Below are 55,342 nucleotides of genomic sequence, written 5' to 3' on the forward strand. Positions count from 1 at the left end.
ACTACGGGCTGTTCTGCCTGCTGTTCCTGCTGCTCGGCGCGCCCCTCGCCTTCACGGCCGTGTACACGCTCCTCTTCGTCTGCAACGCCGTGATCCTCGCGCTCGTGCTCGTGAAGTGGTACCGCTTCACGGGCACCCTCACGTCCTGAGCCCGTCCGGTCGCGGCCGCGCGGGAGCTGATGCGCGGCAGCGGACGCGGCGGCGCGACGGCCGCCGTTCGCCGGCTGTTCAGCTCCGGTACCCCCGTCGTTCGCGCGGGCTTGGTTGGCTGGTCGGGTCCGTATCCCGACTCTGAGGGAGTCTCCGTGCTCGTTTCCCGTGCAATCACACTCGGCCTGGCGACGATCGTCGCGGCCGGAGCCGTGCTCGTCGCACCGCAGACGGCGGTCGGCCTCGCCGCCGATACCGACCGGCTCGCGGTGTCCGTCGTCGGAGACGGCGCCTCCAGCGGCAACGCCGCCGTGCCGGTCGCGATCCAGCTGATCGACGGGCAGGGGGAGCTCGGCGACTCCGTGCCCCTGCCCACCTCGGCGAGCGGAGCCCAGCAGCCGTTCGCGCTGGGTGCCGACCGCGATCAGCAGGGCGCGCTGCAGCAGTCGGCCGACCATCGCCTGGTGACGCTCGGCGGCTACGCCGCGGCTCCGGGAACGGGCGCGCTGAACGACTCCGCCGCGCCCGCCACCCTCCGCGTCGTAGCGGCCGTCGACGCCGAGGGCGGGGTCGACACCAGCACGACGCTCGCGGGCGGATACTCGCTCCGCCATATCCGGGGCGCCGCGACGATCGACGGCTCGCGGTACTGGGCGGGCGGGCACGGCGGCGACTCCACCGCGCCGGCGGGCAGCCTGCTCACCGTCGCCGCGGGCGGCACCGCCCCGACCGCCGTGGTCTCCGGCAGCGCCAACCTCAACAACGGGCGCGTCGTCGACCTCCACGACGGGCAGCTGTACATGACGAGCGACCGGAGCGGCCTCTCCGGCCTGAACCGGGTCGGGACCGGCGCACCGACCGAGCCGGGCGCCTCGCTCGCGCTGGTCGCGGCGGCGCCCTCCGGCGCCTCGGTGGCGCACGACTTCGCGTTCGCGGGCGACGCGCTCTACGTGGGCTTCACGGAGGGCGGCTCGCGGGGGATCGCGAAGTACCGCCAGTCTGGCTCGGCCTGGGAGTGGTCGGCCACCTACGCCGGCGACTTCTGGGGCCTCGAGGGCCGGCAGGCCGGCGACGACAACGTGCTGTACGCCGTTCGCGGCGCGAGCCAGGGGAACGAACTCGTGCGCATCGTCGACTCGGGCGACGAGACCGCCTTCACCGGGTCGCTCGACGTGCTGGCCACGGCGTCCCCCGGCACCGCGTTCCGCGGCGTCGCCTTCGCTCCCGGCTTCGAGCCGGGTGCCGACCCCGTCGGCCCGATCCTCGCGAAGCCGACGGTGAGCTGGGACACCCGCGTGGCGGGCGGCGGCGGCAACGCGCTCGCCGCCGTGCTGGGCCAGGCGACGAACCCGGTCGCCACCGGCACGATCGCGGACCCCGCCGGCCAGGCCTTCGACGTCTCGGTCACGAGCAGCGACGGCGCCGTGGTCGATCCCGCCGGCGTCTCGCTCGACATCGAGGATGACGGCTCGTTCCGGCTCAGCGCGGAGCCCGCGGGCCCCGGAGCGGCCGTGATCGGCCTGCGCGTCGTCGCCGAGGACGGGCGCAGCGCGCTCTCGCAGCTGTCGTACCGCGTCGCGCCCGCCCTGGCCGACGCGGCCGCGACCGCGCACTTCGGCATGTCCGACGCGTCGGCCGCGATCGACGCGGGCGACGGCTACTTCTTCGCGGCGGACGACGACTCGAACGCGATCCGGCTGTTCTCCGAGGCCGGGGGCGAGGCCGTCGCGTCGTTCGACTTCAGCGACCGGATCGAATTCGAGCGCCCGGGCGAGGCCCACGACTTCGAGGCGGTCGCACGGTCCGGATCCCGGGTCTTCTGGATCGGCTCGACGGGCAACACCCGCAGCGGCAACGTGCGGCTGGACCGCGACATCGTGCTGCAGACCGAGGTGCGCGGGAGCGGGGCCGACGCCACGCTGTCGTTCGTCGGCGCGCGCAACGTGCTGCGCGACGCGCTGGTGACGTGGGATCACGAGGATCTCCACGGCCTCGGCGCCGACCGCTTCGGCTTCCTCGCGGCGACGCAGCCCGGCGTCTCGGCCGAGGGCCCGCACTCGCTGAACATCGAGGGCGCCGCGATGGCGCCCGACGGCACGACGCTCTGGCTCGGCTTCCGCTCCCCGGAGGTCGGCGACGACGCCGAGGCGCTCATCGTGCCCGTGGCCGACATCGCCGGGGTGATCGCGGGCGCCGAGCCGGTCGTCGGCGCGCCCATCCTGCTCGACCTCGGCGGCCGCGCCATCCGAGACCTGGCGCGCGCCGAGTCGGGCGAGTACCTGATCATCGGCGGCAGCGCCGACGACACGGGTCGCTTCGCGCTCTTCGGCTGGTCCGGGGATCCCGAGGACCGTGCGGTGCCGGCGCGCGACGAGCTGGGGCTGGAGGGCTGGCCCGGATCGTACGAGGGCATCGCCGGCGTCGAGAGCCTCGCGGAGGGCACCCCGGTGCGGCTGCTCCTGGACTCGGGCACGGTCGACGTCTACGGCGACGGCACCGAGGCGCAGGACCTCTCGCCGGTGGAGTTCAAGATGTTCCCCTCGCAGACCGCGACCCTGTCGTTCGGGGCGGTGTTCACGCCGAAGCGCATCACGGTCCCCGCCGAGGGGCTCCGCGTCGGCGCGCCGGCGAGCATCGAGCTGAGCGGCTTCGCCGAGGGCGAGACGATCGAGCTCGTGCTGCACTCCGACCCCGTCGAGCTGGGGGAGACGGTCGCCGGCGCCGACGGGACCGCGACGGCGACGGTCGCCGTTCCGAGCGCGGTGGAGCCCGGTGCGCACATGCTCACGGCCACCGCTCCGTCGGGGGCCGTGTCCGTCGCGGTCGAGGTGCTGCCCGCCGCGGTCGACGGCGGGGCGGACGGCGGGTCCGCCGGGGGCGCGGACGGGTCCGCCGACGGCGCTGCGCAGGGTGCGGCCGACGGTGCTGCGGGTGCGGGCGGCTCCGGCGCCGCCGCCTCCGCCTCCGCCTCGGGAGCCGGGACCGGGGCGCTGGAGCGCACCGGATCGGATCTCCCCCTCGCGGGCGCTGCGCTCGCCGCCGCGGCGCTGGTCGGCTTGGGGTTCCTCCTGATGCGCCGGAGGGCGCTCGCGGCCGCGGATCCCGCCGCCGAGGCGGAGTAGCCGCTCCGAGCCGGGCGGAGCGCCGTCGTAGCGGGGCCCGGTCGATTCGCGTCGACCGGACCCCGCTGCGACGGGTGGGAGCGGATCAGCGATCCAGCGGGCAGACGCGCTCCCAGTCGGGCCAGGTGTCGCGCACCGTCTCCGCCGTGACGCCGAACGCCGCGAGTCCGCGCGCCACGCCGACGAAGCCGACGTTGAGCGGAGATTCCGGGTTCGTGCTGCGCTCGTAGTGGTACATGCGCTTGTGCGCCAGACCGCTGCGCAGCGGGCCGGCGAGCGCCGCCGCCCAATCGAGCAGCTGCTCGCGCGTGAGCGGCGGGATCGCGACCTCGCCGCGCTCGACGGCGGTCCAGCACGCGCAGCCGGGTGCGCAGGCGAGGCGCACGGGCGGCAGGCGGGGCTGCGGATCCCGTCCGTCCGGCAGGCGGGGCGCGCCGAATCGCGTCCCGTCGTCGCCGATCAGCGTGATCGTGGCCGCGTGCGCGCTGAAGCCGGTGCCGCGAGCGCCGGGGTGGTGGATATCGTTCCGGGTACCGTGCATGGACACGGGTCACCTCCGTGCAGAGACTGACTTGCCGATCCGGGCGGATCGGCCGGCTCTTCCCCTGGGGCACCCCGCTCAGCGGAGGAGGGTTGCCGTGCAGCCAGCCAGGTACTTGACGCTGCAGCTCGAGAGCACGACCAAGCTATCACGATGGCGGGCGGCACGGGGGCGCGCCCGTCGCCGACGGCCGATGCGGGGACCCCCGTTTCGGACGGCCGGTCCGGGGAACCGCTACCCCGCCTCCGGCACCGAGATGTCGGCGACGGTCGCGCCGTACGCGCGGATCAGCGCGTCGGCGTCCACGAACAGGCTGTACCCCTGCACGCCGGCGCCCATCGCCACGCGCCGCCCGACGATCGTCTCGTCGGCGAAGACGGGCCAATCGGTCGAGCTGCCGATCGGGGTGATCGTGCCGCGCTCGTAGCCGGTGGCCGCGAGCGCGAGCTCGGACTCGGGCAGGCGGAGCTTGTTGACGCCCACCACCGCCCGCAGCTTCGGCCACGAGATCGACCGTCCGCCGGGAACGAGCGCGAAGAGGTAGGTGTCGTCGGAGCGCTTCACGACGAGCGTCTTCACGATGCTCGACGGCGGGATCCCGAGGAGCTCCGCCGCATCGGCCAGCGACCGCGCCTCCGGGCGCTCGCGGATCTCGATGTCGAGGCCGCGCGCAGCGGCCGCCTCCCGGACCCGGGTGTGCGATGCGGACATGCGTTCCTCCCGTCGATCGGCGCCGGCTCGCCTTCATCCTGCCAGACGGCGCCTCCGCCGGCGCCTCCCCGATGCTCGGAGCGAACGCGGTCGCTGCGAGTCGGCACCGCGGAGTATCCTCCGAATCATGAGCATGGGCGGCGGAATGAGCGGGCGCGGATCGCGCGTGTCGTCCGGCGACGCCGAGCGGCAGCGCGAGATCAACAGCGAGGCGCCGATCGTCGCCGATCTGGGTCGCCGCATCGCCGCCCTCTTCCGCCCGTACCGGGGGCCGCTGACGGTCATCATCGCGCTGGTGCTGATCTCGGCGGCACTCGGGATCCTCCCGCCGCTGCTCACCCAGCGCGTCTTCGACGACGGACTCTTCCCGCTCGCGGGCGGGCCGAACCTCGCGGTGCTCGCCTGGCTCGTCGGCGGCATGATCGCGGTGTTCGTCGTGTCCTCGGCGCTCGGCATCGTGCAGACCCTGTTCACGGCGCGCGTGGGCAACCGCGTGATGGGCGACCTGCGGGTGCGGCTCTTCGCGCACCTGCAGTCGATGGAGCTCGGCTTCTTCACCCGCACCAAGACGGGGGTGATCCAGTCCCGGCTGCAGAACGACGTGGGCGGGGTCGCCAACGTGCTCACCAACACCGTCTCCAACATCATCGGCAACACGGTCACCGTGATCGCGGCGGGCGTGGCGATGGTGCTGCTCAGCTGGCAGCTCACGCTCATCGCGCTCGTGCTCATGCCCGTGCTGGTGCTCGCCCAGCGCCGGGTGGGGCAGATCCGCGCCCGCATCGCGGGCCGCACCCAGGAGTCGCTCTCCGAGATGACGGCGATCACGCAGGAGGCGCTCTCGGTCTCGGGCGTGCTGCTGGCCAAGACCTATTCCCGGCAGCGCGACGAGACCGAGCGCTACGCGGCGGAGAACCGCACCCAGATCGACCTGCAGGTGCGGCAGACCATGAGCGGCCAGGTGTTCTTCGCGCTCGTGCAGGTGTTCCTGTCGGCGGTGCCCGCGATCGTGTACCTCGTGTCGGGGTGGATCATGGCGAGCGCCCAGGGGGAGGGCTTCGACCCCGGCATCACGGCCGGCACCATCGTGGCGTTCACCACGGTGCAGTCGCGGCTCCTCTTCCCGCTCATGGCGCTCATGCGCATCGCCCTCGACCTGCAGACCTCGCGCGCGCTCTTCGCCCGCATCTTCGAGTACCTCGATCTGAAACCGGCGATCGTCGACGCCCCGGACGCGCGGGAGCCCTCCGACGGGCCGGGCCGGGCCGGGCACGTGGAGTTCGTCGACGTGAGCTTCCGCTACCCCGACGCCGGCCCCGACGACCGGGCCACGGTCGACGGGGTCTCGTTCCACGTGAAACCGGGGGAGTTCGTCGCCTTCGTCGGCGCCTCGGGATCGGGCAAGACCACCATCGGCTCGCTGATCCCGCGCCTCTACGACGCGACGTCGGGATCGGTGCGCTACGCGGGCGACGACGTGCGCGAACTGCGCCAGGAGTCGCTCATGGACCGCATCGGCGTGGTGACCCAGGAGCCGTACCTGTTCCACGCCTCGATCGCGGCGAACCTGCGGTACGCGAAACCCGACGCAACGCAGGAGGAGCTCGAGACCGCGGCGCGGCTCGCGAACATCCACGACACGATCCGGAGCTTCGCCGACGGCTACGACACCGTCGTGGGGGAGCGCGGCTACCGGCTCTCCGGCGGCGAGAAGCAGCGCATCGCGATCGCGCGCGTGCTGCTCAAGAACCCCCGGGTGCTCGTGCTCGACGAGGCCACGAGCGCCCTCGACACCGTGAACGAGCGCGCCGTGCAGCGCGCCCTCGACGACGCGCGCAGCGGGCGCACCACGGTCGCGATCGCCCACCGGCTGTCGACGGTCGTGGACGCCGACCGCATCTACGTCGTGGGGGCGGGCCGCATCCTCGAGCAGGGCACGCACGCCGAGCTGCTCGCGCTCGGCGGCTCCTACGCCGAGCTCTACGCGCAGCAGAGCTGAGCACCCGCCCGCCGCGATCCGTCAGGCGCGGCGGCTCGGGCCCTTCGTGAGCAGGCCGAGCAGCGCCTCCATCGGCCCCTTCCCGATCAGCGCCGCCCACAGCGAGCAACCGACGAGCACGCCGATGGTCATGGGCCAGAACGGGTCGAGCGCTCGGAAGTCGGTCCAGGGATCGAGGGCCGGATCGCGCGCCGTCTCAACGGCGATCCACGCCGCCCAGACGAGGATGTGCGAGACGTATGCCGTGAGCGGCATGGATCCGGCGGCGCGCAGGGGCCAGAGGAGCCGGCGCAGCGGCGTGGCGCCGATCAGCACGCACCCGCCGATCACGGCGATCGCGAAGCCGCCCGTGCCGATCGCCTCGCCCACCCCCGAGGAGTGCGGGACGTCCTGCAGCACCGCGAGGAGCCAGGGGGCGGACCCGGCCGGCGCGTCGAGGTACCCGCTCCGCACCGCTCCGTCGCCGATCGGGCCGATGATCCCGTAGCCGAGGCCGGCGAGCGCCGCTCCGACGGCGAGCAGCGCCCAGGCGCGCCCGGGCGAGGCCAGCAGCAGGCGGCCGGCGCCGATCCCGGCGGCGATGAAGGCCGCCCAGAGGAGGAACGGGTAGTTCCATCCGAAGAGCCGCAGCGTCTCCCCGATCGCCTCCCCGTCGGGACTGCCCGCGACCGCCTGGTCGATCGCGGCGACCGCGAAGGGCATCGTCGCCGCGAGCAGCGCGGCGAGTGCGAACAGACCCGCGGTCGGCAGGCGCAGCAGGGGGATGCCGATCAGGAAGAGGATGCCGTAGGCGGGCAGGATCACGTACACCGGCACGTCGAGGTCGTCGAGGGTGATGCCGAGCAGCCAGATGAGCACGGCACGGAGCACGAGCTGCGTGCGCAGCCCCCACCAGCGCGCGGGCCCGGCGCGGCCGCCGCGCTCCCGTGCGTCCGCCGCGGCCGAGACGACCGCCAGGGATACGCCGGCGAGGGTGGCGAACAGGATCGAGGAGCGGCCCGAGACGATGCCGGACCAGGTCTCCGGCCGACCCCACTCCAGCGGGACGATCACCGCGAGGTGCGCCGCGAACATCCCGACGATCGCGAGCCCGCGGGCCAGGTCGATGCCCGGCAGCCGGCGCGGCGGCTCGAGCGAGGCGAGGTTCGCAGCCACGCGGTCGCGCAGCGCGGTGCGGGGGAGAGGCCCGGCGGATGCGTCGTCGGTCACGGTGCCGCCCCTCTCTCGCAGTCATCACGACCATCGCGCACCCGACTGTGAGACAGCCGGGATCCGCCGCAGGATCGTCCGCGAGCCCGCACGCGCCGCGATCGAAGATCATTCGACGAGCGGCGACGGCGCATCCTCGGGGCCGCGGTTTCTGCGGGGTCCAGGGTGTGGGATCGCACAGGCTTCGGGTGGGATAATGGGCGGGTGCGCCTCATCACCCAGTCCAGCAAGCTCGCTGGCGTCCGCTACGACGTGCGCGGTCCGATCCTGCAGGAGGCCGAGCGCCTCGAGCGGGCCGGGCACGAGATCCTGCGCCTCAACATCGGCAACCCGGCGGTCTTCGGCTTCGAGGCGCCGCCCGAGATCCTCGACGCGATGCACGCCGCGCTGCCGCGCGCGCAGGGGTACAGCGACTCGCGCGGCGTCGCTGCGGCCCGCGAGGCGGTGGCCGAGCACTACACGCGACTCGGCATCCCGTCCGTCGGGCCCGACGACGTGCTGATCGGCAACGGCGTGAGCGAGCTCATCTCGCTCGTGCTGCAGGCGCTCATCAGCCCGGGCGACGAGATCCTGATCCCGTCGCCCGACTATCCGCTGTGGACCGCCCAGGTGACCCTCGCCGGGGGGCATGCCGTGCACTACCCCTGCGACGAGCAGAACGGCTGGATGCCGGATCTCGAGGCCATCGAGCAGCTCGTGACCGAGCGCTCCAAGGGCATCGTGCTGATCAACCCGAACAACCCGACCGGCGCCGTGTACTCGGCCGAGCTGGTGCGCGGCTTCGCCGCGCTCGCCGAGCGGCACGGCCTCGTGCTGATGGCCGACGAGATCTACGACCACATCCTCTACGACGGTGCGACGCACGAGCACGCCGCCCTGCACGCGCGCGAGACCCTGTGCCTCACCTTCAGCGGGCTGTCGAAGATCCAGCGGGTGGCCGGCTACCGCGCCGGCTGGGTCGTCGCATCGGGGGATCGCGAGGTCGCGGGCGATTTCCTCGAGGGGCTGACGCTGCTGGCCAACATGCGCATGTGCGCGAACGTGCCGGCGCAGTACGCGATCCCGGTGGCGCTCTCGAGCGAGTCGGACTGGTCGGGCATCGCCGAGCTGTGCGCGCCGGGCGGCCGCTTCCGCGATCAGCGCGACGTCGCGCACCGCCTGCTCGCCGAGATCCCGGGCGTCACCTGCGAGCTGCCGGGCGGAGCGATGTACCTGTTCCCGCGGCTCGATCCCGATCGCTACGACATCCACGACGACCAGCACTTCGTGATCGAGCTCATGCGCTCGACGCACGTGATGATCACGAACGGGCGCGGCTTCAACCTCCCGACCCCCGATCACGTGCGCTTCGTCACCCTGCCGAGCGCCGAGGTGCTGACCGAGGCGATCGGCCGTGTCGCCGAGTACCTGGACCGGGTCAGGATCGACTGATGGCGGTCAGGATCCTCGCGGTGGGGAAGAAGCACGAGAGCTGGGTCGCCGACGGCATCGGGCGCTACGAGAAGCGGCTGCGCAAGCCGTTCGACGCGAGCTGGCTGCTGCTGCCGCACTCGTCGCGCGAGGGCGATGCGGCCCGGGCCGAGGAGTCGGAGCGCATCCTGGCGAAGCTGGATCGCGGGGCCTTCGTCGTGCTGCTCGACGAGCGCGGTCGCAACGTCGACTCCCCCGCGCTGGCGCGCACGCTGCAGGGGGCCTTCGACTCCGGTCGTGCGGTGACGGCGGTGATCGGGGGCGCGTACGGGGTCGAGGACCGCGTGCGCGAGCGCGCCGACTTCGTGTGGAGCCTGTCGCAGCTCGTCTTCCCCCACCAGCTCGTGCGGCTGATTCTCGCGGAGCAGCTGTACCGGGCGCAGGAGATCGCCGCGGGGCGCTCGTACCACCACGTCTAGGGAGCGACCGCGGACCCCGTCCGCCGAGCTCCCGATCCCGGGTCCGGGGATTCCGGGGGGGGGCTTCGGCCCGCGCCGTCGACCGGCCTCGGCGGAACCGTCAGTGTCGGTGGTCCCTCTTAGGGTGTCGGCATGAACCCGTTCCGGCTCACCACCCGCCTGCACCCGGCGCCCCGCCCGGTGCGCCGGGAGTCGGCCTCCGCCCCCGCGGAGGCCGTCGCGGTGCCGTGGCGCGTCGTGCGGCGCTCCGAGTCGGGGGTCATCGAGGTGGAGCACTGCGGCGCCTCGCCGCTGTACTCCGTGCGATTCGCGCTCGCCGGGAGCGGCATGCTGGGGCTGTCCCTCCCGCGCACCGTGCTGCCCGGCGAGCGCATTCGCGTCGTGGTGCGCGGCACCGCGGCGGAGCACACCGCGGGATCGTTCGCGGGATCGGCCGGCACGATGCTGGTGATGCGCTGGTTCCAGCCCGACGGAACGGAGCTGCTGTGGCCGATCGCCCTCTAGCAGCGGGAACATCCCGGCCCCCGGGAGCGTTGATATCAGTGCGGGTCGGGGTTCGGATCCGGCCCGCATCGGATCCGCGAGGGCCCCCGGAAGGGCGGTTCCGCGACGACACTCCGCGACACGCCGGGAAGGGGCTGTGAGGCAAAAAACTTTCGGGCCGAACACCTTGTGGATAACCCCCTGAGAGGGGCGGAACTCCGCCGAAAGTTCTCCCCAATCCATCCTCCCGGGCGGTGGAAACCGGGTGGAAAACTACATGGATGTAACTACATCATGTTGTGGTTGGCGATGGTGTGGTTCACTATATGTAGTGCCTCGAGCGGGGCACATGAGTTTTTCGAGGAGGGGCGTGTAATGGCCATCACGGTATACACCAAGCCGTCGTGCGTGCAGTGCAACATGACTTATCGCGAGCTCGACAAGCAGGGGATCGAGTACGACGTGCTCGACGTCTCCGCGGATGAGACCGCACTCGAGACGGTCAAGGAGCTGGGCTACCTGCAGGCCCCTGTGGTGGTGACCGACGACGAGCACTGGTCGGGCTTCCGTCCCGACAAGATCTCGGAGCTCGCAAGCCGCCTCGCGTAAGCGCGGCAGCACGCACGCTCGTGAATCGCCCACGGCGGCCGGAGGTACGGATCCGGCACGCCGAGGGCTTTTCAGCAGTTCGGGATCGCAGTGGGGGTGACACGTGTGACGGACCTGGTGTACTTCTCCAGCGTCTCGGGCAACACGCACCGCTTCGTGGAGAAGCTCGGCCGCCCGGCGCTGCGGATCCCGCTCCGCTCACGCGACGAGCCGCTCGTGGTCACCGAACCCTACGTGCTGCTCGTCCCCACCTACGGCGGCGGCCCCGAGACGCGGGCCGTGCCCAAGCAGGTCATCCGGTTCCTCAACGACGAGCGCAACCGCCGGCACCTGCGCGGGGTGATGGCCGCGGGCAACACGAACTTCGGTGAGGCCTACGGCATCGCAGGGGACATCATCGCACGCAAGTGCCAGGTGCCCTTCCTCTATCGATTCGAACTCTTTGGTACCCCGGACGACGTCACCGCCGTCCAAGAAGGATTGGAACAGTTTTGGAAACAGCAGTGATGGAGCCGGGACTCGAGTCGTCGAAGATCAGCGACATGGATTACCACGCGCTGAACGCGATGCTCAACCTGTACGACGCCGACGGGCGCATCCAGTTCGAGAAGGACCGCGAGGCGGCTCGGCAGTACTTCCTGCAGCACGTGAACCAGAACATGGTGTTCTTCCACAACTTCGAAGAGCGCATGCGGTACCTGATCGACAACGACTACTACGAGAAGGACCTCCTCGAGCAGTACCCGTTCGAGTTCATCGAGAGCCTCACCAACGAGGCCTACGCGATGAAGTTCCGCTTCCCCACCTTCCTCGGGGCGTTCAAGTTCTTCACCTCGTACGCGCTCAAGACCTTCGACGGCAAGCGCTACCTCGAGCGGTTCGAGGACCGCGTCGTCATGGTGGCGCTCGGCCTCGCCGAGGGCGACCAGGAGCTGGCCCGCGGCCTCGTGCGCGAGATCGTCTCGGGCCGCTTCCAGCCGGCCACCCCCACCTTCCTCAACCTCGGCAAGGCGCAGCGCGGCGAGCTCGTCTCCTGCTTCCTGCTGCGCATCGAGGACAACATGGAGTCGATCTCGCGCGGCATCAACTCCTCGCTGCAGCTCTCCAAGCGCGGCGGCGGTGTGGCGCTGCTCCTCTCGAACATCCGCGAGTCGGGCGCGCCGATCAAGAAGATCGAGAACCAGTCGTCGGGCATCATCCCCGTCATGAAGCTCCTCGAGGACAGCTTCAGCTACGCCAACCAGCTCGGCGCGCGGCAGGGCGCCGGTGCCGTGTACCTGAGCGCGCACCACCCCGACATCATGAAGTTCCTCGACACCAAGCGCGAGAACGCGGACGAGAAGATCCGCATCAAGACGCTCTCGCTGGGCGTCGTCATCCCCGACATCACCTTCGAGCTCGCGAAGAAGAACGAGGACATGTACCTGTTCTCGCCGTACGACGTCGAGCGCATCTACGGCGTGCCGTTCGGGGATCTCTCGATCACCGAGAAGTACCAGGAGATGGTCGATGACGCGCGCATCAAGAAGACCAAGATCAGCGCGCGCCACTTCTTCCAGACCATCGCCGAGCTGCAGTTCGAGTCGGGCTACCCCTACATCGTGTTCGAGGACACGGTGAACCGGGCGAACCCCATCAAGGGCCGCATCAACATGTCGAACCTCTGCTCCGAGATCCTCCAGGTCAACACGCCGACCACCTACAACGAGGACCTGAGCTACGACCAGATCGGCAAGGACATCTCCTGCAATCTCGGTTCGATGAACATCGCGGCCGCGATGGACGGCGGCGATCTCGGCGGCACCGTCGAGCTCGCGATCCGCGCCCTCACCTCGGTGAGCGACCAGAGCCACATCAGCTCGGTGCGCTCGATCGAGGACGGCAACGACCAGTCGCATGCCATCGGCCTGGGGCAGATGAACCTCCACGGCTACCTCGCCCGCGAGCACGTGCACTACGGCTCCGAAGAGGGCATCGACTTCACGAACATCTACTTCTACACGGTGCTCTTCCACGCCATCCGCGCCTCCAACCGACTCGCGATCGAGCGCGGCAGCGTCTTCGGCGGATTCGAGGACTCGAAGTACGCGTCGGGCGAGTTCTTCGACAAGTACACCGAGCAGGCGTGGCAGCCGGAGACCGAGCGCGTGCGCGAGCTGTTCGAGCGGGCGGGCGTCGCGGTCCCCACCCAGGACGACTGGCGCGAGCTCAAGGCGAGCGTCATGCAGCACGGCATCTACAACCAGAATCTGCAGGCCGTGCCGCCGACCGGATCCATCTCGTACATCAACAACTCGACGAGCTCGATCCACCCGATCGCGTCGAAGATCGAGATCCGCAAGGAGGGCAAGCTCGGGCGCGTCTACTACCCGGCGCCGTTCATGACGAACGAGAACCTGGAGTACTACCAGGACGCCTACGAGATCGGTCCCGACAAGATCATCGACACCTACGCCGCGGCGACGCAGCACGTCGACCAGGGCCTGTCGCTCACGCTGTTCTTCAAGGACACCGCGACCACCCGCGATATCAACCGGGCGCAGATCTACGCGTGGCGCAAGGGGATCAAGACGATCTACTACATCCGCCTGCGCCAGCTCGCGCTCGAGGGCACGGACATGTCGGAGTGCGTCAGCTGCATGCTGTGAGCGCGGTTCGTTGAGCGAGCGCAGCGAGTTGAAACGCGCTCCGTGATCCCGACTCGCTGCGCTCGCATCGTCCATCATCCTGCGTGAGCCGTTCCCGTCATCCTGCGGGAGCGGAGCGAGTCGCAGGATCCGCACGCCGGTCATCCTGTGCGAAGTCGCAGGATCCACCATCATGAATGTAGACACTGCGACTCCCTCCGGTCGCGCAGCACGACGAGAACAATGAGGAACCGATGAACTTCAAGCTGGGACACGCGGTGCAGGCGATCAACTGGAACCGCATCCAGGACGACAAGGACCTCGAGGTCTGGAACCGCCTGGTCAACAACTTCTGGCTGCCCGAGAAGGTGCCGCTGTCGAACGACGTGCAGTCGTGGGCCACCCTCACGCAGGAGGAGCAGCTCCTCACCATGCGCGTGTTCACCGGTCTCACCCTGCTCGACACCATCCAGGGCACGGTGGGCGCCGTCTCGCTGATCCCCGACGCGATCACCCCGCACGAGGAGGCCGTCTACACGAACATCGCCTTCATGGAGTCGGTGCACGCGAAGAGCTACTCCTCGATCTTCTCGACCCTGTGCTCCACCCAGGAGATCGACGACGCCTTCCGCTGGTCGATGGAGAACCCGAATCTGCAGAAGAAGGCGCAGATCATCGTCGACTACTACGAGGGCGACGACCCGCTGAAGCGCAAGGTCGCCTCGACGCTGCTCGAGTCGTTCCTGTTCTACTCGGGCTTCTACCTGCCCATGTACTGGTCGAGCCACGCCAAGCTCACCAACACGGCCGACCTCATCCGCCTCATCATCCGCGATGAGGCGGTGCACGGCTACTACATCGGCTACAAGTTCCAGAAGGGCCTCGAGAACGAGACCGAGGAGCGCCGCCAGGAGCTCAAGGACTACACCTTCTCGCTGCTCTACGAGCTCTACGAGAACGAGGTCAAGTACACCGCCGACCTCTACGACCCGGTGGGCCTCACCGAGGACGTCAAGAAGTTCCTGCACTACAACGCCAACAAGGCGCTCATGAACCTCGGCTACGAGCCGATGTTCCCCAAGGAGATGACCGACGTCAACCCGGCGATCCTCTCGGCGCTCTCCCCGAACGCCGACGAGAACCACGACTTCTTCTCGGGATCGGGATCCTCCTACGTCATCGGCAAGGCCGTCGCCACCGAGGACGAGGACTGGGACTTCTGAGTCGTTGATGTAGCCCCAGGCCCGTGAGGGCTGATGAGAGGCCCGGAACTGCAGGATTCTGCAGTTCCGGGCCTCTTTTCATGCCACCTCCTGATGAACAGAGGAGGACGGAAATGCACATCAGTATCCAGTCGGAGTGGCACGGAGGTGGCACGGGCGCACCTGCCAGACCAGAGCGGGGTGGGTTCCCGGACGGAAAGCAGGTTCGAGAGGTCACCGAGGCCGTGCCACAACGTGCCAGCGAGGACGTTTCAGGCTCGCTCGGAACCGCAGAATCATGCGGATCTGGGCTGATCCAGGTGCCTAGTGGCACGAAGTGGCACGACCGTCCGCAACAGTCCGTTTGCGGCCACGGGAGGGCATGATGAGCGTCACGGAGCAGAAGAGGCCAACTACAAAGCGTGAGACCTGGGGAAGCCTGCGAAAGCTCCCTTCGGGGCGATGGCAGGCTCGCTATCCGGCGCCTGACGGGGAGATTTACACTGCGCGAACCGACGACGACAAACCGCTGACGTTCCTTACCAAGACGGATGCTCGCACCTGGCTCGCAGGCGCTCACACGAAGATTGCTCGCGGCGACTGGCAGCCTCCGTCCGCAGTGGCTGCACGTCGTCGCGCGGAAGCAGCTGCGGATCAGGCGCGCGCGGTCGGGTTCTCGGAGTACTCGGAGCGTTGGCTTGCAATGATCCGCACGGAGCCGAACCGCAGCGGTAAGAAGCGTGCCGTCGGCACCGTCCGCTCTTACCAGAGCAAAGTCACGGGCTATCTGGTGCCAGAGTTCGAGAACACTCCAATCCGTGACATCGACGAGGCCCGGATTCGCGTCATGACAGAACGCCTCGACAAGATCCCATCGCCGTTGAATCCGAGGTCGAAGTTCAACGGCGTCACGCGTCCGGTCTTGATCGTATTGATGATGATCTTGCGACAGGCGGCACGGGACGGCATCACTCCTGCGGCTCCGAACGTCTCGATTCCACGTCAAGAGCCGGTGCGACACGATGCCGACCACGATGCCAGCGAGGACGTGATCGCACCCGAACAGGTTGAAGCTTTGTATGCGGCGGCACCCCCTGAGTGGTCGATCATGGTGCTGCTGGCCGCGTGGTGCCAGTTGCGGCGAGGCGAGTGCCTCGGACTCCAACGCCGAGACGTTGAATGGTACCCAGACGGGAGCGCCACGCTGCACGTACGTCGACAGCTGAACGCGAACACCGGGGACTACACAGATCTGAAGAGCGACGCAGGCAAGCGATCGCTCAGCGTCCCAGATCTGATGGTTGATCGCCTGCGCGAGCACCTTCTGTCGCGCGTCGCGCCGGAGGCCAAAGCGCCCTTGGTGCCGGCAAGCCCTCGCGGAAGCATGCCCCTTTCCAACACTCGCTGGGGGTTCATCTGGGGTGACGTCCGTGACAACGTCGCTGGGCTGCCCCCAAGGTTTCGCTTCCACGATCTGCGCCACACCGGTCTGACGCTGTTCGCTCAAGAGGGTGCCACGTTGGCTGAGCTGATGCGTCGGGGCGGGCACTCGGATATGAGGATCGTGTTGCGATACCAGCACGCCACGATGACGAGAGATCGAGAACTCGCCTGTCGAATGAGTCGCCGTGTCGAGGCTGCCATCACCTCCGCACTGCCTGAGAACGGTAGTAGCGGTGCGGCCCGGGATTCGTGAAGGGCACCTATGGGATGAACCCATGTGACGACAGAGAAGGAGAGGTGTTGACATGGTTCGTCAATCTCGAACAAAAGTGCCCGTCGAGAACCTGGTCCCGTTGGCAGAGGCCGCGGTGAGATTCGGGGTGTCCGTGAAGACGCTACGCCGGCGGATCTCGGACGGCACGGTTACTGGGTACCGTGTGGGACGCCTGATCCGAGTCGACATGAAGGAGCTGGAAGAACGATTGCTGGTCGAGATTCCATCGACGCGATAGAAGTGAAAAGGGAGGAACGGTCCTGGCGGACGTTCCTCCCTTTCGTGTTGGCCGGGAGTCCAACCACGGGTGCCGGCCGGGATCATTGAGACTTCGAACCCTTTGCGGCCGCGACCGCGGCGGCGATCGTTTCCTCTTCGATCTGGGCGCGACGGGCGGCGTCGGCAGAGACGAACGTGATGAAGTCAGCGTCCCGATCCGGGATTACCTCATCCTCAATCGGTGCCTGCGCAACCTCACCAGGCCAGGTGGTCTGCCGAGTTGGCCGGTCGCGATCCAGGCGGGTGCCGCAGGTGGCCACCCATTCGCGGAGCCGTTCGCGGGCGAGCGCGAAATCGGTGTGCCACGCGATCGGCCCCGACCCGTCCTGTTCGGGGTCGTAGCTGCACAGCCAATGCGTGTGCAGCGCAGAGAGCTCCCAGACGAGTTCGGGATGCCGATGCCAGAACGGCGGCACTACCGACGCGGGCAGCCCATAGGTCTCGCGGAGCTGGTTCACCCACTGGTTCAGATCGAGCCATTCTTGTTCGGCTTCGTGCGAGCGCAGGAGATGCCAGTTGATCGGCTTCGGGGTGATCGGCAGAGAGACAGTGCTGAGCGGGTCAGTGCCGTCGTCCTCCTCCTCGAGTTCTTCGGGGTCGAAGCCTTCCTCGTCGGCGGGCGCGTCGATGTTCATGGCGGGGTCCCCTTCCCGGTTCACATGGCCCTGGCGAACACCGGCGACGTGCTCCGCTCAGTGCCTCGGGCAGCGGTGCTGGTGCGTTCGACGGTTCGGCTGGCGCGCTGGCTGCGATCCATCGTGAAGGTGGTGCGGGCGGCGTCGGGGCCGATCTTCGAGACGATGAACTGCTCGATCTCGGTCGGCACACCGTCTCGCTCGATGGTTCGGCGATTCACGCGCCCCTCGGCGACGAAGTTGTCGTGCTTCTGCAGCGTCGACAGTGCGCGCACGGCGCTCTCCCCGAACGCGACGAGGTCATGGAACGAGGGTTCGAGCTCCGTGAATGTGCCGTCCTCCTCACGCCGGTAGCGGGGCTTGCCCACGCGGGCGAACATGCGCGGCACCCCGCTCTTCGTGGACGAGGGATGCGGGGTGGTTGCGATGAACCCTGACAACGAGGTCTTGGTCGGGATCGACACGATTTCGCCTCCTGCTTCACGGCCGCGCCCATCACGGCTCTACGAAACAGGTGCACCTTCTCTGCCTGACGGATCGTCCGCGCCCGGCTGGGTGTTGGCCTGCCGGTAATGGAGTTTTGCTTCGACCGCGCGGCGGTCGGCTACGAGTTGTTTCCCGTCGGCGCGCTGGTTCCAGGAGCGCAGGCGTGCCACGATCGGCGGTGCCGCGCGCAGCAGCACGAGGCCGGTGCCGAACGGGAGTCGGCGGATCGCGTCGGGCGGCATGATCGGTACGCGGCGGATCGAGCGTTGCGCGGAGCGGGTGCCGTGGTCGCCGACGGTGGTGGAGTCGGTGATCTCATCGCGTTCCCCAATCAGGGTTGAGAGGTCTTGGAGGTCGCGGCTGTTGGAGGCGCCGCCGAGGACGATCTTCACGATCGCGGCATCCCAGATCGCGGAGGCCGCGTGCTCCGACCACTGCTCCCGCGCCTGCGCAAGCGACTGCAAGACCGGCATGGTCGTGATCCCTGTGCCGCCGCCTTCGGCCATGAGCGTCGGCAACGACGGCAACGGGCTGAGGTTCGCGACCTCGTCCAAGCAGAGCAGCAGGGGCGGATCGAGTCGTGCGCCTGCGGAGCGTGCGGCGAGGCGGCGGGCTGCCTCGACTACGTCTTCGATGAGCGCTGCGACCAGCGGGGCGCTGTTGTTCGCCCCGGCCGCGGTCGCCAGCAGGTACAGGGTGCCCTTCTTCGCGAGGAAGTCTTCGGGGTTGAATACCTCGTCGGGGCCGGGGGTGACGGCATCGAGCACGCGGGGGTCGGCGAGGGCGGCGAGGGCGAGGGAGACGCCCTGCCAGATCGAATCCCTGGTACGCGGGTCCGCGTCGATCATCGCCTGCAACGCCTCCGCCCACCCGCCCGCGGCTTGCGGGTGGGTGGCGAGGATCGATACGGCGTCGCCGGCGGCTGCGGGGTCGAGCGTCCACCGGAACAGGTCGGCGGGCTGCCGCTGGTCGAGGGCGGCGGCGTGGAGCAGACATTGGAGCGCAACACGGGTTTTCGCTTCCCAGAAGTCTCCGCCCTCGACCCCGCCTTTCCCGAGCCCGGTGGCGGAGGCGAGCCCTGCGGCGCGAATCATCGCGGTGAGGGGATCGGTGCAGCCTCTGACGGGCGACCAGCGGAGCCCGGCGGGGATGCCGTCGGCGAGGTGCTGCGGATCGAACACCGCCACCGGCCCCACCTTCTCCCTGGCCCGGATCGTGGCGGTCACGTTGTCCGGACGAGTGGACGTGGTGACGACCGCGCCGGGGGCGGTGAGGATCGAGTTGATGACGATGTGCACGCCCTTCCCGGAGCGGGGCGGCCCGATCAGCAGGATCGAGTCTTCGACCGACGCCCACACCTCGACCCCGCGCGACACCCCGAGCCGGTACCCGACCTCTGAAGGCTCAGGGTTCTCGAGCGACGGGCGCAGGTTCCCCGCCCGAGCCAGGAGCGCGCGCGGAGATCCCGCTTTCGCGACTTCGGCGCGGGTGGCGATCCCGGCGATCCGGTACGGGTCCATCGCCTGCCGGCGGCCGTGCTGCCGGATCGCCGTCCACCCCCGCCAGGCCGCAGCCCCGGCGGTGAAGATCATGGTGCCGGCGATGACCCAGTACACGACCGGGTTCAGGCCCGGCGCGCCGAGTGCGGCGCCAGGGGCGCCGGGGTGCAGGAGCACCCCGGCCCCGGCGCCGAACCCGGTATCGGGTTGCGGGGTGCCGGTGAGGAACGCGGTGACACTGCCCGCAGCCCGGAGGATCACCGCGATGACGGCGAGGGTGGCGAGCCCTACGAGGGCGGCGTTGGTGAGTTCGTCGCCGAGGCTCCCCGTCGGGCGGATCGGGGAGGTCACTGCGGTGCCCCGATGCAGACGGTGGCAGAGATCCGGCCGAGGAGAATCACTTCATTGGTGGGCGCGTGGTCGAGGTAGCGGGAATCGATCAGGGCGCGGGCGATGCCGTCGGGCCCTGTCTCGGTGTGCGCGATGACGATCGCGACCGCGACATCCTCGCCCGGCACCATCCCCGACCCCGCGAACTGCACCAGACGCGGCACCACCGGCACCGGCACCGCGGCCACGGGCGGAACCTGTTGCACCGGCTGCGCCTCTGGTTGTGGGGTGCGGCGCGGGCGCGGGGTGTAGAAGTCGGTCATCGTGCGGCCGTCGGTTTCGATGACGTCGACGCGGATCGTGCAGTCGGTCTGCTCGCGGATCGCGTCCACGATCGCCGGGAACGATCCCCGCCGCCACGGCGGGGAGAACTCCGGCGGCAGAAACGGCGCCCCGTCGACCGTGACGGCCAGGGTGCCGTCCTCGGCGACGACGATGCGCACCATCACCACGGACGGATCAGCAGGGTTCGAGCGATCACGCTTCGACATACAGGGTCTCCTTCATAAGACGGGCAGGCAGAGATCGGCCCGAGGCAAGGGGTGCCATCGGGCCGGAAGACACACACCCAGGACGGCGCGACGTGGATGGCAGTGATGAGCGCCGGGGTTCAGAGCGCTGGCCGGCCCGCGCCGCGGCCTGGGTCTGGGGCGGTGCGGCGGGCGGCCGACTGATATGCCGGCGGGAGCTGGTACGCCGCTGGCGTCGGGTCGAGCATCGCTTCGACATCTCCGACGCTCGTGGTGACTTCTGCGAGGCCTTCGGCGAGGAGCCGGTGGCAGCCGGCTGAGTTCGCGGAGGTGATCGGCCCAGGGATCGCGCCGAGCTGGCGGCCGAGTTCGTAGGCGGCGACCGCGACCCGGAGGCTTCCCGACCGTGCCCCGGCTTCCGGGATCACCGTCGCGGCGGAGAGGGCAGCGAGCAGACGCGAACGTGCCTCGAACCGGCCCTTCGTCGGCGCATATCCTGGCGCGGCCTCGGAAAGGAGGAGGCCACCCTGATCGGTGATGCGGCGGAACAGGTCATCGTGCGCCTGCGGATACGGCCGATCCAGGCCACCCGCGAGCACCGCGATCGTAGATGCCGAACGCGCAGTGAGGGCGGCGCGGTGGGCTTCGGCGTCGATGCCGTAGGCGCCGCCCGAGACGAGGATGCGCGGCGACGCTGCGAGCTGCCACGCGAACTCACGAGTGACCTGCACCCCATAGCCGGTGGCGGCGCGGGCGCCGGTGATCGTCACCCGGGACGAGAGCGAGGCGGTGAGCAGTTCCGGGTTGCCCTTCGCCCACAGCGCCAGCGGTGCGGCGTGGCCGAGGTCTGCGAGGGCTGTGGGCCAGCCGGGGCGGTGCGGGGTGAGGATGCGCAGGCCGTGGCGCTCGGTCAGGCCGATCAGCTCATCGGTGAGCGCGTCCTTCTGCAACGAGGCGGCCTGCTGCCGCCACCTCACCCCGGCCACAGGGTCGACCTGTGACGGGATCGCTGCGCCTGGGTCGCGGATCAACGCGAGCGTCTCCGTGACGCCGATGGCCTGCACGAGCTGCCCGGTGACCGGATCACCGGGCTCGGTGAGCACGGCGAGCGTGATCCGCGCGATCGTGTCTGCCGTGTACTCGCTCATTACCGCCTCCTGCACCGCCGTCACTGTCAGAGGACAGGTGCGCCAGGCGGACACGCGAAAAGGGCGGGGCGCAGACCCTGGGGAATGGTCTGCGCCCCGCCCAGCATGGGGGTGCTGGGGTTACTGGTTCATGAGGTCTTCGATACCGGTGTCCTCCTCTCCGCTGTCTCCGCCTCGCTCCCGGTGGAGCGCGAGCCTGCGCCCGAACCACAGCGTCACTCCGGCCGCGAGGAGCGCGACCAGGCCGCCGGCGGCGATCAGCCACGGGAACCCGCCCCCAGTCGTAGCCAGCTCGGACGGCGTCTCCGGAAGCTCCGGCTGCTCCGGCGTCGGCGGCACCTCTTGCGGCGTCTCGGTCACGACCGTCGTCTCACCCGGTGCACCGCATTTCCCTTCCGCGATGACCTTGCCCGTGGCGTCGTAGAGGGTTTCGACCCAGTAGACGTGCCCGGCACGGTCGACGCTCGTCTTCCCGGAGCGGTAGATGCCAGCCTGGGTGACGGCGATCTTCTCGGAGGTGAAGAACGGCACCTCGCAGACCGGCTCGGCGTCGGGGTCGTGGGGGCCGTAGGCGCGGAACACGAGGTACGCGCCGTCGGGGATCTTCGTCCCCTGCACGAGTGCGGTATCGTCGAACTCCTCACCGACCCCCGCGACGGGGGTGGCCTGCGTGATGACCGACACCGGCTGCTCGTCATCGGGAACGTAGAACCGCTCCCAGATATCCGTCGGCGAGCTCGTGAAGGGCTGCACGCGGTCGTCGCCCGCGAACCGCGTGACGATGACGTAGTAGCCGGCCTCGGTCGGCTGGATGCGGTCCTCATTGGTGTAGCCGATGTCGTAGACCCCGTTCTTCGCGGGCGTCGTGATCCGCGTGAGCACCGGGGCATCCGACAGATCGAGATCGTCGGTGAGCTCCGCATCGGTCTGGAAGGGGCCGTAGACGGTGTGCTCGATCTCCTGCTCGTCGGGCCCCCAGTAGCCGTCACCTGTGAACTCGGGGTGATTCTCCGGGAACCCAGAGACGGTGATCCGGTCGAACGCGCGCCCGTTCTTGTGGACGTTGTATTCGCGGACTTCCGAGGTGATCGTGAGCGGCCACCTGACGGAGTGCGATTCGATGTTGATGCCGTACTCGTCCTGCCAATCGGCGGCGATGTACGGGCGCACCCACTCCGGCTGCGACGCCTTCTTCACCTGCCACACCCAGGCCACGAACCCCGCATCCGGCAACTCCACCTCGGGCGACTCGTACTCACCGGGCCCGGGCGCGGTTACCGTGACGGTGCCGATCGGCACCGCACCCGCCGGCGCCTCCGCACCCTGCACCGGCGGGAGGGTTCCGGGTGCCTGGTAGGCGGTGCCCTCGAAGACGACCGGGATCGGCTCGCCGTTGTGCTTCAGCCAGGCGCCATTGGTCGAGGAGACCGTGATCGTATCCGTCACCCGGTCGCCGGGCTTCACGAGCTTGCCGTTCGCCTTCGATACCGCCTCCGGCTGGAACGGCGTGACCGAGGTCTCGGCCACCCGCCCGAACCGATCCGTGAAGGAATCGGTGAGGTACTTCGCGTTCGCACCCTGCTTGGTCTTGTCGATCCTCCACACCCACGTGTAGAACCCCGACTCCGGGGCCGTGAGCGTGCCCGGCGACACGTAGTTCCCGGGGTGCGTGAGCGTCAGCGACTCGGTCCCGAGCACGGGCGCGCCCTCTGGCGGTGCGTTCGCTTCGACCGGCTGCGCGTCGAACGGCCCGTAGAGGGTGCCTTCGGCGAGCACCGGCACCGGGATACCGTTCACCTTGATCCAGGAGTGCTTCGTCACCGTGACGTTCAGCTTGTCGGAGAATACGTCGCCTGCCTGCACGAACTTCGCATCCACGACCGTCTCGATCACCGGCCGGAAGTCCAACGGAATCACCGCTGACTGCGCAGAGGCGAACAGCGGCTCGAACGAGGCCGCGCCGAGGATGCGTTGCTCGCCCGGAGTGTAGAACAGGTCCACGCCAGCCCCGTACCCAAGCGACGGAGCCTTGAGGCTCGCGGTGATCTGATAGTCCGGTGCGCCCTCGGGTGGGATACCGACGATCTCATGTGTCCCGACACCGAGTGTCGCGGAGGTGCTGCCGTTCGTGAAGTTGGCGTTGGTGAGCGTAACGGTGCCGGTTGCGCTCGTGGGGTTCGCCTGGACTTTGAGCTGCCCCTGGTACTGGTCGGTCATCGTGATCGACATCGACACCGACGGGTTCGCGACGGCGTTCGCCGCCGACTCGCTCCGCATCGTGGTGAGGTGCGACAGGATCGTGGCCTGCATGTTCCCGGGTGCCCGGGTGACGAACTGCCCGTCTCCGCCGCGTGCGGAGTAGTTGCCGCGGTCGGCGATATCCCAGACGTATAGCTGGACGGCGGAGGTGATGTTTGGATCGTTGCTCTCACCCCACCGCCCGAGTACGTAGTTCAGGCGGGCGAGCTCGGTCGCGCTGAGGCTGTCGAGCGTGGTCTTCAGCTCCGGGTGTTGCGTGTTGCCCCACGGGGCGAGCGCGTCGAGATCCATGCAGTACGCCTGACGGCCATGCGACGAGAAGGAACCGAGCCAGAGATCCTGATTGCCATACCCGACGCCCAGGGTCGCGGCCTGCGCCGGGGCTGCCGGGAAGAACAGGCTGCCAAGTAACATCAGCAGGATTGTGAGGGTCGTCGCAACGCTTGAGACAACGCGGCCGGGCAGCGGTGATTTGTCGGGTGGTACGAGAATGTGAGCAGACAAGTGGGATCTCCTTATTGATTGTGTCCGCCGTCGTCAGAACGGCAACAGCTACTAGTCAGGTGCGCACACTGCACCGGTAGGACTTGGACGAGCACTACATAGGTCTCTCCGGTTGCTCAGTGCAGCGCGACGGGGCTGCCGGGAATGCCGCGCCATAGTAGAAGTACCCCGCTTCATGGAATCTCGTGTCAAAGCAGGTCGCTGCCCGGCTCCGGCAGCGGGTGCCGTCGACGATCGCAACGAGGTCGAAGCCCTCGGTTCCGTACTCGGTGGTGATCCGAAGGCTGCCGTTCGGGTCGATCCGCGCGGCTGCGCCATACTGTACGGTGCCAGGACGAAGCAGATTGGTGAGTACTCGGTGCTGGTCGGTGCGGAGGGCGCTGCGCAGCGATGCGACCGAGGATTGGGGTTCGGTGAGTAACCAAATGCCCGAGGGCTTGCGCTACCCGGCGCCTTGACGCGATCTATCCACTCGATTCTGAACTGACCGCATTACCCAGACCAGAGCGTCGAGTGCTTGGAACGTGTTCCCGAAGAGCATCAGCGCTGCAACGTCGGGATCTTCATCATCAAGGCTGGAGAAGGAGACGCCATCGGCGGTACTGCTTTCGACGGCACATTCAGTATCGACGCCTCTGCTATCACGAGGGAGTCCATCCCGGTCTGGGGGAGGGGATGTGGCTACGGCAATCGCTGTCGACAGGTCCTGCGTGCTGTTCATCAAGTCCACCGCCTATGGCCGAGAAGACTCGCTCACGCACATCGGACCCTTATCGACCGAATGCACGCCCACGAGTGGGAACGTGCCAAGCTCACCGACCGAGGCGCCAAGCTGCTCGTGCCGACCGTACTCATCATCGCCGCTTCTCCGTGGGCGCCTGTGAACACCGTCTCCGCCACCGTGAAGGGCGCGATCGGCTCCGCCTCCAAGCACTGAAATGTGCCCAAGCTCCGTCAGGAGTTCGAAGAGCTGGGTACGATCCGCACCGTGGCCCTCAACGGTAAAGGCGCACTTACCCGCAACTAACCCCAAGTCGTCGAAGTCGTGAGCTTCGAATGCGCCGAACGCGAGGTGATCGGCTTCGCCAACGCACTCGAATCATCCAGCATGCACCCGCCGTCGTGACCGTGCCCGATGCGGCGACCAGGCGAGATGCTTAGTAGGATGAGCCGTAGCGCGGAATCACCGGCACCGCCTCCTGCCAGAGGATCCGAATCAGTATTGTCCGCTGGGTTGATCCCGGTAAGGACCGACTCGCCACCGAGTAGCTTGCCGAGCAGGGTATGATCATCGTCGTGATCGAAGCCGATTGGGAACTCCCCAATCTCATCGAGGTTCGCGACGAGTTGCGTGCGCGGGATTGGCTGAGACGATCCAAATGCTGCAGGAGACGGGATCTCTCGATCATGCTCACCGGTGGCCACGATTGCACTGCACAGGCTCTGGCGGCCGACTCCGGCATCTTGAGTATGCACGCCGGGCGGTCCCCGCAGACAAGGCCATGCCATCAGCGCCCTCGTCGCCGCTGATCCCACGGTGATAGTCGGCGATGGTTTTTACGACGTCCCGGTCCCGGCGCTCGCTCCGGTGACCGTCGCGATGAGCGTCAAGGTTCCGCGGCTGCCATTGAGTCTGCTGGCGTTGCCAATAGCCGTCACGATTCAGTCTTCATTCCGCAGAACCTTGTGCCAGCTCAGCGGGGCCGGCGCATCGTTATCCGGAATATAGCCCTAGCCCTCTACATCGTGATTGTCCCCTCGTGCTGTTCTGTGCACTCGGGTAACCCGGAGTCGTGCACGTTCTCAAACTCGCGTAGCGCTCGTGATCCTCAACGGCGTCCCTGCCCCATACCAGTGGGTGCGGCAGGATCAGCCCTGGCATGCGGAGCCGCGCCGACACTGGCAAAAGCGCCGACGTACGCCCACACGCAGTAGCATCCCCTGGCTGACCTCAGGTTCCGATGCTAAATTGTTACATGACAATGGAGGTGATGGAGTGATGAGTGCACGCGTTGCATCGCGACGACCGCTATCGCGGCGTGCGATCCTGACCCTCGTCTGGGTCGGCGCCTTCGTCATCCTCGGTCTCGTCGGACTGCGCGCGCACAGCGCCGAACTCAGCAGCGTGCCGGTAATCGCCGAGGCCTCGGCGAGCACCAGTGCGACCACCCCCTCAACAGCCTCGACCGCCACGCTCGTCGAGGGGGGCGAGCACGCCGCCCACGGCAGCGTGCAGAGCTGGCACCTCGATCTCATCGCGATCTGCATGCTCACCATGCTCGCCACTCTGATGCTGGTCGTGCTCTTCACCCGGCGACCGTGGCTACAGCTGCGGCTCGGCAGGATCCGCGAATGGGCGGTCGCCCTGCCGCGCGCACCCGCCCGCCCGCAGCCATTGCTGCTCCTTCACTCGATCTCGCGAACCTGATCTCCACCGGGAAACCCGTGCACGGGGATAGCCCGCGAAGCTCCGTGTGCCTCCAACCGGCACCACGTTCCCACTGAGAGCTTCGCCGGCCCCTGCAAAAGCGCTGACATCGGCACGCCTTCCGGCATTGCGCACTCTCGAACATCACTCGGGCGCACGAGCGCCCCCGATCAGGAGCCAGCAGTTTGAACTCCACAGATTCACCGATCAAAGCTAAACACTTCCTCTTCGTCTTCGGCACCGTGCTCCTGAGCATCTGTTTCGCCGTCGTCTCGTTCTTCGTCCTCGGAGTCGTCTTTTGAGGCGGCGTCGGCACGCCGAGGAATCGGCGGGGCCGAGGCGGAGCACCTGGATCGAACCCACTGATACAGACGAACGCTCGACCGACGACTCGGCTCGGCCCCGCCGATCCAAGCATGCAGCCGCAGCACCGTCCACGGTGCCATACACCGATCTCCCGGCGCAGCCCGTCAGCGAGCGGCCTGCCGCCGAGGAGACGCCGACCGGGGGCGGAACGGAACCCGAGACCGGCACGGCACGGCGACGCTCACAACTGCGCAGCTTCGTCGCTGGCAGTACGGCGCTCGCGAGCGTCACCGTACTCGTGGCGGGTACCGTCTTCCCTGCGACCAGCGCCGCGACCGCCGATACCCCCGTCTTCGCGAGCCGACAGCAGGCCTTCGTCACGGGAGGCACAACCGACACTCCGACGCTGCTCGACGAGCTCTCGGTCTCCCCGACTGCGATCGCGCCCGAGATCGGGCTGAGCGGTGGGGCAGTGACCGTCAGCGGCCTCACCGACACCACATTGCAGTACCCCTTCGCCCAAGAGGTGCCGCTCACCGATGGCTTCGGATACCGCTCCGCACCAGTCGCAGGCTTCCACGACGCACAAGACATGGCCGCTGCCGGCGGCACTCCGATCCGCATCGTCGGTGACGGCGTGATCACTGAGGCTGGCTGGGCCTCCGACGGCTGCGGCTTCTCGCTGAAAGTCCAGCACCAGGTTGCCGGTCAAGAGGTCATCAGCCGGTACTGCCATATGCAGGAGAACTCCCACTCCTGGCAGGTTGGCCAAACCGTTCAGGGAGACGACCAAGCCGGACTCGTCGGAACCACCGGGATGTCCTTCGGCAACCACCTGCACCTGGTGGTGCGCGTCGAAGATGAGCCCGTCGACCCGCTGCCGTTCATCGCCGCGAACTCGAAGTAGCCCCCTCCCCGGCGAGCACTCGCCAGCGTCAGTAAGGACAACCCCCGACCGTGTACCCCGCGATGGCCAGCCTCGAGCTCGGCGACCTCTTCCAGTTCGATTTGCGCAGCATGTCGCCGCTCGCCTGGCTCGCCGTCGTCTGCCTCTCCATCTACCTGACCGGGGCGATCTCCCTCTGGGTACGGGGAAAACGATGGGGCGTCGGTTCGACGCTGCTGTTCACCGTCGGCTGCCTCCTCTGGTTCGCGGCCACCGGACTGCGCGCGAACGCCTACGCCGAGGAACTCGTCTCGGTGCTGCTCTTCCAGCAGATCACGCTCATGGTCGTCGCACCCCCGTTCCTGCTCATGGGCTCTCCCGGCCGTCTGCTCCTGCGCGCGACGCCGCGCCGGGGACTCGGGCGGCCGGTGATGCGCGCCGCGCTCAGCGCCTACCGCTCGCGCACCGCCCAGGTGCTCCTGCACCCGGCCACCGTGATCGTCATCGCCGTCGTCGCCTTCCCCACCCTGTACTTCACCGACACCCTGAGCTGGTTCCTCGAGCTCCCGTCCGGGCATCTCATCCTGCTCACCCTGTTCCTCGCCTTCGGCATGATCGGTGGCGCTCCGCTGTGGTCACTCGACCCGTTGCCGCGCGCCCCATCGTTCGTGGTACGCATCGTCGACGTGCTCCTCGAGATCCAGATCCACGCGATCTTCGGGCTCGTGCTGCTGCGCAGCACCGAGCCCATGTTCCGCTGGTACGCCACCGACCCCGAAGCGTGGGGGATCAGCCGCGCTCTCGACCAGGCCATCGCTGGCGGCCTGATCTGGTCATACGGCGAGCTGCCGCTGATCATCGTGCTCATCGTCACCATTTCCAAGTGGCGCACGAGCGATCTGCGGCAAGCGAAACGTCGAGAAGCTCAAGAGGACGCGGAACTCGACGCCTACAACGCCTACCTCGCCGCGAAGTTCGGAAAGGAGCAGTGATGGCGACGATCCTTATCTTCGCGCTCACCGCGATGCTCGGCGTGCTGGCCATCTTCCAGATCGCCCTGGCTGCCGGTGCACCGCTCGGCAAGTACGCGTGGGGCGGGGAACACATCACGCTCCCGCTCAACCTCCGCCTCGGCGCGATCTCCGCTGTGCTCCGCTACGCCTTCATCGCTTTCATCGCCCTCGATCGCAGCGGCACCATCGCTGTGCTGCCCGGGGAGTTCAGCTTCTGGGTGATGTGGCTCATCGTCGCTCACCTCGGGTTCAGTGTGATCCTCAGCCTGCTCTCCAAGAGCAAAGACGAGAAGATGACGCTCGCTCCCTACACCTTCGTGATGGGCCTGCTCAGCCTGCTCATCGCTCTTCAATAGGGTGCAGTATGCCGTGCGCGTCAGTCCACTCCCATGATCGCCTTGAACCCGCTCGGTATAATCGGGGTGTGTCCTCAGTTCCCCGCAGTGCCCGCATCACGCGGCGACGATTCACGATGAGAGCCGCGACGCTGCTCCTCGCCGCAATCGTCACCGTCGTGGGCTTGTGGGGCGTCTCCCACGCCGATGATGTCGGCTTCTCCGCGCCGGCGGCCGCCTCGAACACGGTCGCAGCCACCTCCTTCGACGCCGCAGTGGGACACTTCGCCGACACCGTGGGGGAGACCACCGCCAGCGACGACATCCTGATCGGTGTTGTCACCTGCCTGCTCGGGATACTCTGCGGCTTTGCCTTGGCGATCCTGATCGTCTTCGCGCTCCGCTGCAGGCAGATGCGGTTCCAACGCCAGCGCCCCCAGATCGCTCCGATCGCCGCAACTGCAGCGTTCAATCATCGCGGCAGGCATCGCTTCGGCCTGCACGACCTCAGCCTCCTGCGCATTTAAGCGCCCCTCACGCTGCCCCCTGAGGCAGGAACGGGCCGGCACGTCCGCCATGCCCGCGACCACGCGTTGAGGAATGAGGAGAACCAGGAACTTGAGGACGTCCAAACCGACGTACCTGCTGCTGACCGCACTCGTAGCGACCGCCGCAATCAGCATTGGGCTGATCGGCTGCACAGCCGCCGCGCCGATGTCGGAACAGTACCAGCAGGGCAGTGAACGAAGCGGCACTTCTGATGGCCGCATCGTCGAGATTCCGGTCGACGAGCGTGGCGCCGCCGTGAGCTTCAGCGGCACCACCGAATACGGCGACCCGGTTTCCAGCGACGACTACGCCGGAGAGGTGTACGTCGTGAACTTCTGGTACGCCGCCTGCGGCCCCTGCATCATCGAGGCCCCCATGCTCGAGGAGGTCTGGCTGAACTACCAGGATGAGGGCGTCGGGTTCCTCGGTGTGAACATCTACGACCAGCCCGCAACCGCCGTCGCCTTCGCCGAAGAGAACGGCATCACCTACCCGAGCATCATCGATGTGAACGACGGCCGCGTCAAGCAGGCCTTCGCCGGCGTCACCCCGATCCAGGCCACGCCCACCACGCTCGTGCTCGACCGCGAGGGGCGCGTCGCGGCCCGCATCATCGGGCAACTCGAGTCCGCCTCCATCCTCGACACGCTCGTCGCCGACGCACTCGCGGAGACGCCATGAACCCGAGCGATCTCGTTTTCGACGGCGCACTCTGGGCGGGTGTGCTCATCGCCGCACTCGCCGGCTTCGTCTCCTTCGCCTCCCCCTGCGTGCTTCCGCTCGTACCCGGTTACTTCGGCTACCTTGGCTCCGCCGTCGCCCCCGTCGAGCCGAGCTTTGCACCTGCCCGCGGCACCACCGCACAGCGCCGCCGCCTGCTCCTGGGTGTTCTCCTGTTCATCGCCGGATTCTCCATCGTGTTCGTCACTGTCACCGTGCTCGGAGGTGTCTTCGGCCAGGTCTTCCTCGCCTATGCCGACATCGCCACCCGTATCCTCGGCGTCGTCGTGATCGTCATGGGGCTCGCCTTCGTCGGGGTCTTCCGCAAGATGCAGCGCACTGTCCGACCCCGCTTCCGCTCACGCCTGGGCCTCGCCGGGGCGCCACTGCTCGGTCTCGCCCTCGGTATCGGCTGGACACCGTGCATCGGGCCCACCCTCGCCGCGATCATCTCCGTGTCGTGGAACCTCGGCGACCCCGTCCGTGCGGGGCTGCTCGGCGTCGCCTACTCGCTCGGCCTCGGTATCCCGTTCCTGCTGCTCGCCCTCGGGCTCGGCTGGGCCACCCGCTCGATGTCGTTCCTGCGGCGTCACATCCGCGCCATCAACATCGCCGGCGGAGTTGTCCTCGTCGTGCTCGGCCTGCTCATGGTAAGCGGGCTCTGGACGCGCCTCATGTCCTCCCTGCAGGGGGTGATGGCGAATGTCCAGCTCCCGCTCTGAGAACGATACCCTCCCCGCACGCCCAAGCGATCACGTCGACTCCACCGAACGCGGCAGCGGCGACGTCGGCCTCGGGTGGCAGGGCTGGCTCCGATGGGGGTGGCGGCAGCTCACGAGCATGCGCACCGCGCTCATCCTGCTCCTGCTCATGGCGATTGCCGCGATCCCCGGCTCGCTCTTCCCACAGCGCCAAGCCGACCCCAACGGCGTCGTGAAGTACTTCGACGACAACCCCGAGCTCGCCCCCACCATCGACAAACTGCAGCTGTTCGACGTCTACAGCTCGGCCTGGTTCTCGGCCATCTACCTGCTGCTGTTCGTCTCCCTCATCGGCTGCATCATCCCGCGGATCAAGCATCATGCGAAAGCGCTCCGCGCGCCGGCGCCGAAGACCCCGGCCCGGCTGCAGCGCATGGTCGGCTATTCCTCCAACGATCTGCAACTCGTCGATGATCGCACCTCCGAAGCCGACGTCGCCCAGGCCATCGCGATCGCCGAGAGCGAGCTGCGACGCCGCGGATACCGCACCGCCCGCTACGACAGCGCGACTTCCTGGTCGGTATCCGCCGAACGCGGTTACCTGCGCGAAACCGGCAACCTCGTCTTCCACTCGGCACTCGTCGGGATCCTCGTGACCGTGCTGCTGAGCACCGGCCTCAACTACACCGGCGATCGCGTCATCGTCCAAGGCACCACCTTCGTGAACAGCGAGAGCGCCTACTCCTCGTTCTCGCCAGGACGGTACTTCGACCGAAGCTCACTCACCCCCTACGCACTGAGCCTCGACAGCTTCGACGTCGAGTACGTCGACCCTGGGAAGCCCGGTGCGGGGCAGGCAGGCAACTTCGCTGCCCACCTCTCCATCCGAGAGGCCGGGGACGACGACACCCGTGCCGAGACCGTGCGGGTGAACGCACCGATCGAGGTGAACGGCGACCGCATCTACCTCCTCGGTAACGGCTACGCGCCGATGATCACGATCCGCAACGCCGCCGGAGACGTCGTCTACCAGGAACCCCAGCCCTTCCTCCCGCAGGATTCCGCGATGACCTCGCTCGGCGTGATCAAAGTCCCCGACGGTCTGCCTGAGCAGGTCGGGCTCATCGGCTTCCTGTACCCGACGCAGAGCACCTTGGACACCGGCGCCTACTACTCGGTGTTCCCCGACCTCTACAACCCGATGATGACGTTCAACGTGTTCACAGGAGACCTCGGCATTGACGACGGCACTCCGCGCTCGGTGTACCAGCTCGACACCCAATCGATGACCCAGATCACCGGCGGCGACACCGGTATCGACTCGATCGAGCTCACCCCCGGCGACACCGCCGACCTCCCGAACGGGATGGGAACTATCACCTTCGAGGATCTCACCGTCACCGAGGGCGCCGAAGAGTCGATCAAGCGCTTCGTCTCGCTGCAGATCCAGCGCGACACCGGCGCCACCTGGGTGCTTGTCTTCTCCATCCTCGCCACGGTCGGCCTCATCACCGGCCTCCTCGTGCCGCGCCGTCGGCTCTGGGTGAAAGCCACCCTCACCCGACCAGTCGTCGGCGGCCGCAAGGTCAAGATCGAGTACGCCGGCCTCGCCCGCGGTGAGGATCCAGGCCTCGAGCGCGCCGTCGAACAGTTCCGCACCAGCCACCTCTCGGCCATCGCCGAGCAACTACCGTCACCGCTTTTCAAGAAGGGAACCCCATGAACTGGCCCCCGCACACCGTGCAGAAACCGAACAAGAAGCTGAGCACCTCGCAGAAGGCGGCACTCATCGCCATTCCCGCCGTGCTGCTCATCGCGCTCATCCTGATCCTCATCTCGGTGCTCAACCGGCCCGAAGTCCAGGCGCCCGGCGAGGCGTCGAACAGCGGCGGAACGGGCGGCGGAACCCCCACGCAGAGCGAAGTGCCGCTCGTGCAGGAGAACTCGCACGTCCTCGACGACGCCGGCGAGGGTGCACCCGTGCTCGTCGAGTTCCTCGACTTCGAATGCGAGGCCTGCGGCGCCGTCTACCCGGTGATCGAGGAGATCCGCAAACAGTACGACGGGCAGATCACCTATGTCGCCCGCTACTTCATCACCAACCACACGAACTCCATGAACGCCGCCATCGCGGTCGAGGCCGCGTCGCAGCAGGGCAAGTTCGAGGAGATGTACCAGAAGCTCTTCGAGTCGCAGTCCGAATGGGCGGAGCAGCAAGACTCGCAGGCCGACAAGATCCGCGGCTACGCCGAGGAGCTCGGACTCGACATGGACGCCTTCGATGCGGCCGTCGCCGACCCTGCAACCCAAGCGAGGGTCGAAGAAGACCACAACGCCGGCATGTCGCTCGGCGTGCGCGGCACCCCGACGTTCTTCCTGAACGGTGAGCTGCTGCAACCCCAGACCGTCACCGACATCACCGACGCCCTCGACGCGGCGATCGCGGAGAGCAAGGAGTAGCCATGGATCTGCAACTGCAGGCCGCGCTCGACGAGTTCTCCGTGCTCGCCGTCTGGTCAGCGATCACGATCTACGTCCTTGCGTTCCTCGCCTTCGCCTACGACCTCTCGCAGCGCGCCTCGGCCGCACCCATCAAACAGCGGGAGGCCGCGCTCGTCGGCGCGGCCGGAGGCCCCGCAGCCTCCCCGCAGAACGGGGGAGGGGAGGGGAGCCTCCGCGTGCCCGGTGCCGAACGGTCACGGCGCTACTTCGCGCGCCTCGGTATCGCGTTCACCGCCCTCGGCTTCGCGCTCCATCTCGCCGCCACGGTCACGCGCGGGATCGCGGCCGAACGGGTGCCGTGGGCGAATATGTACGAGTTCGCCCTCATCGGCACCCTGCTGATCGTCGCCGTCTACCTCGCCGCCTTGCGCTGGTACGACCTCCGGTTCCTCGGCGTCTTCATCGTCGGCATGGTGGTGTTCTTCCTCGGTGGATCGACGATCTCCTTCTACGTCGAAGTGACCCCGCTGATGGATCCGCTCAAGAGCATCTGGCTCATCATCCACGTCTTCGTCGCCTCGCTCGCCACCGCGCTGCTCGCGATCGCGGCGGGCCTATCGACGATGCAGCTGCTGCAGGCACGCCGCGAGCGGATCAAGGCCACCGGGGGCGAAGAGGTTGCCCCGGATCGCGGCTACCTGCGCACGCTCCCGAAGGCCGAGGTGCTCGAGACGCTCGCCTACCGCTTCGCGATTCTCGGCTTCATCTTCTGGACGTTCACGCTCATCGCCGGAGCGATCTGGGCGAACGAATCCTGGGGCCGCTATTGGGGCTTCGACGTCAAGGAGGTGTGGACGTTCGTGATCTGGGTGATCTACGCCGGGTACATCCACGCCCGCGCCACCCGCGGCTGGCGCGGCACGAAGTCGGCGTGGCTGTCGCTCATCGGCTTCGCCACGGTGATCTTCAACTTCACCATCGTCAACCTCTACTTCCAGGGCCTGCACGCCTACTCCGGCGTCAGCTGAGCCGCCCCCGACCACACCCGCGATTCGAGCACCAGGAAGGAGGCCGCTGTGACGACCACGGACACGCTCCCGCTGCGCGACGACCCCGACGTGCCCCGCACGGCACTCGGGCGCGGTGCGCGCGAGCAGCGCACCACCACCACGGTGCGTCGCCTGCCGTGGGGCGCGGCGATCCCGATCGCCGCCGTCTCGGGCCTGCTGCTCGACGCCGCGTTCCCGAGCCTCGGCTGGTGGCCGCTCGCCTTCCTCAGCATCGCCGGCGGGCTCTGGACGCTCATGGGCCGCAGCATCGGGGGAGCGTTTCTCGTGGGTCTCGCCTACGGCGCCGCGTTCTACTTCACGCACCTCATGTGGGTCGTGCAGTTCCTCGGCCCGATCCCGTGGGTCGCGCTCGCCGGGGTCGAATCGCTGCTCTTCGCGCTCGGCGCGATCCCGATCGCCCTCGCCTACCGCTGGGGCGCTCTCCTCGAACGCCGCGCCACCCGCCGATTCCTACTCCCGGTGCTCATCGCGGTGCTGTGGGCCGCACGCGAGCTCCTCCTCGGAACCTGGCCCTACAGCGGGTTCCCGTGGGGCAGAATCGGCATGTCCCAGGCTGGTGGCCCCTTCGCCGAAGCCGCTTCCTGGGTCGGCGTCGCCGGCCTCACCCTGCTCATCGTCTGGCTCTGCGCGTGCGTCGTCGACTGGGCCGCCCGGCCCGCACCCCGGAGACGCGCCGAGCTGCTGCCCGCAGCGGTGATCCTCGCCCTGCTGCTCGTGCCGGCGTTCCCCACGACTGCAGCGGGCAGCCTCCGCGTCGGTTGGGTGCAGGGTGATGGGCCTGCCGGCTACTTCGACACGCGCAGCCCCGGCGATGTGCTCGCCGCCCAGCGGCAAGCGAGCGACGCACTCCTCGGTGAACCGATGGATCTGCTCGTGTGGCCCGAGGGTGGGGTCGATTCCGATCCACTGAACACCCCGGCCACCGCCCGCATCCTCGACGAGCTCGTCGCAAACGCCGAGGCCCCGCTCCTCATGAATGCGGCCACCGCGCGAGGCGAGGACACCTACAACACGTCGATGCTCTGGGAGGCCGGCAGCGCCGAGCAGATGCATGACAAGGTGAACCCGGTGCCCTTTGGCGAATATGTGCCCGACCGGTGGTTCTACGAACGCATCGTCCCCGACCTGGTCGGCCTCATCCAGCGCGAGTACACGCCGGGTACGAACCCGCCGCTCGTCTCCGTCGACGGCATCCAAGTCGGGCTCGCAATCTGCTTCGATGTCATCTACGACTCGGTGATCTGGGACGGGGTGCGAGGCGGTGCGCAGTTCTACGCCTTCCAGACCAACAACGCCGACTTCCGGGGCACTGACGAGAACCTGCAGCAGCTCGAGTTCGCGCGTATGCGCGCCATCGAGACCGGACGTGCCGTCGTGAACGTATCGACCGTGGGCACCAGCCAGATCATCGCCCCCGACGGCACCATCATCGACGGCGCACCCGCCGATTCTCCGGCGGCCGCCGTCACCGCCGTACCACTGCGCACCGGGCTCACCCCGGCCGTGCTCGTCGGCCCGACCCTCACCCTCATCATCCCCATCGCCGCGCTCGGCGGGCTCCTCGCACTGGGCCTGCTCGAGCGACGGAGCCGCACGACCTCCCTCCCGCCCGCGCCTGCCTCCGCAAAGGGCGGCGCAGCAGCCGAACTCCCGCCGAAAGCATCATGACCTACGAACTCCCGCACGACCCGCCCGCCGATGAGCGCACCGGCCCGTCGGCGCAGCCCCGAAGCCGCCGTCCCTCCCGCCGACTGCTGTTCGTCTACAGCTGCGCCATCGCCGCCCTCACGATCGCTGTCGACGTGATCAGCAAACAACTCGCCTTGCACTTCCTCGACACGGAGAACCGCATCCCCGTGCTCGGCGACCTCTTCGGGCTGCAGCTCGCCTTCAACACCGGGGCCGCGTTCTCGATCGGTGCCCAGCTCACCCCCTTCATCACGCTGCTCGGCATCGTCGCCTCCGTGCTCCTTATCCGGGCCGCCCTCCGCACGAAGTACCGCATCTACGCCGCCTCGATCGGGCTGATCCTTGGCGGTGCCCTCGGCAACCTCGCCGATCGCATCTTCGCCCCGCCAGGATTCGGCAGCGGTGCGGTCACCGATTTCCTCGCCTACGGTCACCTGTTCATCGGCAACCTCGCCGACGTCGCGATCGGGGCCGGCGTCGTGCTCTATGCCCTCGGTGCTTGGCGCCTCCACGCAGCCTCCCGCGCTCGAGATACCGACGATTCGGTCGAGAGCGCCGAGGCCGAACTGCCGACCAGTAGTCCCGTAACCACCCGAGCAGAAACGACGGACTCATGAGTCAGAAACAGCAGCCCCCGTCCTACCAGCGCAACGCGCTGCTCCCGGGATTCATCGCACTCGCCCTACTCATCGTCGCGGTCGCCTTCATCGGCACCGACTGGTTCACCGTCTTCCGCTTCATCATCGCTATCCTCGCGCTCATCGTCGCCTGGTTCGCGGTGCAAGCCCGCCACTGGTGGTGGGTGCCAGTCTTCGTCGCGATCGCCGTGCTCTGGAACCCCGTCTATCCGTTCAACTTCAGCGGCATCTTCTGGATCCTCGCCCAGCCCATCGCCGGCAGCGTCTTCCTGATCGCCGGAGCACTCATCAAACGGCCTCGCGACTAGAGACCCAGGATCCGACCGTTCACACTCCGCAGACAGGAGGAGCAGACAGATGAATATCACCTCAAGCGTTCGGAGACGCCGGCTCGTCGGCGCTCTCGCGGCCGCCCTGGTCGGCCTCGCCCTCTTCCTCTCGGGAGGGGCGACGCCCGCCCACGGGGTCGAGCTGCCCACCTGGGACGACGTGCAGGCCGCGAAGCGGAACGAGGCGGCCGCCGCCGCGAAAGTCACGGAGATCGAAGGACTGCTCGAGCAGAGCCTGGCGGAGCTCGAGCTGCTCCGGGTCGCGACCGAACAAGCGAACGCGAGCTGGCAGGACGCCGAGACCGCAGCAGCCGACGCCGCGCTCCGCGCTGAGACGCTCCAAGCGAAGGCCGACAAGAGCCGTGAGGAAGCCAACGTCGCCGCAGACCAAGCGGGGGTCGTCGTCGGCCAGATGTATCGCTCCGGCGGTATCGACCGCAGTGCCGACATGTTCTTCGAGGCCGACGCAGCGACCACCGACGCCCTGCTGAACCGCCTCGCGATGATGGAGCAAGCCACCCGGCGCAACACCACCATCGCCGCGAGTGCTGAGCTCGCCCGCAACACGGCTTCCTCGCTGGGCGAGCAAGCCGACGCCGCGAGCACGGAGCGCGATCAGTTGCGAGCCGATGCCGAACAGCTGGCCCAGACCGCCGCTGAGAACCTCGACGCACAGCGCACTACGTTCCTCGCGCAAGAAGCGCAGCAGCGTGAGCTCGAGGCGCAGCTCGCCGCTCTGAAAGACGCGACCACCGACACGGTCGCCGGTTACGAGGAACGCCTCCGCGCCGAAGAGGAGGAGCGCAGAAAGCAACAGAGCGGCGGAGGTGGCGGCGGTGGGGGTGGCGGCGGTACCCCCGGCGGTGCCGGCTGGTACCAGCCGGTGCCGATCTCCTGGATCTCCACCTACTTCCGGCAACCACCGAGTCACACCGGGCTCGATCTCCCAGCCGGCTGCGGCACCCCCATCGTCGCGCCCTCCTCCGGCACCGTCGCCGTCGCCGGTTGGGTCGACAACTTCGGCGGATACATGACCTACCTCAACCAGGACAACGGCTATCAGACCCGTTTCGCGCATCAGATCGGCACACCGCCGGTGGTCTCCGGCCAATGGGTGCCCGCCGGAGCTGTCATCGGCTACGTCGGCAACACCGGGATGAGCTTCGGCTGCCATGTCCACTACGAAGTGCTCTCCGGCGGCAACTTCATCGATCCGACCCCGTTCATCTAGCACGATGTCACCTCTAGACACCGCATCCGCTCAAGACCCGCCTCTGGCACGCCGACGCCCCATGCCGTGCCGCGCGCAGAGGCCGCAACCGGTGACGCCGCACTCGTGCCGGAGCCCACGACTCATCTACATGCAGGAAAGGGGACAAACATGAAGGCCGTTGGATATACCCACCCAGGCCCCCTCGACGAAGACGGGGCTCTCCGCGACGTCGAGCTGCCGATACCCGAAGCCGAGGAACACGATCTGCTGGTGCAGGTGCACGCTGTCTCCGTGAACCCGGTGGACTGTGCGATTCGCGCCACCGAGCAACCCCGCGCCGGGCAGCCTCGCGTTCTCGGCTACGACGCCGTTGGCACAATCGTCGGACTCGGCGCGTCCGTCGAGGACGAACCGCTGCTTGAACACTTCGCCGTTGGCGACCGCGTCTTCTACGCGGGAGCGATCGACCGGCCGGGCAGCAACGCCGAATACCAGATCGTCGATGCCCACCTCGCTGCTCACGCTCCGGCCTCGCTGAGCGACACGCACGCGGCGGCGCTGCCGCTGACAGCGCTCACCGCGTGGGAGCTGCTCTTTGACCGGCTCGAGGTGACGCGGCCCGTCCCGGGAGCCGCATCCGCAGTCGTCATCATCGGCGGGGGCGGGGGAGTCGGGTCGATGGCCATTCAGCTGCTGCGCGCCCTCACCAACGTCACCGTGATCGCCACCGCCAGCCGCCCAGTCACGAAGGCGTGGTGTGCGAACCTTGGCGCCCACCACGTCCTCGACCACCGCCGGCCGCTCACCCCACAGGTGGCCGAGCTCGGCCTCGGGGCGCCCGGCTTCGTGCTCTCCACCGCGGGATCCGAGGAGAGACAGGGCGACATCCTCGAACTGCTCGCCCCGCAGGGGCGCTTCGGGTACACCGATCACCCCGAGCTCGACGTGCAGCCGTTCCAGTCGAAGTGCATCTCACTGCACCCCGAAGACGTGTTCATGCGCTCTCGCTTGCAGACCCTCGACCTGGCCGAGCAGGGCGAGATCCTCCGACAGGTCGGCGAGCTCGTCGACGCCGGGAAGCTCCGCAGCACGCTGACCAGCACGCTCGGCGAGATCGACGCCGCGACCGTCGCCGAAGCCCATCGCCTCATCGAGAGCGGCACGGCGGTCGGGAAGATCACACTCGAAGGCTTCAGCTCCCTGCCGTAGCAGCGAGGCCGCCCAGCTGCGGGCGGCTCAGGAAAGGATGACCGGCATGATGCTTGCCGCCCTCACACTCCGTGTCGACTCCGGCATGCTGCGCACCCCTTGAGCGGCATGACGACACACACCGCCACCTCCGGGCAGGGCCCAGTCCACGGAGGACATGAGCGACCCCAGGAGCCGCCCCAATCGCAACCGGGCTGGTCGTTCCTGCGATCGCGCCGCTGGCTCGGGTACTACGTCCTCCTCGTCATCTTCTGCATCGTCTGCGTCTGGCTCGCTGACTGGCAGTTCGACCGGCGAGCCGATGCCCGAGCGGAGATCGCGCGCATTGAGCAGAACTACGACGCCGCAGCTATCCCGCTCGATGACGCTGTGCCCGACCCTGCTGGCTTCGACGAAGACACACTGAAATGGCAGACCGCCACCGTGCGCGGCGAGTACCTCGGCAACCCCTTCCTCGCCCGCAACCGACCCGGCCCCGAAGGGGTCGGCTCACATCTCCTCCAAGCTCTGCGCACCGATCAGGGGTTGATGTTCATCGTCGACCGCGGCTGGGTGCCGGTCAATGGCAACGAGGCGAATGCGGGCGACGCCTGGCTCGACAGCATTCCTGCAGCCCCAACCGGGCCGGTCGAGGTCGACGTGCGACTTCGGGCGAGTGAACCGCAGATCGCCGGGCGCCTCGCTCAGGGCAGCACGGTCGCCAGTATCAACTTGCCCGAGATCGCCCGGATCGGCGGTTTCGATGAGGCCTACACCGGGGCGTACGGCATGCTCATCGGGGAAACCCCCAAGGCCGAAACCGGGGTGCTCCCCGAGCCACCGGAGCGCGATGAAGGCCCGCACCTCTCTTACGCGCTGCAATGGTATGTGTTCATCCTCATCGCCGCCTTCGGCGTCGTCTACGCCGCCCGGCAGGAGCATCGCGGTCTGAATGCGGGCAGCGAAGCCGTGCTGCGGCAGCAGCGACGAGCCGCAGCGCGCAAGGCCCGGCGCGGCACGACCGACGCCGAAGAGGAAGACGCCTTCCTCGAGCAGTAGCGGTCGCCACCGGCCGCATGCGCCGGAGCGTCTTCCCGACCCGGGCCATCGAAAGGAGCAGGCGTGGAGATCGCCCTCTGGATCACGCAGCTGCTCATCATGTCCGCCCTGATCGCCGTCATCGGTGTCGCCGGCGCACCCCCGCGCGACAGCCGCGAGGATCCGACCGTTCGCGAGGAGCTCGACGACTTCGTCTACCGCTCGCGTCGGCTCGGCTCACGGCTCAAGCGCCGATGGCAGCAGCGCGGCAGGCGGAAGAAACGCCCTCCGCGTCGCTGATCTGTCGTCTTGCCGGGTCTTGCCTACACTGGACGATGCGGCTACACTAGTGAGTGCAAACCGGAGCATTCCAGCCCAGCGCTCGATAGCTCCGGCGGCCCCCGGTCTCTTGCTTCGGCTACCGGGGGTTGCTTTTTTCCACGGGCACGACCCGCAGCAGCGGCGCCAGCGGCACGGCATAGCCCGCGTCGCTCCCACGCTCAAGGTGGCTCTGCGCGAACGCCACGATGTCGGGCACCCACAGCAGCGGCTCCACTGACGGTGAGGTGAAGGTCACCTGCATCTGGCCGATCACCTGCGCCTGTCGCATCGTCTTGATCGTCCGCAGATCACGGGCCCGCTGTCCTTGGTGGCGTCGCTCCTCGGCCACGACGAGCGACGGCCGAGGCGTCAGCTGCCCCTCGTGCAGGTTCCCCAGCAGTGCCGTCAAGCATGCCTCGCGAGCGAGTTCATCGCCGCCAGGAGCATCTTCGATCGGCGACTGCACCGCCAACAGGAACGCTTCGTCCTCCTCGGCTGCGGCGAGGTAGCGGCAGAGCTCGTGGATCGTCTCCGCATCGCCCGCCGCGTGTGCCTCGCTCGTATGCCAGTAGCTTCCGCCGACGATCGACCCGAGATCGTCACGCACCGGCTGATGGAGTCGAACCGGCGACACATACGCGGTCGCGATGTAGAACGTGCGTGCACCGTGTGCGACCTCGGGGACGACGTAGCTCTCATCGACGAACGCCACATGCGCATCCGGTCGGAGACGACGGTAGGACTCGGAGAGCAGCCGACGCCGAGTCTCATCCGTGTGCGAAGCTGCCATTCCGCCATTCTCTCAAACCTCAGCCGGGCGGCGGGCGATGTCACCGCGGCGCGGCGTGCCGGTCAGCGTCGAACTCACTCATCCCCAGATCACCATCATGCGGTAGAGCATGACGGCGACGGCGAAGTTCACGACGACCAGCACGAGGTTCGCCGTGCGGCGACGGTCGACGAGCGCCCAGAACGCCGCACCGAACGGGATGAGTAGCGCGACGATGAGATACATCCAGAACTCGAGCGGATCCCCCACGACGGGATTGCCTGCGACAGGCTGCACGATGCCGACGACTACCTGCGCGATGAGCAGCACCCCGACAAGCAGGGTCGCGCCGAGGGTGTAGTCGTTGGGGCCTCGCTTGCGGGAGAACTCAAGGATGCAGACGAGCGCCGCGAGCAGGGCGAGGACGATCTGGGCAATGCCGAACCAGACGATCATGCGGCGAGAGCGGGGTCGACAGTCACGGCTCAAGGATATGCTGGCGCCGCTGCGCATTGCCCCCGGAGGAGCCAGGCGGCCCGCCGAACGACGAGAGCCGACCGATCAGAGCTTCCAGCGGCCCTTGCCCGACCAGCAGACTCCACACCACGGAGAGCACAATCGTGGCGAGCGTCATCGGGAGAAACGGGTCGAGATCGCGGAACGCATGCTCATGCGCGGAGCCGAGCAGGATCGTCGAGGCGAGGGCCCAGCCCACGATCTGCAGCACATAGGCCGTCAACGGCATCGACCCTACCGCCCGGAGCGGGAAGGTGAGCCACGGCAGCCGTCCGGCAGAGCACAGCAGCAGGCACACGCCGATCACCGCGATCGCGAAGCCGCCGCTCCCGATCGCCTCGAGCACGCCGCTCGAGTGCGGATCCGCCGTCCACCAGGCCTCAAGGAACGGTCGATCAGCCGACTCCTCCGACGACTCCGCGCCGGGGGAGAGACTGTATCCGGCTACCGCCAGCAACATGCCAAGGCCGAGTGCCGCCCACTGCACCCGCCGCGACCACATCCCCGCGCGCGCCAGACCGAGGCCCGCGAGGGTGAACGCGACCCACAGCGGAAACGGATAGTTCCATCCGATGTAGAGCCCGGTGAGCCAGCCTTCGTAGCTCTCCCACCACGGCGAGGCATTCGCCCACACCACCACGGGCGAAGCCACGAGCACGACGATCGCGGCTGCGAGGAACAGCCGTGAGGCGCGCTGCGCGAGCAGGGGGAGCGCCAGGACGAAGATGACCGCATAAGTCGGCAAGATGATCGCCGCCGGTACGTCGAGGCTGATGAGCAGCACGCCGATAAGCCAGATCAACAGCGCCCGGATCACCACCCGCAGCCTCGCCCGGCCGAGCCCGGCACCGCTCGGAGGCCTCGGGCCGCCCGTGGAGAGGCCGAGCGAGACGCCAGCGAGCGTGGCGAAGAGGATCGAGGAGCGACCGTTCACGATCGCCCCCCATGTCGACGGCTCCGTCCACGACAGCGAGCCGAGCCAGAGCAGATGCGCCGCCAACATGCCCAGCACCGCGAGCCCGCGAGCGAGGTCGACCCCCGCGACCCGGGCGGGGCCGTTCAGCCGCCGCCAGTTTCGTTCGATGCGGCGGCGCAGCGGAGTCGTGGGGGCGCTCGTCATGCTCCGCCGCCGATCCCGCGCCACTCGCTCATGGGTGCTTGACGCCCACCGGCTCGTCGTCGCTGATGTGCGCCGTCTCGATCTGGAAGGTCGAGTGGTTGACCGACACCTCGAAGTGCTCCGCTACGCACTCCTTCACCGCATGGAGCACTTCGGCAGCATGCCCGTCGGTGAAGCATTCATCCTCGACGACGACATGCGCGGTGATCGTCGGCAGACCGGTCGCGACCGTCGAAGCGTGCAGGTCGTGCACATCCTTGACGTGCTCGAGCTCGAGGATGTGCGCACGCACCTCGTCGAGATTGAGGCCCTTGGGGGTGAACTCCATGAGCACGCTCGTCGTCTCGCGCATCAGCTTGAAGGCGCGGGGCACGATGAGCGCGGCGATGAAGAGGCCGGCGAGGGCGTCGGCGCGCTGGAAGCCCGTGGTGGCGATCACGATGGCGGCGACGATCACGCCCAGGGAGCCGAGCGCGTCGTTGAGCACCTCGAGGAATGCGGCGCGCATATTGAAGTTTGCGCCTCGGCTCGAGGAGAGAATGAGGATGGCGGTGATGTTCGCGGCGAGGCCGACGATACCGAAGACCAGCAGCTCGGTCGCAGGCACCTCCGGCGGTTCGAATAGGCGCCGGATGCCCTCGATGGCGGTGTAAAAGCCGACCACGAGCAGTAGCGTCGCCTGCCCGAGCGCGGCGATCACCTCGATCCGGCGGAACCCCCAGGTGCGCGTCGACGTCGCCGGCCGCAGCATCAGTGTCGCCGCGATCAGCGCGACCAGCAGCCCCGAGGCGTCGGTGATGGCATGCGCGGTGTCAGTGAGCAGTGCGAGGCTTCCGGTGACGACGGAACCCACGGCCTGCGCGACGACGATCGTTGCGGTGATGCCGAAGGCGATCCAGAGCTTACGGCGATAGTCGCCGGGCTGTCCCGCCTCGGCCACGCCCGGGCCGTGATCATGTCCTGCGCCCATTCGAGATCTCCGTTCTCATTCGGTACTGGTCAATACACTTCACTATATAGATAACATCGTCGTTTGGCGATGTTATCTTTCGCCAATAAGTCGCGGCTGCCTCCGACCTAGAGTGATTGCCGATTCGGAGATAACATCGTGATATGACGATGCAAGCCGAACGTTCTCATGAGCTGCCGACGATTGCCGAAGCCGAGGCGCTGACCTCTGCGGCAGCCCTCTTCCATAGCCTCGGCGATCCTTCCCGACTGGTGATCCTGCAGCATCTGCAACTCGGGGAGCACCGCGTGGTCGACCTGGTGAAGCACCTCGGTCTCTCCCAGAGCACCGTCTCCAAGCATCTCGCCTGCTTGAAAGACACCGGCATGGTCGTCTCGCGAGCCGAGGGGCGGGCCTCGATGTACTCGCTCGCGCATCCCGACGCCGTCGTTGCGATCCTCGCAGCAGCCGAGAAGATGCTAGCTCTCACCGGGGACGCCGTCCGCTTGTGCCCCATGCATCATGAGGGCATCACCGCTGACTGACCGGCCAGCGTGCTCACTCCGGCGTCTCTTCGACAGGCGCGGGCTCGGCAGCCGCCGGCGACTGCGCGGGAGGCTGCTGTTTCGGCGGGAGACCAGCTTTCGCGCGCTCCTCGGCCTCGATCTGCTTATAGACCCGGCGCTCCGTGCGATCGGCCCGAGAGATCGCGCGGATCACGAACCAGAAGAAGGCGCCGATGATCACCGACGGGGTGAGCGACCAGAGCGCGTTCGCCCACCAGTTCTCCATGCGCAGAGGCTACTGTTGCATGCTGTGAGAACAATGCAATAACTCGACGAGATGTAGAGTAAAAATCATCGACGAGGAGGGTACGACATGGCCGGGGTGCGCAAACGCGAATGGGGCGGTCTCGAAGACGAGGTCATGCAACGACTCCACGAACAGGAGCGCGCCGTGAGCGCGCGCGAACTGCAGACCATGTTCAGCGAACCCGTGCCGGCCTACACGACGCTCATGACGGCACTTACCCGCTTGGAAGGGAAAGGCCGCGTCGAACGGATCGGCGACTCGCCCCGGAAGATCAGCTTCCGACCGCTGCGATCAAGTGAGAAGGAGGCGAGCGAGACGATGACCTCCGCGCTCGAGCAGGCCGCCGACCGGCGGGCCGCCCTGCTCGCCTTCGCCGGGAATCTCGCCGAAGACGACGTCGCCGCGCTCATGGACGCCTTCGGCGAGGCGAAGCCCGAAGGATAACCGACCGTGCTGCTCCTTGCCCTAGTTCTCCTGGGCACGGCCCTCGCGCTCGCCGTGCTCTGCCCGCGCGTGCTCACCGCAGGACGCTGGCACCTCTTCCACCCGAGAGCCGCGCTGACGGTCTGGTTCGGGTCGTTCGGCGTGGGCATCGCGACCGCCCTCGCCGGCATCGCCCTCGGCATCGTCGCGGTCGAGTCGCTGCGGCACACCATCCCGCACACCACCAGCGTGACCGTATCAGCGGTGATCTGGGTCGCCGCCGGGATCTCCGGCGTCTTCCTCGTCTTCGCCTTCACCTTCGCCGGCTCGCTGCAGTCCCTGCGCCCGGCCTCCCACTCCCACGCTGTCGCCTATGCGAGAGACGAGCACATCGGATTCACCCTCGTCCGCTTCCACTCGGAGACGCCCGAAGCCTATGCGGTCCCCGGCAGACGTCCCGAGATCTTCGTCTCCTCAGCCATGGAGCAGCTCCTCACCCCGCCGCAGTTGCAAGCCGTGCTCGCCCACGAGTTCGCCCATCTGCGCCACCAGCACGGACTCGCCATCCGCATTGCCCAGCTCAACACGCTCGTCCTGCCGGGTACCCGAGCCAGCCGAGCGCTCGAACGCGCCACCCGCCTGCAGATTGAGCTCGCTGCCGACGATGCCGCCGCCCGTCAAGTCGGGGCCGCACACCTCGCGAATGCACTCATCGTCCTCGCAGCCGCGACGCACGATGTCGGCATGACCCTCCGAGCCGAGCGCCTCACCCGGAAACGCTGGCCTACCCCGCAGCGACGCCGCATCCCGCAGGGCCTGCACGCCGCCGCACAGTTGCGCTGACCTCGTCGCGCCGGCTGCCCGCGCCAAGCTCGCGTACGTCTACATCTTGTAGTCTTAAGCGAGTATCCCGAGGAGAGGACGACGGCGATGGACGTGACCAGCAAGCAGGAGCTCACCGTCAACGGCATGACCTGCAGCCACTGCGCTCAGACGTTGACCACGGTGCTCAGCGCGCTCAGCGGCGTCGAGAACGTCGACGTCGACGTGACCTCCGGCCGGGTGATCCTCGACGTCGCCCACCCCCTCAGCACCAACGCCCTCACGCAGGCCGTCAGCGAGGCCGGCTTCGAACTCACCGCCATCCGCGAGCGGGCACGATGAGCAGCAGCGCGGCCACGACCACGCCCGCTCAGGCCTCACGGGAGCGCTCGCCACGTCGCACCGCCGTCGCTCTGGCGATCGCGGCATTCGGTCTCCTTGCGATCATCGTCCCCCCGATCGTCGCCACGCTCCGCATCGGGCCGGCCGCCTATGAACAGATCTACCTCACCTTCCCTGGCTTCGACGTCGCCGTGCCGACCGCGCTCGGGCAGGGACTCGGCGATCTCGCCGCCATGCTCACCCTCGGCGCCCTGCTGTACCTCCTGTTCTTCCGTGACGCTCGCGGCAAACAGGCCAAACGGATCGAGCCATGCCTCGAACTCGCCCTGCTGCGTATCGCCTCGGTCGCCTGGGCGATGGTGTCGGCAGGCATGGTGGTCTTCGAATCGCTCGACAGCAGCGGCATGCCCCTCGCGCGTCTCACGGAGCCGGGCGCATTCGCCTTCCTCTACGAGACGAGCGCCTTCCCGCGAGCCTGGACGGTGTCGCTGGTCGCCGCCGTCATCACCTCACTCGTCTGCCAGTTCGTCACCCGGTGGACAGGACTCCTCATCCCGCTCTGGGTGACCTGCTTCGGCATCCTCGCCCCCGTGGTCGTCGGGCAGATCCTCGTCGGCCCGAATCACGACCTCGGCAGCGACGCCGGCACCTATCAAACCCTCGCCACCGGAGCAGTCTTCGGCGTCATCCTCATCGCCGCCATCCGCGCCGCGAGCGGCCGCACCCTCGACCCGGTCATCGTCACCCGCCTCACCAGCTTCGTGCTCGCGGGCATTGCGCTCATCATCGCCACCGACCTCGTTCTGACCTGGTTCAAGCTTGCCGGATCGAGCCTCCTCGAGTCCGAGACGGGCTGGCAGATCCTCGCACGCTGGGCATGCCTGGCACTCCTCACCGTCGCCCTGCTCGGCTGGCGCGCGGCCCAGCGCGCAAACCCGGCACAGCCCGCTGCCCTGCCGCCCGCCATCGCGACCCTAGCGATCACCGGATGGATCGGGATCACCGCGGCGATGACGAGGATCCCGCCACCCCACTACTTCCAGCCCACCAGCATCTCCCAGGTGTTCCTCGGCTTCGACGTCGACGAGGCACCCTCGATGCTCGTGTGGTTGACGCACTGGCGGCCCAATCTCCTCTTCATCGTGCTCGCGATCGCCGCCATCGCCGCCTACCTCTGGGCGGTGCGCGTGCTACGCACGCGCGGCGACCGGTGGCCGATCGGCCGCACGGTCTCCTGGATCGGCGGGTGGTGCGTCATCGTCTTCGCCACGAGCTCGGGCTTCGGCAAGTACTCCGCCCCCGACTTCGGCACGCACATGATCGTGCACATGAGCCTGAACATGCTCGCCCCGATCCTCCTGGTGATGGGCGGCATCATCACCCTGCTGCTGCGGGCGACCCGCGCAGACCCCACCAGACCAGCAGGCCTGCACCTCTGGATCACCTGGATGCTGCACTGGAAGGCGCTCCGCCTCGTCTACAACCCGCTGTTCGTGTTCGTGCTCTTCGTCGGCTCCTACTACGGGCTGTACTTCACCGGGATCTTCGAAGAGGGCATGCGGTTCCACTGGGCGCACCAGCTCATGAACGTCCACTTCATCATCGCCGGGTACCTCTTCTACGGGCTCGTAATCGGGGTCGACCGACCGCCGCGCCCCCTCCCGCACATCGGCAAGCTCGGCTTCGTGCTCGCCGCGATGCCGTTCCACGCGTTCTTCGGCGTGATCCTGATGATGGCTGATGGCGAGTGGATCGCGGAGAACTTCTACCTCTACTTCGGGCTGCCCTGGACAAACCTCCAAGCCTCCCAATACCTCGGCGGCGGCGTCGCCTGGGCTGGCGGCGAGCTGCCGCTGCTGCTCGTCATCATCGCGCTCGGCATCCAATGGTCGCGGCAGGACGCGAAAGAGGCCCGCCGCAAGGATCGACACCTGGACTCCGGCCGCGATGAGGAGTTCGACGACTACAACAAGATGCTCGAAACTCTCGCCAATCGACGGCAAGCCGCAGGCCCTGGACGACCCGCGCCCCGGAGCGAAGAGGAGCCCCAGTCGTGACCCTCGCCCCCGACGTCGTCGAGCCGTTGCAGCTCGACGTCTCAGGCATGACCTGCGCCGCCTGCGCGGGACGCGTCGAGCGCGCCCTGAACAAGATCGAGGGTGTCACCGCGAGCGTGAACTACGCGACCGAGCGCGCCATCGTCTCTGGCCTCGGCGCCGCTCGCGCGAGCGAAGCACTCGAGCGCGTCGAGAAAGCCGGCTACGGGGCGCGCATCCACGACGACGCCGACGACGCCTGGTCAAAGCGCGCTACCGAAGTGCGCATCACCTCGCTGCGCAGACGGCTCATCCTCGCCGCCGTGCTCACCGTGCCGCTCATGGATCTCACGATCGTGCTCGCCCTCGTCCCCGAGTGGCGCTTCCCCGGCTGGGAATGGCTCTGCGTCGCCCTCGCCGTGCCGATCGTCACCTGGGCGGCCTGGCCGTTCCACAAGGCCACCCTCAGAAACCTCCGCCACGGCGACGTCAGCATGGATACCCTCGTCTCCCTCGGCATCGCCGCGTCCTTCGGCTGGTCGGTTGTGACGCTGCTACTCGGTATCGAGGGGAGCGGGGCCGGATACTGGCTTGGCATCGGCGCCACTCCCGAGGGGGCAAACGCCATCTATCTGGACGTCGCCGCCGGCATGACCACCTTTCAGCTCGCCGGCCGCTACTTCGAAACCCGCTCACGCCGCAAAGCCGGCGACGTGCTCGGCGCTCTCAGCGAGCTTGCCGCCACGCACGTCCGCATCCAGCGCGACGGCACCGAGGAGATCAGGCCCGCCACGGAACTCCGCGTCGACGACGTGTTCGTCGTGCTCCCCGGCGAAACTCTCCCCGCCGACGGCACCATCATCGTCGGTAGCGCCGACATCGACGCCAGCATGCTCACCGGCGAACCGCTCCCCGTCACTGCCTCGAGCGGCGATGCGGTGATCGGCGGCACGATCAGCACCAACGGCCGCCTCGAAGTGCGCACGAGCTCGGTCGGCGCACACACCCAGCTCGCGCAGATGACCGCCCTCGCCGAACAAGCCCAGGCCCGCAAAGCCCGCGTGCAGACCCTCGTCGACCGCGTCACCCGCTACTTCGTACCCGGAGTGATCGTTCTCGCCATCCTCGTCACCACTGGGTGGATGCTCGCCGGCCGCTCCTTTGAAGAGGCCTTCGGGATCGGGATCTCCACCCTCATCATTGCCTGCCCATGCGCCCTCGGGCTCGCCACTCCGACCGCGCTCATGGTCGGCATCGGCCGGGGCGCCAGCCTCGGCATCCTCGTGAAGGGGCAGGACGCGCTCGAGGCGAGCGGCACGATCACCACCGTGGTGCTCGACAAGACCGGTACCCTCACCACCGGCGAGATGACCGTGCGCAGCATCGCCACCGTTCCCGGCGTCGCCGAGCACGAGCTGCTACGCGTCGCCGCCTCCGTGGAGCAGGGATCGGAGCACCTCATCGCCCGTGCCATCGTCGCGGCCGCGAAGCAGCAGATCGCCGACCTCGACCCCGTCAGAGACTTCATCGCCGTGCCCGGCCGGGGCGCCTCCGGCACCGTCGCCGGCGACACCGTCCACATCGGCAGCCTCGCCTACCTGGACGAGCAGGGCGTCTCGACCGGTGCCGCCCGCGTCTACCTCACCGAGGCCGACGCCACGGAATCGACCGTGTTCGTCTCCCAGGCAGGACGCCTGATCGGGCGCTTCGGACTCGCCGACACCATCAAGCCGAACGCCCGTGCTGCAATCCAAGCGCTGCAGCAACAGGGCCTCACCACCGTGCTGCTCACCGGCGACTCCCGAACGGCCGCAGAGGAGATCGCCGACACCCTCGGCATCGACCGCGTCTCCGCAGAAGTGCTGCCCGCCGAGAAAGGCGATGCGATTCGCGAGCTGCAAGCGGCGGGAGAGCGGGTCGCGATGGTCGGCGACGGCATCAACGACGCCGTCGCCCTCGCCGCCGCCGACCTCGGCCTCGCCGTCGTCTCCGGCACCGACATCGCCCTCAAATCGGCCGACGTCATCCTCGTTCGGGAAGACCTCGCCGTGATCCCCGAGGCGATCGAGCTCTCCCGTCGCACCCTTCGCACCATCCGCGTGAACCTCGGCTGGGCGTTCGGCTACAACCTCGCCGCGATCCCGATCGCCGCTGCCGGCTTACTGAATCCCCTCATCGCCGCCGGCGCCATGGCACTCTCCTCGGTGCTCGTCGTCTTCAACAGCCTTCGGCTGCAGAACTACCGCCGCCGGATATAGACGGGCTCTCAAAGGTGCGACCACCCCAATACGCGCGCTTCGACGTTGCCCCGATCTCGAAGCGTCGACTGCGCTGGGAGCTCGCGATCGTGCTCGCACTGTCTTTCGGCTACGCGGGCGTGCAGTCGATCATCACGATCCTGCGCCGCCTCAGCCAGGAGACCGCGCTCGCCTCCCAGACCGCCACCATCAACCGGCCGCTGGCCGAGCAGCCCCTCTTCGACCTCGCCTACCAGCTGCTCGGCTTCGTGGGGGAACTCGCACCCGTCGCGCTCGTGGCGTATCTGCTCTGGCGCACAGCGGCCCCGCACCTGGGAAACCTCGGCCTCGGACGGCTCCCCGGCAGGGGCGGCCGGTGGTGGCTGGCAGACACCGGCTGGGGTGTCGTGCTCGCGGCTGCGATCGGGATCCCGGGGCTCGCGTTCTACCTCTTCTCGCGCATCATCGGGATCAACGCGAACGTCGTACCGACCGCCCTCGACGCCTACTGGTGGACGGTGCCCGTGCTGATCCTCTCCGCCCTGCGTGCAGCTCTCGGCGAGGAACTCATCGTCGTCGCCTACTTCTTCGACCGTATGCGACGCCTCGGGGTCGGCCCGATCTCCACCATCGTCTCAAGCGCACTGCTGCGCGGCAGCTACCACCTCTACCAGGGCATCGGCGCATTCATCGGCAACGTGGTCATGGGGCTCCTCTTCGGCTGGGTCTACCACCGCTGGGGGAGGTCGTTGCCGCTCATCGTCGCGCACTGGCTGCTCAACATCGTCAGCTTCGTCGGCTACCCGCTCGCGCTGCTGCTCTGGCCCACTCTCTTCCAAGTCGCGCCATAGCAGGCCGACTACCCGTTCATGAGCAGCAGCATCGCCGTCATCCCCGCCGCCATCAGGCAGTGGCAGAGCGCGTGCAACCGATCCCCGCGAACCGTCGCCGCGCGGAAGGCCCACCACAGTGCGATCGCTGCGCTTCCAGCCACAAACACCACGTTGACGACGTCCACCCACACCGGGGTGGTCATCGCCAACATCATCGCCTCATCAGCGGCCTCTCCGTGGCCGCCACCGTGCTCCCCGCCGCCCATGTCCGCCATGAGCAGCGGCATCGCCGCGATCATCCACACCATCGCGCCAGCGAGCCAGATATGCCCGGCGAGATCGACGCGGCGGGCCGGCAACGGCGCCTTCCAGAGCCCCGGCACTAGGGCGAGCGCAAGTACGGTGAAGACCACGATCTGCGCCCAGTTCGACGCCGCCGGAATCGACATCATCCAGCACATCGCGATCATCCCGGCGCTCATCACCAGGTGCATGAGATGGATCGCCATCGACTCGAGCACCGGGCCGCGCCGCGCGCCGGGAGGGGGCCGGTGCGCGATGAGGCGCACGAGGCAGTACACCCCGGTGAACGCGAAGACGACGGTGAGAATCAGATTCCACGGGGAAGCCAGCATACCCACGAGCTTACATCTACATCATGTAGAGTACGGGCCAAGGCCCGCATCCCTCGAGGTTCCCCGAACCCGGGGGAGGGGAGGAGACATCCCGGGCGCCCGGCGCGGCCCAGAACCCCTGCGGCGTCTGCGAAAGGAATACTGACCATGACCGGACTCACCTTCGCCGTCGGCGGCATCCTCACCGCCACCGGCGTCGTCGCCTACTTCGCGTCCGACGCGAGCAGCATGACCGCACTCATCCCCTCCGCACTCGGCGTGCTCATCCTCGTCGCAGCCGTCATCTCACGCGCGCCGAAAGCCCGCCGCCACGCGATCCACGCCGCCCTCGCGATCGCCCTCCTCGGAATCGCCGGCACCGCGATGAACGTGATGAAGATCGGGGAACTCTTCGCCGGCACCGCCGAGCGACCGAACGCCGTGATCGCGAGCACCGTCACCTTCGTCGTGCTCCTCGTATTCCTCGCCGTCGGCATCGCCTCCTTCGTCCGCGCCCGCCGCTACCGCGCGCAGCAGCCGACGAACGCCCCCGCCTGAGCCGCAACCGCAGTTCCCCGCATGTCCAGCCCCGAGTCCGAGCCCCACGCGCCGTCTGCAGTGTCGCCGTCCTGGGGCTGGGCACGGGGCACGCCGCCGCAGCTGCGCATCATGGAGACCGAACCGCTCGACTACCACAGCCTGCTGCGCGGCACCTCCGCCTACCGATGGTGGAAACCGCTCGCCCTGCTCCTGCTGTCAGGGGCCTTCTTCGGCATCCTCACCGTGGTAGTCACCGTGGCCGTCATCCCAGTGCTCCTGCTCACGGATCCCGACTATCCGGCGCAGGTCGCCGCCGGCACTGCCGCGGCGCTCGACACCCAACGGCCCGTCTCGGTACTCGTGAGCATGGTGTCGATCATCATCATGCTCCCGGCGGTGCTGCTCGCGATGCTCGTCCTCGGCATGCGGCCCATCGGCCTGATCTGGTCAGTCGCGGCCCGCATGCGCTGGGGGCTGCTCGGGCGACTGTTCGTCATCTCCGTGCTCGCGATCGCCGTGATGAACCTCGTCGGTATCGCCGCAGGCGTGCTCCTCGAGCCCGCCACCGACCCTGCAGCGGCTGCGAACGAGACTGCCTTCGATGCACGCGCCGCGCTGCTATCGATGCTGCTCGTGCTGCTCCTGGTGCCGCTGCAATCCACTGCCGAAGAGATCGTCTTCCGGGGACTCTTCATGCAGGTGCTGGGAGCCTGGCTCAGAAACCCCTGGTTCGCGATCCTGATCCCCTCGATCGGCTTCGCGTCCCTCCACATCTACGACATCTGGGGACTCCTCGCCGTCGGGTTGCTTGGCGCAGTATCCGCCTGGCTCACCTGGCGCACCGGCGGCCTCGAGGCAGCGATCGCGATCCACGTCGTCAACAACTACGTCGCTTTCGGCATCATGGCGTCGGGCCTCACCGGGGAAACCGCGCAGACCACAGGCGACGGCAGCGCCGCCGGACTGATCGGCCAGATCGCCGGTCTTGCGCTCTTCGCCTGGCTCACGCTGCGCGTCTTCACACGGGGCGGGTACGGCCGGCAGCGCATCGACCTCATCCAGCACACCTCCGCGCCGAAGGAGCGGGGAACCCGGTAGAGCGCCGCCGAGTCGACACCGGGAGAGCAGTCCCGCGTCGCACGCCCACACTAACCCAGAAATCGAGAGTAAGAGAGACACCATGGACGCCGACACTCGCCGCATCCTCGTGCACGCCCTCGGAGCCGTCCTAACAGTCGGCCTGCTCGGAGGACTCGCCGCCTGTGCCGCCACGAAGCCCGAGGTCACCCCCTCTGCCGAGGACGCCGCCCCCGCCGTCACGGTACGGGCCTACGACAACGCCTACGACATAGCCGAGGTCGAGGTTGCCGAGGGCGAAGCGGTGCGCTGGGTGTTCGAGGGACAGAACGAGCACGATGTCGTCGCCCAGGATGCGAGCTTCGTGAGCGATCTCATGCGACAGGGCAGCTTCACCCATGTCTTCGACCAGGCCGGCAGCTACGAATACGACTGTTCCATTCACGCGGAGATGAAAGGCGTCGTCAACGTGACGGCCGACTGACCCGTGCCCAGGATCCCGCATGCAGAGCGCCTCTGCCCGGCCGCTGCATTCGTATCGAGCAGCCGTCATCCGTTCAGCCTCCCCTTGTGTAGATTCGAACCATGACCACGAGCGCTGAGACACCGCTACGCCGACGACGCATCGGCTTCGCCTGGTTCTCGATCGTGGCCGGCATCGTCGGCTGGTTCGCCTCCTTCGAACTGCTCACCGAGTACATCAAGACCCTGCAGGAACCCACCCACGCGCCCAACTGCAACATCTCGAAGCTCGTCACCTGCGGGCCGAACATGGACTCCTGGCAGGGTTCCCTCTTCGGGTTCTCCAACACCATCATCGGCGTCACCGCCTTCACCGCGCCGATCCTCGTCGGGGCCGCGATCCTCGCCGGAGCACACTTCGCCCAATGGTTCTGGCGGCTCTACTGCCTCGGCCTCCTCGGAGGCATCGTCTTCATCACCTGGCTGCAGTACCAGAGCTTCTACTCTCTCGGCACCCTCTGCCCCTGGTGCATGGTCGTCTGGACGGCCATGATCCCGCTCTGGTGGGTCACCGTCGCGAAAGCCGGCGCCGACGGCCTCCTCCTCCCGGGCGACTCCGCCATGCGCGCGCTCAAAGGATTCGCGTCCTGGGCATGGGTCGCGATCCTCCTCCACTTCGTCATTGTCGCCACCGTCGCGCAGCTCGCCGTCGACTGGCTCTTGGAGTTCCGACTCTGACTCGGCAACGCGCGACGAACTCCCAGGCTGCGGCAGTCAACTTCACAGCCAGGGAGCGACCCGGCTGCTTTACGCTGACATCATGAACTGCCCCAGCGATGGAACCACCCTGTTGATGAGCGAGCGACAGGGAGTCGAAGTCGACTACTGCCCGCAGTGCCGGGGCATCTGGCTCGACCGGGGCGAGCTAGACAAGATCCTCGAGCGTATGCAGGCCGAAAGCGACGCGGCGCCAGGCTCGCAGTATGCAGAACCC

57 protein-coding genes and 1 riboswitch (1 of these 58 cut by a window edge) are annotated in these 55,342 nt (G+C 68.0%); of the genes, 41 read left to right on the forward strand and 16 right to left on the reverse strand.

Translation table 11 applies throughout. The features are described from left to right. Window positions 1-305 precede the first annotated feature (305 nt). Window positions 306-3,272 carry a hypothetical protein gene (locus ACWKZU_RS07055; protein WP_449281693.1) on the forward strand — a complete coding sequence of 989 codons (2,967 nt, stop codon included), beginning with the start codon at window positions 306-308 and terminating at the stop codon, window positions 3,270-3,272. Between the two features lie 85 nt (window positions 3,273-3,357). Here the strand turns inward: ACWKZU_RS07055 and ACWKZU_RS07060 are convergent, their stop codons facing one another. After that, window positions 3,358-3,819 (reverse strand): hypothetical protein, encoded by a 462-nt coding sequence (locus ACWKZU_RS07060; RefSeq protein WP_449281694.1) that lies wholly within the window; start codon window positions 3,817-3,819, stop codon window positions 3,358-3,360. Between the two features lie 16 nt (window positions 3,820-3,835). Continuing rightward, window positions 3,836-3,949, reverse strand: a riboswitch (SAM riboswitch). Between the two features lie 98 nt (window positions 3,950-4,047). Further along, window positions 4,048-4,524, reverse strand: coding sequence for an aminoacyl-tRNA deacylase (locus ACWKZU_RS07065; RefSeq protein ID WP_449281695.1), 477 nt, complete (start codon window positions 4,522-4,524; stop codon window positions 4,048-4,050). Between the two features lie 133 nt (window positions 4,525-4,657). On the opposite strand from ACWKZU_RS07065, the gene ACWKZU_RS07070 reads away from it, so the two are divergent. Next, window positions 4,658-6,523: an ABC transporter ATP-binding protein gene (locus ACWKZU_RS07070; RefSeq protein ID WP_449281738.1), complete on the forward strand. Its 1,866-nt coding sequence runs from the start codon at window positions 4,658-4,660 to the stop codon at window positions 6,521-6,523. Between the two features lie 21 nt (window positions 6,524-6,544). Here ACWKZU_RS07070 and ACWKZU_RS07075 read toward each other — a convergent pair whose 3' ends face one another. Then, the gene (locus ACWKZU_RS07075) at window positions 6,545-7,732 is read right to left on the reverse strand and encodes a heparan-alpha-glucosaminide N-acetyltransferase domain-containing protein (protein WP_449281696.1); all 1,188 of its coding nucleotides are present in this window, start codon (window positions 7,730-7,732) and stop codon (window positions 6,545-6,547) included. A 204-nt stretch (window positions 7,733-7,936) separates the two neighbouring features. Here ACWKZU_RS07075 and ACWKZU_RS07080 point away from each other — a divergent pair, with 204 nt between their 5' ends. From ACWKZU_RS07080 to ACWKZU_RS07120, 9 genes are all read left to right on the forward strand, one after another. After that, the gene (locus ACWKZU_RS07080) at window positions 7,937-9,163 is read left to right on the forward strand and encodes a pyridoxal phosphate-dependent aminotransferase (RefSeq protein WP_449281697.1); all 1,227 of its coding nucleotides are present in this window, start codon (window positions 7,937-7,939) and stop codon (window positions 9,161-9,163) included. Then, complete coding sequence (locus tag ACWKZU_RS07085) at window positions 9,163-9,621, forward strand: 23S rRNA (pseudouridine(1915)-N(3))-methyltransferase RlmH (RefSeq protein WP_449281698.1); 459 nt, start codon at window positions 9,163-9,165, stop codon at window positions 9,619-9,621. Before ACWKZU_RS07080 ends, ACWKZU_RS07085 begins: the two co-directional genes overlap by 1 nt. Window positions 9,622-9,753: 132 nt before the next feature. Next, on the forward strand, window positions 9,754-10,125 hold the full coding sequence (locus tag ACWKZU_RS07090) for a hypothetical protein (protein WP_449281699.1): 372 nt from the start codon (window positions 9,754-9,756) through the stop codon (window positions 10,123-10,125). A 354-nt stretch (window positions 10,126-10,479) separates the two neighbouring features. After that, window positions 10,480-10,713 carry a glutaredoxin-like protein NrdH gene (gene nrdH, locus ACWKZU_RS07095; protein WP_053384662.1) on the forward strand — a complete coding sequence of 78 codons (234 nt, stop codon included), beginning with the start codon at window positions 10,480-10,482 and terminating at the stop codon, window positions 10,711-10,713. A 105-nt stretch (window positions 10,714-10,818) separates the two neighbouring features. Continuing rightward, complete coding sequence (nrdI, locus tag ACWKZU_RS07100) at window positions 10,819-11,220, forward strand: class Ib ribonucleoside-diphosphate reductase assembly flavoprotein NrdI (RefSeq protein WP_449281700.1); 402 nt, start codon at window positions 10,819-10,821, stop codon at window positions 11,218-11,220. Next, window positions 11,220-13,361, forward strand: coding sequence for a class 1b ribonucleoside-diphosphate reductase subunit alpha (nrdE, locus tag ACWKZU_RS07105; RefSeq protein WP_449281739.1), 2,142 nt, complete (start codon window positions 11,220-11,222; stop codon window positions 13,359-13,361). Before nrdI ends, nrdE begins: the two co-directional genes overlap by 1 nt. 233 nt (window positions 13,362-13,594) lie before the next feature. Beyond that, window positions 13,595-14,563, forward strand: a complete 969-nt coding sequence (gene nrdF, locus ACWKZU_RS07110; protein ID WP_449281701.1) for a class 1b ribonucleoside-diphosphate reductase subunit beta — start codon at window positions 13,595-13,597, stop codon at window positions 14,561-14,563. A gap of 682 nt (window positions 14,564-15,245) precedes the next feature. Beyond that, a complete protein-coding gene (locus ACWKZU_RS07115) occupies window positions 15,246-16,238 on the forward strand; it encodes a tyrosine-type recombinase/integrase (protein WP_017883934.1) in 993 nt (330 codons plus the stop codon). 52 nt (window positions 16,239-16,290) lie between these two features. After that, entirely contained in the window at window positions 16,291-16,497 is a 207-nt protein-coding gene (locus ACWKZU_RS07120) for a helix-turn-helix domain-containing protein (protein WP_051066173.1), read from the forward strand. A gap of 82 nt (window positions 16,498-16,579) precedes the next feature. On the opposite strand, the gene ACWKZU_RS07125 is transcribed toward ACWKZU_RS07120, so the two are convergent. From ACWKZU_RS07125 to ACWKZU_RS07150, 6 genes are all read right to left on the reverse strand, one after another. Next, window positions 16,580-17,173: a hypothetical protein gene (locus ACWKZU_RS07125; RefSeq protein ID WP_024356177.1), complete on the reverse strand. Its 594-nt coding sequence runs from the start codon at window positions 17,171-17,173 to the stop codon at window positions 16,580-16,582. A gap of 20 nt (window positions 17,174-17,193) precedes the next feature. Then, window positions 17,194-17,637: a single-stranded DNA-binding protein gene (locus ACWKZU_RS07130; protein ID WP_024356176.1), complete on the reverse strand. Its 444-nt coding sequence runs from the start codon at window positions 17,635-17,637 to the stop codon at window positions 17,194-17,196. A 39-nt stretch (window positions 17,638-17,676) separates the two neighbouring features. Next, entirely contained in the window at window positions 17,677-19,509 is a 1,833-nt protein-coding gene (locus ACWKZU_RS07135; protein WP_017883930.1) for a TraM recognition domain-containing protein, read from the reverse strand. Further along, on the reverse strand, window positions 19,506-20,039 hold the full coding sequence (locus tag ACWKZU_RS07140; RefSeq protein WP_017883929.1) for a hypothetical protein: 534 nt from the start codon (window positions 20,037-20,039) through the stop codon (window positions 19,506-19,508). The genes ACWKZU_RS07135 and ACWKZU_RS07140 overlap by 4 nt, the downstream gene beginning before the upstream one ends. A 119-nt stretch (window positions 20,040-20,158) precedes the next feature. Continuing rightward, window positions 20,159-21,166 carry a DNA-processing protein DprA gene (locus tag ACWKZU_RS07145; protein WP_017883928.1) on the reverse strand — a complete coding sequence of 336 codons (1,008 nt, stop codon included), beginning with the start codon at window positions 21,164-21,166 and terminating at the stop codon, window positions 20,159-20,161. Window positions 21,167-21,286: 120 nt separating this feature from the next. Beyond that, on the reverse strand, window positions 21,287-23,839 hold the full coding sequence (locus tag ACWKZU_RS07150; RefSeq protein WP_233615403.1) for a hypothetical protein: 2,553 nt from the start codon (window positions 23,837-23,839) through the stop codon (window positions 21,287-21,289). 871 nt (window positions 23,840-24,710) lie between these two features. Here ACWKZU_RS07150 and ACWKZU_RS07155 point away from each other — a divergent pair. After that, window positions 24,711-24,866: a hypothetical protein gene (locus tag ACWKZU_RS07155; protein WP_017883926.1), complete on the forward strand. Its 156-nt coding sequence runs from the start codon at window positions 24,711-24,713 to the stop codon at window positions 24,864-24,866. A gap of 86 nt (window positions 24,867-24,952) precedes the next feature. Here the strand turns inward: ACWKZU_RS07155 and ACWKZU_RS07160 are convergent, their stop codons facing one another. Then, window positions 24,953-25,354 (reverse strand): hypothetical protein, encoded by a 402-nt coding sequence (locus ACWKZU_RS07160; RefSeq protein ID WP_152424243.1) that lies wholly within the window; start codon window positions 25,352-25,354, stop codon window positions 24,953-24,955. Window positions 25,355-25,928: 574 nt separating this feature from the next. On the opposite strand from ACWKZU_RS07160, the gene ACWKZU_RS07165 reads away from it, so the two are divergent. From ACWKZU_RS07165 to ACWKZU_RS07245, 17 genes are all read left to right on the forward strand, one after another. Continuing rightward, on the forward strand, window positions 25,929-26,357 hold the full coding sequence (locus ACWKZU_RS07165) for a hypothetical protein (RefSeq protein WP_017883925.1): 429 nt from the start codon (window positions 25,929-25,931) through the stop codon (window positions 26,355-26,357). 439 nt (window positions 26,358-26,796) lie between these two features. Continuing rightward, complete coding sequence (locus ACWKZU_RS07170) at window positions 26,797-27,570, forward strand: M23 family metallopeptidase (RefSeq protein ID WP_017883923.1); 774 nt, start codon at window positions 26,797-26,799, stop codon at window positions 27,568-27,570. Between the two features lie 62 nt (window positions 27,571-27,632). Next, a complete protein-coding gene (locus tag ACWKZU_RS07175) occupies window positions 27,633-28,541 on the forward strand; it encodes a cytochrome c oxidase assembly protein (RefSeq protein WP_233615402.1) in 909 nt (302 codons plus the stop codon). Continuing rightward, entirely contained in the window at window positions 28,541-28,918 is a 378-nt protein-coding gene (locus ACWKZU_RS07180; protein ID WP_024356173.1) for a hypothetical protein, read from the forward strand. The genes ACWKZU_RS07175 and ACWKZU_RS07180 overlap by 1 nt, the downstream gene beginning before the upstream one ends. A 116-nt stretch (window positions 28,919-29,034) precedes the next feature. Then, on the forward strand, window positions 29,035-29,424 hold the full coding sequence (locus tag ACWKZU_RS07185; protein ID WP_017883920.1) for a hypothetical protein: 390 nt from the start codon (window positions 29,035-29,037) through the stop codon (window positions 29,422-29,424). 187 nt (window positions 29,425-29,611) lie between these two features. Next, a complete protein-coding gene (locus tag ACWKZU_RS07190) occupies window positions 29,612-30,127 on the forward strand; it encodes a TlpA family protein disulfide reductase (protein WP_017883919.1) in 516 nt (171 codons plus the stop codon). Continuing rightward, window positions 30,124-30,888, forward strand: coding sequence for a cytochrome c biogenesis CcdA family protein (locus tag ACWKZU_RS07195; RefSeq protein WP_017883918.1), 765 nt, complete (start codon window positions 30,124-30,126; stop codon window positions 30,886-30,888). Before ACWKZU_RS07190 ends, ACWKZU_RS07195 begins: the two co-directional genes overlap by 4 nt. Continuing rightward, window positions 30,869-32,590 (forward strand): cytochrome c biogenesis protein ResB, encoded by a 1,722-nt coding sequence (gene resB, locus ACWKZU_RS07200; protein WP_017883917.1) that lies wholly within the window; start codon window positions 30,869-30,871, stop codon window positions 32,588-32,590. Before ACWKZU_RS07195 ends, resB begins: the two co-directional genes overlap by 20 nt. Then, window positions 32,587-33,327, forward strand: a complete 741-nt coding sequence (locus ACWKZU_RS07205) for a DsbA family protein (protein ID WP_017883916.1) — start codon at window positions 32,587-32,589, stop codon at window positions 33,325-33,327. Before resB ends, ACWKZU_RS07205 begins: the two co-directional genes overlap by 4 nt. 2 nt (window positions 33,328-33,329) lie before the next feature. Beyond that, window positions 33,330-34,337: a c-type cytochrome biogenesis protein CcsB gene (ccsB, locus tag ACWKZU_RS07210; RefSeq protein ID WP_017883915.1), complete on the forward strand. Its 1,008-nt coding sequence runs from the start codon at window positions 33,330-33,332 to the stop codon at window positions 34,335-34,337. A 48-nt stretch (window positions 34,338-34,385) separates the two neighbouring features. Further along, a complete protein-coding gene (gene lnt / locus ACWKZU_RS07215) occupies window positions 34,386-36,047 on the forward strand; it encodes an apolipoprotein N-acyltransferase (protein WP_017883914.1) in 1,662 nt (553 codons plus the stop codon). Continuing rightward, on the forward strand, window positions 36,044-36,685 hold the full coding sequence (locus ACWKZU_RS07220; protein WP_017883913.1) for a signal peptidase II: 642 nt from the start codon (window positions 36,044-36,046) through the stop codon (window positions 36,683-36,685). Before lnt ends, ACWKZU_RS07220 begins: the two co-directional genes overlap by 4 nt. Beyond that, on the forward strand, window positions 36,682-37,014 hold the full coding sequence (locus ACWKZU_RS07225; protein ID WP_017883912.1) for a DUF6804 family protein: 333 nt from the start codon (window positions 36,682-36,684) through the stop codon (window positions 37,012-37,014). The genes ACWKZU_RS07220 and ACWKZU_RS07225 overlap by 4 nt, the downstream gene beginning before the upstream one ends. A gap of 49 nt (window positions 37,015-37,063) precedes the next feature. Beyond that, window positions 37,064-38,266 carry a M23 family metallopeptidase gene (locus ACWKZU_RS07230; protein WP_024356171.1) on the forward strand — a complete coding sequence of 401 codons (1,203 nt, stop codon included), beginning with the start codon at window positions 37,064-37,066 and terminating at the stop codon, window positions 38,264-38,266. Between the two features lie 150 nt (window positions 38,267-38,416). Continuing rightward, window positions 38,417-39,457, forward strand: coding sequence for a zinc-binding alcohol dehydrogenase family protein (locus tag ACWKZU_RS07235; RefSeq protein ID WP_024356170.1), 1,041 nt, complete (start codon window positions 38,417-38,419; stop codon window positions 39,455-39,457). A gap of 108 nt (window positions 39,458-39,565) precedes the next feature. Next, the gene (locus tag ACWKZU_RS07240) at window positions 39,566-40,495 is read left to right on the forward strand and encodes an SURF1 family cytochrome oxidase biogenesis protein (RefSeq protein ID WP_017883908.1); all 930 of its coding nucleotides are present in this window, start codon (window positions 39,566-39,568) and stop codon (window positions 40,493-40,495) included. 63 nt (window positions 40,496-40,558) lie between these two features. Beyond that, the gene (locus tag ACWKZU_RS07245; protein WP_017883907.1) at window positions 40,559-40,774 is read left to right on the forward strand and encodes a hypothetical protein; all 216 of its coding nucleotides are present in this window, start codon (window positions 40,559-40,561) and stop codon (window positions 40,772-40,774) included. Between the two features lie 118 nt (window positions 40,775-40,892). Here the strand turns inward: ACWKZU_RS07245 and ACWKZU_RS07250 are convergent, their stop codons facing one another. The 4 genes from ACWKZU_RS07250 to ACWKZU_RS07265 all read right to left on the reverse strand — a co-directional run bounded on the left by ACWKZU_RS07250 (window position 40,893) and on the right by ACWKZU_RS07265 (window position 44,170). Beyond that, window positions 40,893-41,507 (reverse strand): hypothetical protein, encoded by a 615-nt coding sequence (locus tag ACWKZU_RS07250; protein WP_024356169.1) that lies wholly within the window; start codon window positions 41,505-41,507, stop codon window positions 40,893-40,895. Window positions 41,508-41,663: 156 nt separating this feature from the next. Then, window positions 41,664-42,020 carry a hypothetical protein gene (locus tag ACWKZU_RS07255; protein ID WP_017883905.1) on the reverse strand — a complete coding sequence of 119 codons (357 nt, stop codon included), beginning with the start codon at window positions 42,018-42,020 and terminating at the stop codon, window positions 41,664-41,666. 22 nt (window positions 42,021-42,042) lie between these two features. Further along, window positions 42,043-43,200 (reverse strand): heparan-alpha-glucosaminide N-acetyltransferase domain-containing protein, encoded by a 1,158-nt coding sequence (locus ACWKZU_RS07260; RefSeq protein ID WP_024356168.1) that lies wholly within the window; start codon window positions 43,198-43,200, stop codon window positions 42,043-42,045. Window positions 43,201-43,228: 28 nt separating this feature from the next. Next, window positions 43,229-44,170, reverse strand: coding sequence for a cation diffusion facilitator family transporter (locus ACWKZU_RS07265; protein ID WP_024356167.1), 942 nt, complete (start codon window positions 44,168-44,170; stop codon window positions 43,229-43,231). A 143-nt stretch (window positions 44,171-44,313) separates the two neighbouring features. On the opposite strand from ACWKZU_RS07265, the gene ACWKZU_RS07270 reads away from it, so the two are divergent. Further along, complete coding sequence (locus ACWKZU_RS07270; RefSeq protein WP_017883902.1) at window positions 44,314-44,694, forward strand: ArsR/SmtB family transcription factor; 381 nt, start codon at window positions 44,314-44,316, stop codon at window positions 44,692-44,694. 13 nt (window positions 44,695-44,707) lie between these two features. Here ACWKZU_RS07270 and ACWKZU_RS07275 read toward each other — a convergent pair whose 3' ends face one another. Beyond that, window positions 44,708-44,941, reverse strand: a complete 234-nt coding sequence (locus tag ACWKZU_RS07275) for a hypothetical protein (protein ID WP_017883901.1) — start codon at window positions 44,939-44,941, stop codon at window positions 44,708-44,710. A gap of 87 nt (window positions 44,942-45,028) precedes the next feature. Between ACWKZU_RS07275 and ACWKZU_RS07280 the strand changes: the two genes are divergently transcribed. The 6 genes from ACWKZU_RS07280 to ACWKZU_RS07305 all read left to right on the forward strand — a co-directional run bounded on the left by ACWKZU_RS07280 (window position 45,029) and on the right by ACWKZU_RS07305 (window position 51,673). Then, complete coding sequence (locus ACWKZU_RS07280) at window positions 45,029-45,406, forward strand: BlaI/MecI/CopY family transcriptional regulator (protein ID WP_017883900.1); 378 nt, start codon at window positions 45,029-45,031, stop codon at window positions 45,404-45,406. 6 nt (window positions 45,407-45,412) lie between these two features. Further along, window positions 45,413-46,228: a M56 family metallopeptidase gene (locus ACWKZU_RS07285; protein ID WP_017883899.1), complete on the forward strand. Its 816-nt coding sequence runs from the start codon at window positions 45,413-45,415 to the stop codon at window positions 46,226-46,228. A gap of 87 nt (window positions 46,229-46,315) precedes the next feature. Further along, window positions 46,316-46,549, forward strand: coding sequence for a heavy-metal-associated domain-containing protein (locus ACWKZU_RS07290; RefSeq protein WP_017883898.1), 234 nt, complete (start codon window positions 46,316-46,318; stop codon window positions 46,547-46,549). Further along, window positions 46,546-48,606 carry a cytochrome c oxidase assembly protein gene (locus ACWKZU_RS07295; protein ID WP_017883897.1) on the forward strand — a complete coding sequence of 687 codons (2,061 nt, stop codon included), beginning with the start codon at window positions 46,546-46,548 and terminating at the stop codon, window positions 48,604-48,606. The genes ACWKZU_RS07290 and ACWKZU_RS07295 overlap by 4 nt, the downstream gene beginning before the upstream one ends. Then, the gene (locus ACWKZU_RS07300; RefSeq protein WP_200114760.1) at window positions 48,603-50,843 is read left to right on the forward strand and encodes a heavy metal translocating P-type ATPase; all 2,241 of its coding nucleotides are present in this window, start codon (window positions 48,603-48,605) and stop codon (window positions 50,841-50,843) included. Before ACWKZU_RS07295 ends, ACWKZU_RS07300 begins: the two co-directional genes overlap by 4 nt. A 14-nt stretch (window positions 50,844-50,857) precedes the next feature. Continuing rightward, window positions 50,858-51,673, forward strand: a complete 816-nt coding sequence (locus ACWKZU_RS07305; RefSeq protein WP_017883895.1) for a CPBP family intramembrane glutamic endopeptidase — start codon at window positions 50,858-50,860, stop codon at window positions 51,671-51,673. An 8-nt stretch (window positions 51,674-51,681) separates the two neighbouring features. Here ACWKZU_RS07305 and ACWKZU_RS07310 read toward each other — a convergent pair whose 3' ends face one another. Beyond that, window positions 51,682-52,290, reverse strand: a complete 609-nt coding sequence (locus ACWKZU_RS07310) for a DUF5134 domain-containing protein (RefSeq protein ID WP_017883894.1) — start codon at window positions 52,288-52,290, stop codon at window positions 51,682-51,684. A 147-nt stretch (window positions 52,291-52,437) separates the two neighbouring features. Here ACWKZU_RS07310 and ACWKZU_RS07315 point away from each other — a divergent pair, with 147 nt between their 5' ends. From ACWKZU_RS07315 to ACWKZU_RS07335, 5 genes are all read left to right on the forward strand, one after another. Continuing rightward, entirely contained in the window at window positions 52,438-52,827 is a 390-nt protein-coding gene (locus ACWKZU_RS07315) for a hypothetical protein (RefSeq protein WP_024356163.1), read from the forward strand. Window positions 52,828-52,848: 21 nt separating this feature from the next. Beyond that, window positions 52,849-53,907 (forward strand): CPBP family intramembrane glutamic endopeptidase, encoded by a 1,059-nt coding sequence (locus tag ACWKZU_RS07320; RefSeq protein WP_024356162.1) that lies wholly within the window; start codon window positions 52,849-52,851, stop codon window positions 53,905-53,907. A gap of 82 nt (window positions 53,908-53,989) precedes the next feature. Next, window positions 53,990-54,370, forward strand: coding sequence for a cupredoxin domain-containing protein (locus ACWKZU_RS07325; RefSeq protein WP_017883892.1), 381 nt, complete (start codon window positions 53,990-53,992; stop codon window positions 54,368-54,370). Window positions 54,371-54,471: 101 nt separating this feature from the next. Next, complete coding sequence (locus ACWKZU_RS07330) at window positions 54,472-55,086, forward strand: vitamin K epoxide reductase family protein (protein ID WP_017883891.1); 615 nt, start codon at window positions 54,472-54,474, stop codon at window positions 55,084-55,086. Window positions 55,087-55,168: 82 nt separating this feature from the next. Beyond that, window positions 55,169-55,342, forward strand: partial view of a TFIIB-type zinc ribbon-containing protein gene (locus ACWKZU_RS07335; protein WP_024356160.1) — the 5' end (the start) only. The gene runs 186 nt beyond the window's last position; only the first 174 of its 360 coding nucleotides appear in the window; its start codon is at window positions 55,169-55,171; the stop codon falls past the right edge of the window.

The organism is Leucobacter sp. (genome assembly GCF_053528595.1).

What these genes read in the sequence shown, in the direction of transcription:
- ACWKZU_RS07275 (WP_017883901.1), bottom strand. Translation starts at nt 44,941, where the DNA reads ATGGAGAACTGGTGGGCGAACGCGCTCTGGTCGCTCACCCCGTCGGTG.
- ACWKZU_RS07280 (WP_017883900.1), top strand. Translation starts at nt 45,029, where the DNA reads ATGGCCGGGGTGCGCAAACGCGAATGGGGCGGTCTCGAAGACGAGGTC.
- nrdH (WP_053384662.1), top strand. Translation starts at nt 10,480, where the DNA reads ATGGCCATCACGGTATACACCAAGCCGTCGTGCGTGCAGTGCAACATG.
- ACWKZU_RS07205 (WP_017883916.1), top strand. Translation starts at nt 32,587, where the DNA reads ATGAACTGGCCCCCGCACACCGTGCAGAAACCGAACAAGAAGCTGAGC.
- ACWKZU_RS07235 (WP_024356170.1), top strand. Translation starts at nt 38,417, where the DNA reads ATGAAGGCCGTTGGATATACCCACCCAGGCCCCCTCGACGAAGACGGG.
- ACWKZU_RS07295 (WP_017883897.1), top strand. Translation starts at nt 46,546, where the DNA reads ATGAGCAGCAGCGCGGCCACGACCACGCCCGCTCAGGCCTCACGGGAG.
- ACWKZU_RS07225 (WP_017883912.1), top strand. Translation starts at nt 36,682, where the DNA reads ATGAGTCAGAAACAGCAGCCCCCGTCCTACCAGCGCAACGCGCTGCTC.
- ACWKZU_RS07240 (WP_017883908.1), top strand. Translation starts at nt 39,566, where the DNA reads ATGACGACACACACCGCCACCTCCGGGCAGGGCCCAGTCCACGGAGGA.
- ACWKZU_RS07265 (WP_024356167.1), bottom strand. Translation starts at nt 44,170, where the DNA reads ATGGGCGCAGGACATGATCACGGCCCGGGCGTGGCCGAGGCGGGACAG.
- ACWKZU_RS07165 (WP_017883925.1), top strand. Translation starts at nt 25,929, where the DNA reads ATGAGTGCACGCGTTGCATCGCGACGACCGCTATCGCGGCGTGCGATC.
- ACWKZU_RS07255 (WP_017883905.1), bottom strand. Translation starts at nt 42,020, where the DNA reads ATGATCGTCTGGTTCGGCATTGCCCAGATCGTCCTCGCCCTGCTCGCG.
- ACWKZU_RS07145 (WP_017883928.1), bottom strand. Translation starts at nt 21,166, where the DNA reads ATGAGCGAGTACACGGCAGACACGATCGCGCGGATCACGCTCGCCGTG.
- ACWKZU_RS07185 (WP_017883920.1), top strand. Translation starts at nt 29,035, where the DNA reads ATGAGAGCCGCGACGCTGCTCCTCGCCGCAATCGTCACCGTCGTGGGC.
- ACWKZU_RS07195 (WP_017883918.1), top strand. Translation starts at nt 30,124, where the DNA reads ATGAACCCGAGCGATCTCGTTTTCGACGGCGCACTCTGGGCGGGTGTG.
- ACWKZU_RS07175 (WP_233615402.1), top strand. Translation starts at nt 27,633, where the DNA reads ATGGCCAGCCTCGAGCTCGGCGACCTCTTCCAGTTCGATTTGCGCAGC.
- ACWKZU_RS07150 (WP_233615403.1), bottom strand. Translation starts at nt 23,839, where the DNA reads ATGTTACTTGGCAGCCTGTTCTTCCCGGCAGCCCCGGCGCAGGCCGCG.
- resB (WP_017883917.1), top strand. Translation starts at nt 30,869, where the DNA reads ATGTCCAGCTCCCGCTCTGAGAACGATACCCTCCCCGCACGCCCAAGC.
- ACWKZU_RS07220 (WP_017883913.1), top strand. Translation starts at nt 36,044, where the DNA reads ATGACCTACGAACTCCCGCACGACCCGCCCGCCGATGAGCGCACCGGC.
- ACWKZU_RS07085 (WP_449281698.1), top strand. Translation starts at nt 9,163, where the DNA reads ATGGCGGTCAGGATCCTCGCGGTGGGGAAGAAGCACGAGAGCTGGGTC.
- ACWKZU_RS07315 (WP_024356163.1), top strand. Translation starts at nt 52,438, where the DNA reads ATGACCGGACTCACCTTCGCCGTCGGCGGCATCCTCACCGCCACCGGC.
- ACWKZU_RS07310 (WP_017883894.1), bottom strand. Translation starts at nt 52,290, where the DNA reads ATGCTGGCTTCCCCGTGGAATCTGATTCTCACCGTCGTCTTCGCGTTC.
- ACWKZU_RS07320 (WP_024356162.1), top strand. Translation starts at nt 52,849, where the DNA reads ATGTCCAGCCCCGAGTCCGAGCCCCACGCGCCGTCTGCAGTGTCGCCG.
- ACWKZU_RS07115 (WP_017883934.1), top strand. Translation starts at nt 15,246, where the DNA reads ATGATCCGCACGGAGCCGAACCGCAGCGGTAAGAAGCGTGCCGTCGGC.
- ACWKZU_RS07120 (WP_051066173.1), top strand. Translation starts at nt 16,291, where the DNA reads ATGGTTCGTCAATCTCGAACAAAAGTGCCCGTCGAGAACCTGGTCCCG.
- ACWKZU_RS07090 (WP_449281699.1), top strand. Translation starts at nt 9,754, where the DNA reads ATGAACCCGTTCCGGCTCACCACCCGCCTGCACCCGGCGCCCCGCCCG.
- ACWKZU_RS07140 (WP_017883929.1), bottom strand. Translation starts at nt 20,039, where the DNA reads ATGTCGAAGCGTGATCGCTCGAACCCTGCTGATCCGTCCGTGGTGATG.
- ACWKZU_RS07065 (WP_449281695.1), bottom strand. Translation starts at nt 4,524, where the DNA reads ATGTCCGCATCGCACACCCGGGTCCGGGAGGCGGCCGCTGCGCGCGGC.
- ACWKZU_RS07155 (WP_017883926.1), top strand. Translation starts at nt 24,711, where the DNA reads ATGCACGCCCACGAGTGGGAACGTGCCAAGCTCACCGACCGAGGCGCC.
- ACWKZU_RS07270 (WP_017883902.1), top strand. Translation starts at nt 44,314, where the DNA reads ATGACGATGCAAGCCGAACGTTCTCATGAGCTGCCGACGATTGCCGAA.
- ACWKZU_RS07125 (WP_024356177.1), bottom strand. Translation starts at nt 17,173, where the DNA reads ATGAACATCGACGCGCCCGCCGACGAGGAAGGCTTCGACCCCGAAGAA.
- ACWKZU_RS07290 (WP_017883898.1), top strand. Translation starts at nt 46,316, where the DNA reads ATGGACGTGACCAGCAAGCAGGAGCTCACCGTCAACGGCATGACCTGC.
- nrdF (WP_449281701.1), top strand. Translation starts at nt 13,595, where the DNA reads ATGAACTTCAAGCTGGGACACGCGGTGCAGGCGATCAACTGGAACCGC.
- ACWKZU_RS07190 (WP_017883919.1), top strand. Translation starts at nt 29,612, where the DNA reads ATGTCGGAACAGTACCAGCAGGGCAGTGAACGAAGCGGCACTTCTGAT.
- ccsB (WP_017883915.1), top strand. Translation starts at nt 33,330, where the DNA reads ATGGATCTGCAACTGCAGGCCGCGCTCGACGAGTTCTCCGTGCTCGCC.
- ACWKZU_RS07330 (WP_017883891.1), top strand. Translation starts at nt 54,472, where the DNA reads ATGACCACGAGCGCTGAGACACCGCTACGCCGACGACGCATCGGCTTC.
- ACWKZU_RS07180 (WP_024356173.1), top strand. Translation starts at nt 28,541, where the DNA reads ATGGCGACGATCCTTATCTTCGCGCTCACCGCGATGCTCGGCGTGCTG.
- nrdE (WP_449281739.1), top strand. Translation starts at nt 11,220, where the DNA reads ATGGAGCCGGGACTCGAGTCGTCGAAGATCAGCGACATGGATTACCAC.
- ACWKZU_RS07230 (WP_024356171.1), top strand. Translation starts at nt 37,064, where the DNA reads ATGAATATCACCTCAAGCGTTCGGAGACGCCGGCTCGTCGGCGCTCTC.
- ACWKZU_RS07260 (WP_024356168.1), bottom strand. Translation starts at nt 43,200, where the DNA reads ATGACGAGCGCCCCCACGACTCCGCTGCGCCGCCGCATCGAACGAAAC.
- ACWKZU_RS07325 (WP_017883892.1), top strand. Translation starts at nt 53,990, where the DNA reads ATGGACGCCGACACTCGCCGCATCCTCGTGCACGCCCTCGGAGCCGTC.
- ACWKZU_RS07070 (WP_449281738.1), top strand. Translation starts at nt 4,658, where the DNA reads ATGGGCGGCGGAATGAGCGGGCGCGGATCGCGCGTGTCGTCCGGCGAC.